The organism is Pontibacter sp. Tf4, assembly GCF_014212495.1.
GTDB lineage: Bacteria > Bacteroidota > Bacteroidia > Cytophagales > Hymenobacteraceae > Pontibacter.
In genome coordinates this window covers 115344-173014 of sequence record NZ_JACKZC010000006.1, presented here as the reverse complement: position 1 = coordinate 173014, position 57671 = coordinate 115344, and the positions used below count along the sequence as shown (strand labels likewise).

Below are 57671 nucleotides of genomic sequence, written 5' to 3'. Positions count from 1 at the left end.
GTGGTGGTGCAGGGCGGTTGCTTCAAGGGCCATGCTTTGCGCCATGCCTTCTGCTTCGGCCAGTATGGCTTCGCGCTCCTGTTGCATGGCGTTTATCTCCAGGTTCATGGCCTTGGTGTTGGCCTTGTACATTTTAGACGACCACGGCGCAATTGGTATCGAAACCATGGCCATAGCCGAGAACTGCTGCGGCATCATATCCGACTTAGGGTACATGTGCTCGAACTGAATACTGAAATCCGGTTTGCGTTCCAGTTTCTCCAGCTGCACATTCAGACGCATGCTCTCGATGCTACGATCTATGCGCTGCACATCGCTGCGGGCTGCCGCCAGGTAAGTAGTATCTATAGTTGGCAGCGTGTGCTGATGCATAGCTATAGTTGTATCGATCTTGTAGCGCTGCTCGCGCGGCAGGTTCATCAGCGTGTTCAGGGTAATGTTCTGCTGGGTTATCTGCCGTTCGGTCATCTCGATCATGTTGTCTACTTCGTGCATCCTGGCTTCGGCTTTATAGATGCTGCCAAGCCTGCCCTGGTTATAAGGGTAGCGGATACGCGCCAGCTTCAGCATGTAGTCCATAATCTTGCGGTTATCCTGCAGGGCATCCATTTTCTTTTCCAGCACCACCCAGTTATAGTAAGCCGTTTTAGCCTGTGCCCGAAGCTCGTTATAGGTCACATTCCTGCCAGAACTCTCTATAGCTGCCCTGGATTTCATGTACTTTTCCTTAGCGCGCAGCTTGGCCGGGTTTGGGATGCTTTGCTCTGCTACGATCATGTAAGAGCCTTTGTCGGCATCATCCATCACTTCGGCGCCAGGGTAGGGGTTCATGTAAAATCCACCTCCAACCATAGGGGCCATCCAGCTTTTCGCTCCTTCGGCATAAGCATCCATGGCTTTGGCACGTGTGTAGTACATCTGCAGCATCGGGTTTTGTTTGCTGATGCGCTGCAGCACGCTGTCCAGGTTCATGACCTGCGGCTGTTGTTCCTGGGCCAGGGCAGGAACTATAGTTAGCAGTAAAGCTATAGTTGCGATTAATCTACCCCTGCCCCCTCCGAGAAGGGGAATTTTAAAAGTATATTTTTTAGTGACTAACATCGTAGATCTCAATTTTGCCGTGTTTCTTTAACTCGTATTCTTTGGTCATCTCGAACACCACCGGCGTAACCAGCAGAATGTGGATGGATGACGTAAATACACCCCCGATCAGCGGAAGCACGATGGGCAGCATCACATCAGTACCCACGCCTGTTGCCCACAACACCGGAATCAGACCGAAAAGGGAAACGGAAACAGTCATGATCTTAGGGCGAAGGCGCTTGGCCGCACCCCGGAACACGTATTCGCGCAGGTCCTTTTTAGTGATCGTTTCTGAACTGTTTCCTTTCAGGGCGACCAGGTCGTGCATGGCTTCGTTCAGGTAAACCACCATCAGCATACCGGTTTCCACGGCCATCCCGAACAAGGCAATAAAGCCCACCGCCACGGCCACCGACAGGTTTACACCATAGAAGTAAACTATAAATACCCCACCCACCAGCGCAAATGGTATCGTTACCAGGTTTATAAAGGCTTCCTTCAAAGAGTTAAAGGAGAAATACAGGATCAGGAAAATGATAATGAGTACCAGCGGAATGATGATCTGCAAGGTCTGGTTTGCTCGCACCTGGTTTTCCCACTGGCCGCTCCACTCCAGGTAATACCCATCAGGTATGCCGGTAACTTCCTGGTTTATCTTTTCGATGGCTTCTTCCACGGTGCTGCCCAGGTCGCGGTCGCGCACGTTAAACAGTACGGCTCCGCGCAGCTGCGCATTGTCGGAACTGATCATGGGCGGGCCTTCGGTAAACTTAATATCAGCTACCGACGATAGTGGTATAGTTCCGGCAGATGGCGTCTGGATCGGGATGCGTTTGATGCGCTCTACACTGTTGCGATACTCCTGGGCAAGGCGCACGTTAATGGCGAAGCGCTGGCGACCCTCAATGGTGTTGCCTATAGTTGTACCACCCAGCGCTGACTCAATCAGCATGTTCACGTCATCTACGGTTAGGCCGAAGCGGCTCAGGGCATCACGGTTAATGTCGATCTCGAGGTACTTGCCGCCGGTGATCGGCTCTACGAACAGGTCCCTGACACCTTCCACACCGGTCAAGGCATCACGTACCCGCTCCGACACTGCTGCAATGGAGTCCAGGTCCTGGCCGTAAACTTTTACGCCCACGTCAGTCCGGATACCGGTTGCCAGCATGTTGATGCGGTTGATGATAGGTTGGGTCCAGCCGTTTACTACACCCGGTATCTGCAGCTTGGAGTCCAGCTCCTGAATAATGTCCTGCTTGGTCATGCCTTCGCGCCACTCCGACTGCGGTTTCAGCATAATGATTGTTTCGATCATGCTGATTGGAGAGTTATCGGTGGCGGTGCTGGCTCGGCCTGCTTTGCCTAACACGCTCTCCACTTCCGGCACCGACTTAATGATCTTGTCCTGCACCTGTAGTATGCGCTTGGCTTCGGCATTGGAAATATCAGGCAGCGTTACCGGCATAAACAGGATAGAACCTTCGTCGAGCGGCGGCATAAACTCGTTGCCCAAACTAAAGAGCATCGGTACAGCTACCAGCAGGGCCAGTATGTTCAGACCTATAGTTGTCTTACGCCATTTTAAACACCATTTCAGGATGGGGCTGTACACTTTTTCCAAGGCGCGGTTGATCGGGTTGGCATTCTCTCCTTTAAACTTCCCTTTCAGGAAGAAGGAAATAAGCACCGGCGTAAGTGTGATGGCCACAATCGCATCAACTATAAGAATAAAGGTCTTGGTCCAGGCCAGCGGCCCGAACAGTTTCCCTTCCTGACCAGTTAGCAGGAATACCGGCAAAAAGGAAACAATGATGATTACGGTACTCCAGAACACGCTCGGCCCCACCTGCTTGCTGGCCTTCTCTATGATCCGGATTCTATCTTCTTTTGATAATTTCATGTTATTCTAATTTTGAATAATTGAATTTTGAATAACTGACTATTAGCGGGTCGTGCTCTTTCGTGCTTTTGCCATAACTGATAAGATCTCTGTTGCCTCTTTCATAAGCTGGCTGACAGAATCCCTGGTAGTCGTTCCAGATTCTTCGAGTAGTTCTAACCAGAATAATGTCTCGTCAGCTTCTTCGATCACGATGCTTATCTTTGAATGAAATTCTGCGGACGACCTGGCTCTGCAGGCTGCTCTATAGTTGGCTGCAACTGAAGTTGCAGATCGTAATAACTGCCGCTTCATAATGGTAGCTTCTTCTGTTTTAGGCAGTAGTTTCGAGAAATGAATTACATCAATGGCGAGCTTCTTTGTTCGCTTCTGAAACTGCTCTATAAACTCTTTTCTGTCCGTATTCATCTTATTCAATTATTCAGTAGTCAGTTATTCAAAATTCAAATTTTTATTCCTCTTCCATCCATTCTTTTCCCTTTGTCGCATCGGCCAAATGCCGGTAGGCGTTCTCAACCATCACAATAGCATCATCCACAATTACACCTATAGATAGCGCGATACCGGTAAGCGACATGATGTTGGAGGAAATGCCGAAGGCGTTTAGCAGGATAAACCCAATGGCTACCGAAAGCGGCAATTGGATTAGGATAACCAGGGCACTACGCCAGTGGAACAGGAAAAGGAATACGATCACAGAGGCCACCAGCATCTCTTCGATCAGGGTTTTCTTGATGGAGTCTACCGATTCGTTGATCAGGCCGCTGCGGTCGTACACAATGTTGAATTTCATGCCGTCGGGTAAGCCTTTGGCCACTTCTTCCATCTTCACCTTCACGTTGTCGATCACCTCGTCGGCGTTCTCGCCATAGCGCATCACCACAATACCACCAACTGCTTCTCCTTCGCCGTTCAGGTCAAAAATGCCCAGGCGGCTTTCTCCTGTCATCTGCACGGTGGCCACATCTTTTATGCGAACCGGAATAGTGTTATTGGTAGCTACGGCAATGTTTTCGATCTCTTCCGCCGACTGTAGATAGCCGGTCGTTTTAATGATGTACCCGATATCGGAGAGCTCGAATTTGCGGCCGCCGCCTTCGTTGTTATTTGCCCGCACAGACTGGATAACCTGCGGAACAGAGAGATTATAGTAGGTGAGTTTATTTGGGTCCAGCGTGATCTCGTATTGCTTCTGGAAGCCGCCGAAAGAGGCTACTTCACTCACGCCTTTCACATTTTGCAGCGCAAATTTTACGTACCAGTCCTGAACGGCGCGTTGCTCGCCCAGGTCCATGCCGGGAGCATCCAGGGTGTACCAGAGAATGTGGCCTACACCGGTTCCGTCCGGGCCAAGGGTAGGCGCAACACCTTCTGGCAGCATGTTGCCTACCGAGCTCAGGCGCTCCAGCACGCGTTCGCGGGCCCAGTACACATCGGTCTCGTCTTCAAAAATAACGTAGATAAAGCTCATCCCGAACATGGAGCTCCCGCGCACATATTTTACATCGGGCAGACCCTGCAAGTTGGTAACAAGCGGGTAGGTGATCTGGTCTTCGATGATCTGGGGGCTGCGGCCCATCCATTCTGTAAAAACAATTACCTGGTTCTCCGACAAATCGGGAATGGCATCCACCTTATTTGTTTGTACAGCATATAAGCCCCAGCCGAAAAGCGCAGCCGAAATGAGCAGCACAACATAACGGTTACGGAGCGAGAGAGAAATTAATTTCGCAATCATGTATGTATAAAATAACCTTAACAGGAAATACAGAAGCTGCCGGAATGCAGCGGAAAAGGAAAGATGCCGGAACTATAAACTATAGTTGTGGGGAAGTATGCGTCCTAACGAAAAGGACACAGCTACGCCAACTATAGCCTGGCATCGTACTACTGTAGGGTTATAGCAGAAAGGATTGCACCAGCACCGGTATGTCGCGGACGACGGGTGGCGAGGTGTAAAGGGCGTAAGCGGGTTTTAATGAAACTTCGGGGAAGTACAGCTGCAGGAACACGGCCTGAACGATAGCTGCAAATTTGAAGTCGGGAAGTTTGGTGAGTTGGAGTGCTTCGGTGTCGGTGGCTACATCGTGGCGCTCAATTACCAGTTGGTGGTCATCACAGCAATCGTCTTTGTCCTGTGGTGCTTTAGGTTTGTGGCAGGACGGAAGTGCTTCTTTCTGCTTTTCCATCGGGCACTCAGCGGCATTACCAAAAAAGCTCAGGTCACGGATATCGCCGGCACAAAAGTGCAGCCCCACCGATAAGCCTGTAGAGGTTACAAGCACCAGCAGTGTCAGCGTCAGTAAGATTATCCGTTTTACGAGTTTCATGCTCTGCAATAATACCTTACAAAGGTAGTACGAAAGTAAAGAGAGAGTTTACACTTTTACCTAAAAGTTTTACAGATTTAGCCCGTCGGCCGGAAAAGCAGGCTGTACGGCCGCCAATTTACGATGAAAGGCCAGTGCCCCAACTATAGTTCAACCATTCCGGAGCTATAAAAAAGCCTGCCCGTTCTAAAACAGGCAGGCTTGCTATCGTTTATTTCCAGCTCATGTTGCCGCGGCCGCCGCTTATGCGGTAGCCATCCTTGTCGCGTGGCCAGATGTTGGCGTCGTTCTTCAGCACAATGGGTTGTGCCGCGTCGGAGGGTACAATGGCCACGGCCGTATAGTAAGAGTTCTCAAATGTTTTATAGGTCCATACGGCAATGTGTTTTCCGTCCGGCGACCAGGTTGTAAAGCTCTCTTCGTTATCGTTGTCAGAGGCTGTCAGCTGTTTCAGGTTAGACCCGTCAATGTTCATGGTCCAGATGTGCTTGTTCAGCATAAAGGCAACGCGCTTGCCGTCGGGGCTTACGGATGGCAACAGCGGCGTAGGGTTTGCCAGTTGCGGGTTGATGTTGGTTAACGTGGCCGTGGTTCCGTTTATAGTGGCAATGTACAAACCTGCTTTGGCAGATGGCGTGCTCGGTACATAGCCATCCGAAGAATGGTCGCCGGCCACTACCAGGCGGCCATCCGGCAGCCATACAGCGCTGTACATATCCGGAATGCCGGCAATATAGTTGCCCTGCAGGTCCACGATCACGGTGCCACGCTTCACCGGGTATTTGGAGGGTTCATATACTTTGTTGTGGGTAAAAGCGATCATAGTGCCATCCGGGGAAAGCTGTGGCGAATACACGGCAGTGGTCTCCCTGGCATCGTACACCACAGTTTTTTGTGAGCTGCTGGCATTGGTCATTTCCAGGCGCTCAAACACGCTGGAAGTGTGCAGAGTGGAGCCATTTGGCATGCGGTTGGGCATACGGCCGGTAAAAAGTTCGGGGTCTGCTTTGGAAGAAAAATCATACTCGCGCACCGATGACGACCAGTCGTGGATCAGCTTTCCGCTCCAGCCATTATTACCGCCGCCCGGGCCATCGCTGTCTTTGCTGCATCCGGAGAGTACCAGCGCACCGGATAAGGCCAGCACCGAAAGTAACGCATTGAGTTTAGAGAACATACATCTGTTTTTTAGGGTGAAACTATAGGTGTAAAGAAGCAGCTAAAAATACATACTAAAAATGATATATATAATTTTTAGCTAAAAAAGTTTCAGATTTCGGATGTCAGGTTGTGGCCGGCGAGACGAGCTATAGTTCAGGTAGCTATAGTTGTAGCTGGTGAATTTTGAGTGGAAGTACTATTTGCCCGGTTCGTGTACATCTTCTTCTTCCACTTTCTGGGCATCCATTTTTTCCTCGGCCCATTCCAGGTCTTCTGTGTCGGCTTCCAGGCCCTGTTGGTCGGCCCCGTAGGGTTTATCGTACAGTAGCTCTACCAGCATCGGGAAATGATCGGAACCAAAATAAGGCATGCGCTTGATACCGATAAGCGTGAAGTGCTCGCTATGAAAAAGGTGATCCAAGGGCCAGCGCGCAAAAAAGAATTTAGCATGAAAGGTATTGAACATGCCACGCCCGATGCGCGGATCGAGCAGGCCGCTTATCTTCCGGAAAAGGCGCGTTGTCTCAGACCAGGCCACATCGTTCAGGTCGCCGGTAACTATAATGGGCACGTTCTCATCCGAAACACTCTTGGCCACGACCAGCAGCTCGGCATCCCGCTCCGATGATTTCAGGTTTTCGGTGGGGCTGGGCGGTGCCGGATGCAGAAAATGGACCCGTACTTTAATACCCGACCGCAGCACCACCAGCGCATGCATGGAAGGCACATCGGGCTCTACCAGGAACTGGATAGCCGTGTCTTCGAGGGGTAGCAACGAGTATACATGCATGCCATAGCGGTTATCCAGCGGGCATTTTATAGTATAACTATAGTTGGTCTCCAACACCGCCAGTTGCTCTTCCCACCACTTGTCGGTTTCGAGGGTAACCAGTACATCCGGCTTGTATTTGTTCACTATTTTTAGCAGCCCGGCAGCGTTACGGTTCGGGGTCAGTACATTGGCTGTCAGGATGCTGAGCTGGTTACTGGGGTCGCGGTGGCGGGCCTTTTTTACTTCGGTGGGGTATAGTTGCGTGTACGGTATGATCCAGCCGCCATGGTAACTTAAGCTGCCCACCGCTATGCCAGCCATCACCCAACTGCCGATTTCCAAAAAGTTAAAGAAAAACAGCTCGGCCAGCAGCATGCCCAGCGCCAGCAGCATAAACTGGAAACGCGGGAAATCGAGCCCACGCACCCACCAGGCATCGTTGCGCCACAACGGAAGCAGGGTAACGTACGCCAGAAAATAAGTAAGCACTGTCAGAACCTTCGCCATTACCAAGCTATACTTTCAGAAAAACGAAGGGTTTGCTTTTAGTGGCTATAGTTTAAAAGATAGTGCTGCAGCTATAGTTTGAGAACTTAAAAATCCTGCCCGAGCGAGATGCGTCCAACGTTTTTCAGGTCGTTCAGGTCTTTGTAGAGTTGCTTCACATGCAGTCCTGTCGGCACGTATACATACAGTTTTATAGTGGTATGCTGCCTGTTTTTAGACTGCACAATGTTGATGTTGTTGGTAATGATATCGTGATGCTCCAGGATGCCCAGTATTTTGCTTGTTTCTATTTTAGACGACTCGTAAGTAATCTTCAGGGTTTTGAGCATACCGGTGTTCAGGTAGCGTTTGCCTACTTTATCGAGCACAGCCAGTACAAACAGCAGTACTATAGTTACTACGGTGGCTGCCCCGTACATGCCTACCCCTACTGCCAGACCCACTGCCGCCACCGCCCAGATAGTTGCCGCCGTAGTTAGCCCATGCGTGTTGCCTCCCAGCCTGAAAATAGCGCCCGCACCCAGAAAGCCAATACCCGAAACAACCTGCGCAGCAAGCCGGGCCGGGTCTACGTTGCGGTATTCTGAAAATGTCTGGGGTATGTACACCGAAATGAGCATAAGCAGGCAGGCTCCTACGGCAATCACAATATGGGTGCGCAGCCCCGCCTGCTGCCTGCGCTTTTCACGCTCCCAGCCCAACAATCCGCCCAGCACAGCGCTTAGCAGCACTCTGATAATGACATTGCCCAGGGTAACTTCGTGTGAGTCGAATAAGATCAGGTCCATCGTGTAAGGGTAACTATAGCCGGAAAGCGGGTCCGGCTAAGGGGTTGTGTACTATAAAATTTCAGGGATAGTGGCCGTGCTGGAATAAGCGATCAGGCTTACAGGCTATACTTTGCCGGGTATAAAAAGTTGCTGCAGCACTGGCGACTGCAGTGAATTGCTGCATAATTTATAAGCTGGTGTTTTGTACTTTTGCGGTCGCTTTTTTGGCTGGCAGGGGAGCGGTTTGATTTTGGAAGCAGATTATATGAGTTTAAAGAAACCAGCGCATGGGTACATGGTGCAGCTGGATGGTCTTCGGGCAATTGCCGTTATCATCGTTATACTTTTTCACTGGACACCCGAGGTAAAACAGACTGGTTTAGGCGGGCTGGGCGTGCAGCTTTTTTTTGTGCTGAGCGGTTACCTGATTACGGGAATTCTGCTGAGTGCCCGCACAAAAGCCGAAGCGCTTGGAGCCGGTAACTGGCAGATCCTGAAAAGCTTTTACGCACGCCGCTTCCTGCGCATCTTTCCGCCTTACTACCTGACTATAGCTGTAACGGCAGCCCTGGGAGCCTACAATGTTCTGGAACACCTGCCCTGGCACCTGACCTACCTCACTAACTTCGCTATTTTTATGGAGGGCAGCTGGATAGGAGAGGCGTCGCATTTGTGGTCGCTGGCGGTGGAAGAACAGTTTTACCTGCTATGGCCCTTTGTGATACTTTTTACGCCGCGTCGCTACCTTACCCTTACTATAGTTGGTTTCATCGTGCTGGCTCCTGTCTTTAAGCTGACCTGTTTGTTCCTGGATATTGGCGGCAGCCGGCTGGGAGTGTTGCCTGTCAGTTCGTTTCATTACCTGGGGGCGGGCGCTATACTGGCCCTGCTCCAGAAAAGCAGGAAATTTACAAGCGATGCCAGCTGGCGACAGGCACTGGCTGCGCGTGTGCAGTGGGCAGGTATAGTGGGATTGGCCGTTTTTGCAGTGCTGCAGTTCTTTCCGGGACTTTTAGGCTGGCATGTGGCTATGCCTATAGTTCAGGAGTTTGCCGTGATCTGTTTGTTTACGAGCCTGACGATGGGCGCAGCGCAGGGCTTTAAGGGCCTGGGCGGAAGCTTGCTGGCATCCAAACCAATGGTGTATATCGGGCAGATCAGCTATGGCCTGTACCTGTTCCACAACTTTGTGCCTTATTTTGTGAACAAAGCGTTGCGTGCGTTCAAGTTAGCAGGCGCGCTTTCTACCGGGCAAATGCTGCTGGTGTATGGTGTGGTTTTGTTCGTGCTGAGTGCACTTAGCTGGCACATTTTCGAGCGCAGGCTGAACAAATACAAAGATCACTTCCCGTATGTAAAGCAAACTCCGGAAACTCTGGCAGTGAAATAATACTTTGTGCCTTTAGCCTGCTCCTTCGCGCCCCTCGCGTTTAAATTTAACCGCAAAGGACGCAGAGGTTTTCGCAAAGCTCGCTATGAAACTATAGCTATTTCTGCCTAAGTCGCATCGCCCGGAGCTACTGCACCAGATACACACAAAACGTATTAAAAAGTAAAAGGCCCTTCCGCTGTTCTGCAGAAGGGCCTTTTTCGTAGGTTCTATAGTTCCCGGGGTTTATAGTAGCCTTGTTTGGACTGCGGGCCTATCCACCCTAAATGTGTGTGTTTAAAGTGGTCGTTGTATTTCAGGCCGTAGCCCAGTGCCCTGTCCATGGCGCTGTGGCCGAAAAGCAGCAGGCCGGCAAACTGCAGGTAGGTATCTCCCAAATACAGCCCCACCAACCCGACAACTATAGCCACGCCCTGATGATGGAACAGGTTATAGACCCACGCGCCAGCTTTACTTCCAAACAAATAGCCCAGCATGCCAAGGTCCGGGGCCAGCAGCAGCGCAAAGAACAGCCACCACTCAAAGCCAAGGTATAAGGTGCCTGCATACGCAAGTACAAGCTTTGCCAGGTCCTCCAGTTTCAATAATATCTTCATGTTATTAATCATTACTAATTCGTCATTATTCATTATTTCACCACCGCTTCCATCACTGATACTGCCGAGGCACCGAAGTATCCGATAGCACCACCGGAGATGTTGGTCGGAGCGTTGGCTGGCGTGCTCTCAAAAGGGCCGCCGGTAGAGTTTTGCTGGTTTACGAGGGCGTACCAGAAATTATAAGCCGGTTTGTCGATACTCATAAGTTCTACGCGCAGGTGGTCGCCTTTCTGGATGGTAAAGCCCATGTTGGCGTGGCCGTAGCTACCGTCGTATAATTCGTCGTTCAGTACTGCCAGCTCGTCCGGGTCCAGAGCGCCGTTCACGTACACATTCCATCTATAGTTGTTGCCTTTCCCTGCCGGGTCCGCAAAGTGGATGATCGGGTAATAGCCTTCGTCTTCCATGTGCGTTTTCGGCTGGTACTCAAAGGTCAGCGAATCTATAGTTGACACAGTAGGCATATAGCTTTGGGCCGTGTAGGTTTTGCCATCTACCACCACTTGCAGGTAATAGGTATAGCCGGGCGTGCCCTGCAGCGTTTTGGTCTGGTACAGGCCATCGCCGGTCGGTTCCAGTGTTTCGGCGTTGCCGTGGTTATCGGATATGGTAACTATAGCACCATTCACGCCGGGTGTACGGCCTTCTTCCAAGTACCCTTTGGTGTTGGAAAGGCGCACGGTGTAAGGCCCCGCCTGGTCTGTAATAAGTCCTTCCACTACCAGTTTGGTGTCGGCGTTGCGGAGTTCATAGTCTATCACTTCCTCGCAGCTGTATAAGCTCAGCGTGAGCATGGCCAGCAGGTATAAAAATATCTTTTTCATAGTAGCAAATGTGCTTATAGTTTAAAACTTGAAGTTGTAAGTAAGCGATGGCAGCAGGCCGAATAAATAGGTTTTCACAGCTTCGGTTTTGGTCTTGTCATCTTCGCTCTCCCGGAAATAAATAGAGAAAGCGTTTTTGCGGGCATAGGCGTTGTAAACACTCAGGGTCCAGGAGCCGCTGTATTTTTTAAATTCGTTGCGCGGCTTCTCGTAAGTGGCCGACAGGTCCAGGCGGTGATAAGCCGGCAGGCGGTAACCGTTGCGCTCGGAATAAACCGGGTAGGTTTTGCCGTTATACTCGTAGCGGCCAACCGGCATGGTAATGGCGCCGCCGGTGCTGTAGGTCCAGTTGGCTCCTAAATTAATACTTGGGCTGAAACTATAGTTTAGCACCAGGTTACCGGAATGCCTGCGGTCGTGGCGCGGGGCATAGGCATTGCCATCGTTAATCCCCGGTACGGTGCGTTCGGTTTTAGATAAGGTATAACTTACCCAACCGGTGAGCAGTCCTTTCTGTTTGCGCAGGTAAAACTCCGCGCCATAGGCTTCGCCGGTGCCGCGCAGCAGTTCAGTTTCCAGGCGCTCGTTCAGGAATATTTCCGCATAGTCTTTGTAATCGATCTGGTTGTCCATCCACTTATAGTACACTTCCACCGATCCTTCAAACATGTTGTCAGCAAAGTTGCGGAAATAACCCACAGCCACCTGGTCGGCAAGCTGCGGCTTTACATAGGTGCTGCTCGGTATCCAGACATCAAAAGGCATAGCCGAGGTAGAGTTGGAAACCTGGTGCAGGTACTGCAGCGTGCGGTTATAAGAGGCTTTCACAGCGCTTGCATCCGTTAGTTCATACTTAGCGGCGATGCGCGGCTCCAGTCCGTGGTAGCTTTTTATCTTCTCAAAGCGGCTATAGTTTACGGTATCAATCGGTGTTTCAAAATCCTCATCATACAGGTACACTTTGCCCGGACCCATGTTGGTGAAGCTGGAGAAGCGCAGGCCGTAATCTATAGTTAGTTTATCTGTGATCTGGTGCTCGTTGCTCAGGTAAAGGGCTGTTTCCAGAGCGCTGGTCGAGTTCAGTTTCAGCTCGTTTACATATGATTTTTCGCCCGGCTTCACTTCGGCTGGCATAAAGTTGTGGTAGGTAAGGTGCAGGCCAAAGCGCAGCTGGTTTTTCGGGTTCAGGAAGTAGGTATAGTCGTTTTTGATGCCGTAATCCTTGATATGCGATTTCCAGGTAAATTCTGATTCTTCTTCTTTAGAGCCCAATGCATAATCAAAATCAGAGAAGATGAAGGTGGTGTTGGAGAACAGGCGGTCGGAGAACAGGTGGTTCCAGCGCACGGTGGCGGTGGCGTTGCCCCAGTTCATCATAAACTCTTTGGTTGCAGCCACATCGCGGCCAAAGTAACCCGATACAAACAGGCGGTTTTTCTCATTCAGGGTATAGTTTACCTTGGCGTTCAGGTCGTAAAAGTACAGGTCGTTGCCTTTAATGTCTTCGTCGCTGCTCAGGCCAAAAAACATATCGGCATAGGTGCGACGACCCGACAGGATAAACGAGCTTTTATCTTTCACGATAGGGGCTTCCACGGTCAGGCGGCTGGCTATAGTTCCGATACCACCGGACACTTCCATTTTCTGGTTGTTGCCTTCCTTCATCCGGATGTCGAGCAGGGAAGATAAGCGGCCGCCGTGCTGCGCCGGAATGCCGCCTTTGTAGAGCTGCACATCTTTTATGGCATCAGCATTGAACACCGAAAAGAAACCCATCAGGTGCGAGGCATTGTACACCGGCGCTTCGTCCAGCAGAATCAGGTTCTGGTCGGCACCGCCGCCGCGCACGTAAAAGCCCGAAGTGCCTTCGCCGGCATTCTGCACGCCCGGCATCAGCTGTATCGCCTTTATCACGTCCACTTCCCCCAGCAGGGCAGGCATGTTCTTTATCTCGGCCACCTGCATTTTCAGGGTGCTCATTTCCATGCTCTTTACGTTGGTGTCTTCCTTGCGCGAGGTTACCACAACTTCCTGCAGCGTGGTGTTGTTCTGCTCCAGTTGCATGTCCAGTTTCTGGCTGCCGGTTAGCTGTAGTTGCCTGGAGCTGGTTACATAACCCAGGTAGTTGTAGTGGATGGTATAAGTGCCTTTGGGCAGCGTGAGCGAGTAAAACCCATACTCGTTGGTAATTACGCCGGTGCCAGGCAGCTCCTGTACACTTACCGAAGAACCGATCAGTCCTTCGCCGGTGGCTTTGTCTTTTACGTAACCGCTCAGGGTTACTTTTTCCTGTGCCACGCTGTTTGCCAATACGCAAAGAAACAGCAGCACTGTCATCAGATACTTCATCATAGTTTTATTGTAGAATGTAGGTATATGCGTGCAAATGTGTTTCTGAAACACAGCGCAAAATTAGGCTAACCTGTTGGGGTAGCTTTTATATAATTCCTGTAAGTTTTTATAGATATTGCCGAAGCAGCAGGGCAGAGGGATTGCCTATAGTTGTAGCGGGTGGCGATATGCCGGTATAGTTGTCATTCCTTTTTTCATGGTTTTATAGTGTAGATTTCAGGTCGGGTGTTCCGGCTATAGTTTCTTATTTCCGAAAGCGGGCGCAAAAGTACGGATTATTTTATACTTGCCTAAGCCGGTTGTATTATCTGAATGTTAATTTATACCAGCACTACCTTTAAGGGGATGAACACTGTAAATCTGAAGATGAACTATAACCAGCTGACTGACAGGTTTGAACAGTTGTAAGAGGTTGATTTACCCGAACTGCAGGCAAAAAGATGTGCCTTTGCCTTCTCTTCCTTCGCTCGCTTCCCACGAGTGTGCGTTATTTAGTGGTGTCTCGCCACTTGTACCTTAGGCACAGGTTAAAGCGGCCAGAGTCCGCAGGTAACTCACACTCGCGGGACGCGAGCGAGGGCGCTAAAAGCAGAATTCAGCAGAAAGAAACTCCCCCCTCAGAGGGGGACAGTGTTGGGTTAACTCAATTATAGTATTGCTAAACTATAGCTCTAACTAAACCGCAAAGCAAAAGACGTTCCCGCACCTTCCTCAGACTGCACCTGGATAGACCCGCGGTGGAGCAGTATAATCTGTTTGCACAAGCTCAGGCCAATGCCGGTGCCGTTCTTTTTGGTACTGAAAAACGGGATAAAGATCTTCTCCTGCACTTCCCGGGACATACCGGTTCCGTTATCCGACACCTTGATCACGGTTTTGTCTTCGGCATCGGTAAACGCAGAAAGGACGATCTCAGCAGCCGGGTTCTCCTTTACAGCTTCTATGGCATTTACCAGCAGGTTAATCAACACCTGTTCCAGTAAGTTGGGGTCGGCTTTGAGGGAGATCTGAGGATTTTTGAGCTGGATGCGGAGCTGTATGTTTTTCTGGTCAAACGTAGGCTGCATCAGGCGCTGCAGGTTATGGAAAAGGTCCTGCACATATACGGTCTCCTGGTTAAGCGTAGTGATCTTGCTCAGGTTGCGGTAAGTCTCGGCGAAGCGTAGCAAACCCTGGCTCCGGCGTTTTATCGTTTCCACACCCACTTCCAGATCATCCACATCGTCCTGGGTAAGCTCGTCTATAGTTGTCTGGTGCAGGCGGTTTTTCAAGGTGTCAGCTAACGACGAAATGGGAGCCACCGAGTTCATGATCTCGTGCGTCATTACGTTCAGCAGCTTTTGCCAGGCCTGCGATTCGGTCTCGTCCAGGGCTTCGTTCACATTCTGGAAGGCCACTAATTTGTACATGCGGCCAGCGTTCTGGAAAGCAGTTGCCGATAACAGTACTTTAAAAGAAGTTTTCTCTAAGTAGGTGGTATGGGCGGTGGTGATGCGGGTGTGGCCGGGTTGTAGTTTAAGTACTTCCTGGTATAGTGCTTCGTCGCGGTTGGCCAGTGCGTGCACCGTAGATAGGTGCGGCAAATGCAGCAGCTTTTTCAGCGACTCGTTCAGCAATACTACCTGCCCGGTTTCCAGTTCATAGGTCAGGATGCCGGTGTTTACCAGGGCTATTACCTGCTGCAGGTTCTGGAACTGCGATTCCTTTTCCTGGGTGAGCGCTTTAAACGTAGAGTTGATCTCGTTAAAGCCTTTGCGCAACACTTCCAGCTCCACGGGGGCTTGTTGCTCGTTAAAATGCCTGGAAAAATCGCGGTAATGCACTGACTCTACAAACTGGTCGAACTCCTGCTGCGCTTTTTTTACAAACTGTATCAGCTCGTATACCTGGTAAATCACTACCGGCACCAGAAACACCAGCACTTCTGCCATACCATTCACCACAACTATAGCCGGTAAGCTCAGCGATACCAGCAACAGCAGTACCCGGAAGGTCAGGCGGGCTTCAAAGGTTTTAAATATCATATTTCCCTAACCTACGGTATAAGGCGGTGCGGGTAATGCCAAGCTCTTTTGCGGCTTTGGTCAGGTTACCGTTGTGCTTTTCGAGCACGCGGTTTATAGTTGCTTTTTCCAGTTCGCCCAGGTTGGTTTCCTGCACGGCCGGCTCAACTATAGGCGCACTTTCGATAGGTGAGAACAGGATGTCCTGCGCTTCCAGAACGGGTGCATCGGCCATAATTACGGCCCGCTCCATGGCATACTGCAATTCGCGCACATTGCCCGGGTAGTGGTAGTGTAGTAGCTTTTCGGTGGCAGCTTTGGAGAGCTCCGGTACCGGGCGCATGTACTTGGCCGCATACACCTGCATAAAATGGGTAGCCAGCAACAGGATATCATTGCCACGCTTGCGAAGTGGCGGCACGGTAATCTCTACGGTATTAATGCGATAAACCAGGTCTTTCCGGAACCTGTTTTCGTTGGCCAGCTCAGCAAGCGGTACGTTGGTGGCGCACAGCAAGCGCACATCAATATCAACGGGTGTGTTGGCGCCAAGCGGAATTACCTGCCGGTTTTGCAGCACGCTCAGCAATTTGGCCTGTTGGTGCAGCGATATGTTCCCGATCTCGTCCAGGAAAATGGTCCCGCCATGAGCCGCTTCAAAACGGCCGGAGCGGTCTTCGCGAGCATCGGTAAAAGCACCTTTTTTATGGCCAAACAACTCGCTCTCGAACAACGATTCCGTCAGGGCACCTACATCCACTTTTACAAATGGCTTGTCCTTGCGGGCAGATTGCTGGTGAATGGCTTTGGCAATGAGCTCTTTTCCGGTGCCGTTCTCTCCTAAAATCAAAATGTTGGCGTCCGTCGGGGCTACTTTCCGGATCTTGAGCAGAATATCCTGCATCGCTTCCGATTCGCCTAACAGTTCGGGGCCTGCGTTGGATTGGGCTATAGTTCGGGCTGCGCCTTTTTTAGTAGCGCCAGCCGTTTGTAAAGCATCGGTTATAGTTTGCAGCAGCCGTTCGTTATGCCAGGGCTTTACTACAAAATCGTGTGCCCCTTCTTTCAGGGAGCGTATGGCCAGGTCAATGTCGCCATACGCGGTGATCATGATAACCGAAGTATCCGGGCGCAGCGACTTTATTTTCTTCAGCCAGAACAAGCCTTCGTTTCCGGTATTTAAAGCGCTCTTAAAGTTCATGTCCAGCAACACCACATCAAAGCTATAGTTGCTGAGCAACGACTGTATCTGCTCCGGATTTTTCTCGGTAATGATCTCCTTTACCTGGGGCTTCAGCAACAGGCGCACGGCGGTCAGCACATCGGTGTCGTCGTCAACTATAAGTATGGATGCTTTGGATAACTGCATAAGGATACTGCTATGGCAGCTAAATAAACTATAATTATGCCACTAATACAAACCCCTGAATCTGAGCTCCTTTAGCTATAGTTGGCAGCAAGCCAGTGTGCGAATTCGCACGCCTGCCGCACGGTTTTGCACGCCCGAACTATAGGTTTGTTTGTAACTTATTGATTTACAGTAATATTTAATTCTGGCATCAGGTATGTGAGTCTGCTGTTGAGTTGATCTTACCTATGTTAGCCTTAAAACTATGCTGAGAAATTACTTTACCACCGCCTATCGAAACCTGTTCCGGCACAAGGGTTTCACATTCATCAACATTGCCGGCCTTGCCCTTGGCCTTACCGCCTGTCTGCTTATCGGGTTGTTTGTGTACGACGAATTACAGTACGATAAATTTCTGCCCGATGGCGACAGGGTGTACCGCATCTATAACGACCAGCGTGCCGAGGAAGCTGCCGGAGAGATAGCGCCTGTGCCACCAATGTATGCCACCACCCTGAAGCAGAACTTTCCGGAAGTAGAAGAGGCAGTGCGCATACTCATGCTGCAGTTCGAAGCGAATAACCTGGTGGAAGCCGGTGATAAAGTATTATATGAAAATGGCCGTGCTTATGCCGATCCTAACTTCTTTAAAGTATTTCAGCTGCCGTTTAAGTATGGCTCTCCCGAAAAGGCGTTGGATGATCCTTCGTCTATAGTTGTCTCCGATAAATTTGCGCAGCGCGTGTTTGGCGATGTAGATCCTGTGGGAAAAAAAGTAACCGTAAATAAGCTGGTATACATTGTTAGAGGTGTTTTCGACAGTAGTAACAAATTCCATCTGCCCATAAACTTTGTGATACCGATGGATGGTGCCGAACTCCCCCCGGAACGCATGAAGCGCTGGACCTGGCAGCAATTCTATACTTATGTAAAGCTGAAGGAAGGAGCAGATGCGGCCTTTGTGCAGAAAAAGTTTAAGGCCGTTGCCGGCAAACAGACAGATCCGGATTCGAACAAGCCCTTCAACTATAACCCGGTTTTTCAGCCCTTAAGTGATGTATACCTGCACTCGGCAGCTTTTAAGTACGATCAGTCCATCAGGGGGAATATTACCTATGTGCGGGCGCTCAGTATTATTGCGGTGTTTATTCTGCTCATTGCCTGCTTTAACTTCGTGAACCTGGCCACAGCCAAATCCATGCAGCGGGCCAAAGAAGTAGGCGTTCGCAAGGCAATAGGGGCAAGCCGCGCACAGCTTACAGTGCAGTTCTTAGGCGAAACAGTAGTTCTTACCCTGATCAGTGTGGTGTTTGCGGCGGCGCTCACGTCGCTGCTGTTGCCTTCCCTGAATGCCTTTACCGGCAAGGAAATGCAGTTTAACATCTTTACAAACCCGGCTTTGGTGCTATTGCTCATTGGCTTAACTATAGTAGTAGGCATACTGGCAGGCTTATATCCGGCGCTGGTGCTGTCGGGCTTTAAGCCGGTAAAAGTGCTGAAAAGCGCTGTGGTAGTGCAAAGCAGGGTGGGGCGGATACAGTGGCTGCGGCATGTGCTTATTGTAGTGCAGTTTGCCCTGTCAGTTTTCCTGATCATCTGTGCCACCATCGTTTACAAACAGGTAAGTTACCTGCACAACAAGGACCTGGGCTTTAACAAAGAACAGATCCTGTTCTTCCAGATGCGTGGCGATAACATGTTTGCCAACTACGAGACCTTTAAGCAGGAGTTAGGCAAGGTACCGGGAGTAAAAAATGTGTCTATCGGGTATGGTTTTCCGGGAGATGCCACGGCCGGCGATGGTATTATTGTGCCGAAAGATGGGGAACGGGTGCACCATGGCGTAACGCAGCTGATGGTGGATTTCGATTACCTGAATACCCTGAATGTAAAACTGGTGGCAGGACGTGGCTTCTCAAAAGACTATAAAACCGATGCCGACCACGCTTTTATGATCAACGAAACTGCTGTGAAGGAACTGGGCTACGGTACTCCTGAAAATGCCCTGGGTAAACCGCTTATGTGGCAGGTGTGGAACGATTCCAACCCCGATTCGCTGAAAGAAGGAAAGATAATCGGTGTGGTGAGGGATTTCCATTTCAAAAGCCTTTACGACAAAGTAGAGCCGACCGTGCTGCAGATCTTCCCGGGGGCGTACTGGAAAGTGGCCGTAAAAGTAGATGGCACCGATATGGCCAATACACTTGCCCAGGTAAAAGAGGTGTGGGCTAAATTCTCGCCGGATTACCCGCTGGAGTACATTTTTATGGATGACAACTTCGTGAAAATGTATAAAGCAGAAGACAAGCTGAAAACGCTGCTCTGGATATTTACCGGACTTGCCATTTTTGTTGCCTGCCTGGGGCTGTTTGGCCTTGCCGCCTATGCCGCCGAGCGCCGTAAAAAGGAGATAGGCATACGCAAAGTGCTGGGTGCCGAGAACCACACGATAGTTGCCCTGTTATCCAAAGAGTTTTTGCTGCTGGTCATCGTTTCCACCCTGATCGCTTTCCCGTTGGCGTGGTATGCCATGCGCTCCTGGCTGAATGATTTTGCTTACCGCATTGAGCTGAGCTGGTGGGTGTTTATAGCTGCGGGGGTGGTAGCGGCATTGGTTGCTTTTGTTACCATCAGTTTCCAGGCCTTAAAAGCGGCGCGCGCCAACCCGGTAACCAACCTCCGCTTCGATTAAGTGCCGCACCGGATCTGCTTTTGCTGCTTAAAGGTATTTGTCAGATAGTTGACAAGTAGCAGCAGAGTAGAGTTATTGATAAACTATAGCAAGAGCATCAACTATAGTTCTCTTACGCCGCATCAGTTCTGCGTGAGCTGGTGCGGTTCTTTATTTCTGAGCACCACTTATTAACTACAAGAATATGATCAGGCCACAAACTATAGTTTTCAGCAAAACAATACCATAGTGCCTATAGTTATAAACCATACCGGCTGCAGCGCAGCGCTACACAACGGCTGTAGTGGCAAAGCGCCGGTAACAAATCAGATAATCAAGAGAACTATGCAGAACAGAAAATTAGGGAACACAGACCTTTATACTGCGCCCATTGTGTTAGGTGGCAACGTGTTCGGGTGGACGCTCAACGAAAAAGAATCATTTGCCATACTCGATGAGTTTGTGGACCTGGGTTTTAACACCATCGATACGGCCAACGCGTACTCCCGCTGGGCACCCGGCAACCAGGGCGGCGAATCAGAGACTATTATAGGGAAGTGGATGAAAGCCCGCAGCAACCAGGATAAAGTTACTGTGATCACAAAAGTAGGCTCAGACATGGGGCAGGGGCACAAGGATATTTCGGCAAAGCATATTTTACAGGCTGCTGATGACTCGCTGAGACGGCTACAAACGGATGCCATTGATCTGTACCTGACCCACTGGGATGATGATAAAACTCCGGTAGAGGAAACACTGGGAGCCTACCAGCAGTTGATAAAAGCCGGAAAGGTGCGGTATATCGGAGCATCTAACTTATCGCCGGAGCGCCTGCAGGCGTCGTTGGAGGCCAGCAAACAGCAGGGTTTACCACGCTACGAAGTGTTCCAGCCTGAGTACAACCTCTACGACCGCGAAGAATTTGAAAAAGGTATCGGGCCGATCTGTAAGGCAGAAAACCTGGGTGTGATTACGTACTACTCACTGGCAAGCGGCTTTTTATCCGGGAAATACCGCAGCGAGGAAGACCTGGGTAAAAGTGTGCGCGGCGGCGGTGTGAAGAAGTACCTGGATGCGCGTGGTAAAAACATATTAGCGGCGCTGGATGCCCTTGCCGAGGAGCATGGCGTATCTCAGGCGGGCGTGGCGCTGGCCTGGCTGGTGCAGTCGCCCGCAGTAACGGCTCCTATTGCCAGCGCAACCAAAAGTCATCACCTACAGGCGTTCCGGGAGGCAGTAGAGCTCAATCTAAGTCCTGAAGCGATAGCGCAGCTCAACAAGGCATCTGCTTACGAACTATAAACTATACCATTCACTATAAGTCAGATAAGCCTGCTCCCTGTAAAAGGGAGCAGGCTTTTTTTATAGCTATACAGAAACCCGAAGGCTGCTTTCTGCACATAAGAGCGGACTCAGGTAAAATTTTACTAAAAGTCTGTAACAACCTGAAACTATAAACCCGGGAAGCCTTATCTTTAAATCCGTAAATGTGTTGATGGATAGAAGTATGGCTTTTTACAGGATATTTTCCCTTTTCAGAGGGCCGCTGGCTGCAGTTTGTTTATGTATCATCCTCATGTCTTCCTGCCGGGAAGCTGGGAAGGAGGAGCAGCATGGAGCGAATAAAGACGAAAGCAGGCTGGAAAAACAGCAGGTACAGGTACCGGCCTGGTTTACTCCGGACAGCGCCAGAGAGCTAAGTCTGCAGCTCGATTCTATGTTCAGGAAACTGTACCGGCGCAACGGCTTTAACGGTACCGTACTGGTTACCAAATACGATAAGGTGCTGTACAAAGGCGCTTTTGGCTACACCGATTTCAAGGAGAAAGATACCCTGACCACCAGCACTGCTTTTCAGCTGGCCTCAGTATCCAAGCAGTTTACAGCCATGGCTATTATGATGCTGCAGGAGCAGGGCAAACTGCAGTACGACGACAGTGTGCAGCAGTATCTCCCCGAGTTTCCTTATAAAGGCGTGACGATACGGCAGTTGCTTACCCACCGCTCGGGGCTGGGCAACTATACCTATTTCAGCGACGAACTATGGCCCGACCGCAGCAAGCCCATCACCAACCGCGATGTGCTCCAGCTTATGGCTACCCATCAGCCACCCGTCTACTTCCCGCCCAATACCCGCTTCGACTATAGCAATACAGGCTATATGCTGCTGGCAACTATAGTTAGCCGCGTATCGGGTATGCCGTTTGCCACGTTTCTGCAGCAACGCATTTTTAAGCCCCTGCACATGACGCAAACCTTTACCTACAGCAAAAACCTGGCAACGCTTACCGGCAAAATAGCAACCGGGCACACCGGCGGCCGCCGCAAACGCTCCCCCGATTATTTAGATACAGTGCTGGGCGATAAAGGCATTTACTCTACAGTAGAAGATCTGTACAAATGGGACCAGGCGCTGTATACCCAACAACTGGTGAAGCATGAAACCCTGCAGGAAGCATTTACAGGCTCGCGCACAGAGAAACGGAAAGACGAAGATTATGGCTTTGGCTGGCGCATTGTTGAACTGGCGAGCGGCGATACTGCCGTGTACCACGGAGGGCTGTGGCATGGCTACGCCACCTACCTGCTCCGCAACCCCGCCGACCACAGCGCCATCATCGTGTTAAGCAACGTACCCAACGGTAGCATCGGTTTTCTGAAAGAGTTGAAGAAGTTTCTGTACCCGGCTGCTCCTGCAAATGTAGCCGAAGGCAGAAAGACAAAATCAGGTGCTGCAGCCAACCCACGCGGCTAAACCAGGCATTTGCGTTGTATTTTTTACGCCAGCGGTTCTTATTCCCTGTCTCTAAACTATAGCCTTGCTGCCAGCCGGATCTGGTAGCAAGGCTTTTTTGCTTTATCTCCTCACCAAACTATAGTTGCAGGTATTTCTCGGGCCGGCTAAACTATAGGCAAACTATAGTTTGGTAATTAAACAAAAGCAGCCAGAACACAGTATGTGGAGTTAGTAGCCTGTCTGCCTTTAAGCACTGGCGGCAGCGCTTTGTTCTCTTAACCGTATCCGTTTTTTCTGGCCAGATGCGCGTAACACCGGTTTCACGAACTGCGTAAGTCAACACACCAAAAAAATTATATTACTATGTTCTCATATATCTTTCAGGACTGGGAAGCCAACAAAGGAAACCTAAAAGGCAGACTTGTGATGGTGCTTTTCAGGCTGGCCCGACCTGCTTCCCTTAACAGGTTCTTTTATGTGCTGTATCTGCCTTACCTGGCATTTTACAAGCTACTGGTAGAGTGGTTTATGTGCATCGAGCTGCCACACTGGACAACAGTAGGCAAAGGCTTTTACATTGGCCATGGCCAGGCACTGGTTATAAACGGCTGCTCTGTAATTGGTAAAAACTGTTATGTGCGGCACTGCACCACGCTCGGTAACATCAGGCACGCCGACGGCTCTTATTCAGATTCGCCAATACTGGGCGATAACGTGGAACTGGGCTCTAATGTGTGTATCATTGGGGGTGTGCGCATTGGTAACAACGTAAAGATCGGAGCCGGCTCGGTGGTGGTGAAAGACATACCGGATAACTGTATTGCCGTGGGAAACCCCGCCCGTGTGATAAAACGCCTGGATGCTATAGTTCCGGAAGAGCCTGCCAGGCAGCCGGAAGTCTTGGCTCCGACCGTATAGTTGTAGTATTAAAGTAATCTAAGAGTCCAGCCAGGCTCTGAGCGCATTTGCCCTGCTGCTGCTTACAATCACATCGGTACTGGTAACAGGGGTCAGCAGCAGGTTCAGGCGCCCTTTAAAGTATGGCCTGATTTCCTGCACAGCCTGTATGTGTACGATCAGCTGCCGGTTGGTCCTGAAAAAAAGTGCGGGGTCGAGCTGCTCCTCCAACTGGTCGAGGGTCTGATTGATGATAAAGCGTTTGCCCTGCCTGGTAACCAGAAAAACTACCCCATCTTCGGCCATAAAATAGGCAACCTCTTCAACGGGTATCGCTTTTATAGTTTGCCCTGTTTTGGTAAGAAAGCGGGAGCGGTAATGCTGTTTTGGCTGTATGGCCTGTAGCAGTTGCTGCAGGTTACCAAACTCCTGGTGCGGCTGGCGCAGCTGCTCATATTTTTTCAGGGCCAGCGCTACATCCTGCGGATTTATCGGTTTCAGCAGGTAGTCGATACTGTTCACTTTAAAAGCATCAATGGCGTACTGGTTGTAGGCAGTTGTAAAAATAACCGGGCATTTTACCTCCACCTGCCTGAAGATCTCGAAACTGTTCCCGTCTGATAAATGGATGTCGCAGAAAATAAGATCGGGCGCCTGATTAAGAACCAGCCATTCCGCAGCTTCCTGCACTGATCCCAGGGTAGCTAAGATATCCGCTTCCGGTCGCAGCCGCTTCACAAGTATAGCCAGCGCACTTGCTGCCAGTTGCTCGTCTTCAATAATTACTATTTTCATACGCTTCAACGTGTAGGAGTGGCAGCTTAACTATAAATTCGTTTTCTGATTGTTCAATGATCACCTGCCGGTCGGTAAGGTAACTATACCTGCTGAGGATGTTCTGCAAACCAACTTTGTTAGAGGCTGTTTCTTCGAGGCGCGACTGCAGGTTATTCTTTACAACCAGGGTATCGTGGGTAGCGCTTATGTGTATGAGCAGCGGCTTCTGTGTAGTGGAGCCATTGTGTTTGATGGCGTTCTCCAGGAGCATCTGCAGGCTGGTTGGCGGAAGTTCCAGGCGCAGGCAACTATCTGGTATGTCCATGGTAAACTGCACATTATCGCCGAAGCGGGTCTGCATCAGGGAAATATAGGCATTGGCCAGCACCAGTTCCTGTTTCAGGGGTATCAATTGTTTGTCGCCGGTTTGCAGCAGGGCGCGGTATACTTCGGCAAGCTGGCTCAGGAAAGCAGCGGCTTTATCTGCGTCTATATAAATGAGCGAGTGCAGCACGTTCAGGCTATTGAACAGGAAGTGCGGGTTTACCTGGTTTTTCAACGATTCGAGCTGCGTCCGGAAATTTTCTTTCTGCAGCTGCTCAGCCCGCAGGTGCTCGGCCTGCAATTGCTTTATCTTGCGGTCGCGCTCCACAAAGTAGTAGAAGAAAAGCGAAATAATAGCCCCCACCACAAAGCCCAGCCTCACCCTGATCGGAAGAATTTCTGCGCCGGGTAAAAGAATGAAGGTAGGGCCATACACAAACACCAGGCAGAATACCAGGCTGATCAGTATCACACTTGCCCCTTCCAGCGCAGCGGTCATGCGGGGCGGGAGGCTGGGGAAAGGATTCTTGCTGAAGAAAGCAGAGAGCTTGCCATGTGCCCAGAAGGTGAACATCAAAAACAGGAAGACCAGCAGCAACTCGCGTAATACACTCTCCTCAAAAAAGAAGATAGTGCCCAGGTTAATGAACACAAAGGTATAGTAGAACAACAACGCTGTGATGGCAGCAATGATGGCCTGTCTGCTAAATGTTTTATAGTTGTAAGGCATGGGTGGGAGGCTCTGCCAACAGAATTTTGATGATTAACTTCCGAAGAAAAGCAAGTTACAGCTAAGTTGCAAACAGCAGGCACAGGCACCCGCCTACAAGCCCTCTGTTTCATTCGGTTTTTGACCAGTTTCAGGTTCAGGCCTGTCCGTTTCACCTAAGGTTTATCCCGGTTCATTTTCTTCATATCCCGTTTCATCGGAATCACATTTCATGGATTTAACAGGGTGCACATCTTTGTCATAGTTCAGCGGAGTAGCTGAGCCGGAAACAGAAAAACACCTTAACAAATAAGACCATGAGACTTTTAAAACTACTGATTGTAATGCTACTGTTGAGTCAGGGTGCCTGGGCACAGGGCATACTTACCGGCCAGGTAAAAGATGAAAAAGGCCAGCCGCTCGGCTTTGTAAATGTTGCCGTGCTGAACGCCGCTACCAGTGCCGTAATAACAGGTGCAATCGCGGATATGGACGGGCAGTTTAAGATAGCCACCCCTGCAGCAGGAAGCTATAAGCTGAAAATGACCTTGTTAGGTTATAAGCCACAGGAGAGCGACGTGTTTGAAGTGAAAGGCAGCAACTCCGGCAAGGATTTCGGGACACTGATATTAAGTGAAGAAGCCAGTGTACTACGCGAAGTGACTGTACAGGCCATGCGCCAGACCGTGATCACAGAAGCTGACCGAACTATAGTAAATGTAGCCGGCTCCGCCATGTCCGGAGGCGCCTCGGCTTACGACGTGCTCAGCAATGCTCCCGGTATTTCGACTGATATGGAAGGCAACCTGAAACTGAATGGCAAAGCCGGCGTGCAGGTGTTAATTGACGGGCGCCAGGCGTACTTATCGGGCAAAGAACTGCAGAACCTTTTACAGACCATGCCTGCAGGAAATATCAGGGACCTGGAAATCATTACCAGCCCGGATGCCAGCCACGATGCAGAGGGAACTTCCGGCGTGATCAAAATCAACCTCAAAAAGAACATGGCTACGGGTATGCAGGGCAGTGTATATGGCGGCTACCAGTACAGCGACCTGCACGGCTACACTTATGGCAGCGACCTGAACTATAAGCAAGGCAGGTGGAATACTTCGGCGGCGCTGGATGTAACCAGACGTACTTACTATGGCACCAGCAACATGCAGCGCACCTTTAACAACGAACAAGTACGGCTGCAGCAACAGGTGCGGGAAACAAACAGCCGCACCATTCCTTCACTTCGCCTGAGCTCCGATTACGCCCTGAACAGCCGCCATAGTATCGGGTTTATAGCCAACCTGTCGCGCTATACCTCCGCCAGCGACATTCACACTAATGCCTTTATGTTACAGGGCAACCCAACCAACGACCTGTACATTAAGGCGGCCAACAGCTCGGAGGCAACGTATAGCAACACGACCTTTAACCTGCATTACAATGGCAAACCGGATACCCTGGGCACCACGTTGTCGGCGGACCTGGATTATGTAAGACTAAGCAGCACCGATGCCACTGTTTTCCGGAATGTATATGACAGCCTGGCGAAAGAGGAGCCTTCAACCATAGTTTTATTGAGTGCCGATAACCCAAGCGTATACGATATTTATGCCGCCAGAGCAGATTACAGCAGGGCAGTAGGCATAGGTAACCTGCAACTGGGTGCCAAGGCAAGTCGGGTGGTATCTGATAACGAGCTGCACTTTTACGAAACAACCGATGGCGTTAAAGAACCGGACGAGAGCCGTAGCAATCACTTTATCTACACCGAGAATATACTGGCTGCCTACACCAACCTGAATACAACCCTGAGCCCGAAACTACAGCTACAGGCGGGCCTGCGGGCAGAACAAACTATAACCAACGGAAAATCGGCAACTATAGCTCCAAAAGCCGGGCATTCGTACCTGGACCTGTTTCCGAGCCTGCTCCTGAAGCAAACTATAAACGACAACTACCAGGTTAACTATAGTTACAGCCGCCGCATTACCCGGCCACGCTATAGTGTACTGAATCCCTTTGTGATGTACCTGGATCCGTATTCCCTGGTCATGGGCAACCCGGACCTGAAGCCACAGTACAGCCATTCGTTCAGCATTACCCAGACACTGCAGCAGCGCTTTAACCTTGTTCTGGATTACACGCTTACAAAAGATTACATAGTAGAAGTACCTGCCAAAACGGCGACCGGTAAAATAACCATCTTCCAGCAGCAGAACATCGATGATATGCAGACGATAAGTGCTACGCTGGCAGCGCCGGTACGCATAGCAGCAAACTGGGAAATGAATAACACCGGCACCATGCTGTACCAGCACTTTGCCCAGAACCGCGGAGATGTGACACTTAAGAACGAGCAGCTGAGCTACATCCTGCAGACAAACCATAACCTGCTATTGCCGTGGGGCATCCGACTGGAAGCAAGCGCCGGTTACCAGAGCCGTATTGCCTACGGGCTATATGACCTGAACAGCAACTGGTGGCTTAACGCGGGTTTAAAGCGCTCTTTTATGAACGATAAGTTAGATCTGAGCCTGAACATGACAGACATCTTCAGAACAAGAAGCATTGATGGCAGCACGCAGATGGAAACCTATGCCATTGAGGCGAAACAATACAAAGGCACGCAGTCATTCCGGGTAAACCTGCGCTACCGCTTCAGCAAAGGCGCAACATTTGATGCTAAAAAGCGCCAGTCAGATCTGGATGAAGTGAACAGAGCAGGCAAGTAAGAGAGACCGTTTACCCTTCACCCATATAGCCGCAGCAACTATAAATGCTGCGGCTTTTCTGTTTACAGCCTTTCCCTGACAGTTGCTATAGTTTCCCTCAACTATTTCCTGCCGGTTTTATGGGCTTTTCAACCCCCGTTTTCAGGTTTTTAAAATGGTAAAGCATTGATTAGTAAAACTATATATGGAAAATGACAAATGTCATCATTAAAAGAGACAAAGGTCTTTTATTCCGGAGCTACCCTGCTATACTTTTGTTACATAAATAATTCACCAATAAATGTTCACACGCTTACTTTAAAAGTTTCAACATGAAAAATAAGAACACACAATTAGGCAGACTTCTGAACAAGATGCTTAAACCTGCGCAGTTAGGAGTGATGGCTATTTTCTGCAGTGCCATACTTTTCAGCTGCTCATCAGGTGGTAACGAAGAGCAGGCAGCAGATGCACCACAGGAAGAAGCCGGCCTGGCACATCAGGAAGAAGCAGCACCAGCTGAAGACAATGGCCTTGGAATCGGACCTGTAACTTCTGTTGAGGTGGGCGAAGGCATTGACCAGGCACTGGCCGACAATGGCAAATCCATCTTCGAAGGTAAATGTTCTGCCTGCCACCAGTTGTCTGATCAGAAAATTGTAGGTCCTGGCCTGGCTGGTGTTACAGAGCGCCGCAAGCCGGAGTGGATCATGAACATGATCATTAACCCGGAGCAGATGACCAAAGAAGATCCTACTGCTAAAAAACTGCTGGCTGAGCACTTAACCCAGATGACCAACCAGAACGTGAACGAGCAGGATGCAAGAGCGATACTTGAGTTCCTGCGCCAGAACGACAAAAACAGCTAAAAATCACAATCAACCATAATTAGAATGGAAAATTCAATTTTTAAATTGAAAAAACTTGTACCAAAGGCCGCCCTGCTGATGGCAGTGGCAGCAGGTACAGCGCTGCAAGGCTGCAGCAATACCGAAGGCAGTAGCTCGAATGCCACTACCGAAGGTGTCGCTTCAGATGCTGCCTCTGCAGTGTATGTAGCTCCGGGCAAGCACGACGAGCTATACTCTTTCCTGTCAGGTGGCTTTAACGGGCAAGTGTCTGTTTATGGTCTTCCTTCAGGCCGCTTGCTGAAGATCATCCCTGTGTTTACACAGTCAGGTGAGAACGGCTACGGCTACACCGAAGAGTCTAAGGCAATGTTGCAGACATCACACGGTTTTGTTCCATGGGATGACTTGCACCACCCTAAACTGTCGCGTAAGGATGGTATGACAGACGGCCGCTGGTTGTTTGTGAACGGTAACAACACACCGCGTGTGGCCCGTATCGACCTGAAAACGTTTGAGACAGTAGAGATCATGGAGCTTCCGAACTCTGCCGGTAACCACTGCTCTCCGTACCCAACCAACAACAACGAGTACGTAATTGCAGGTACCCGCTTCTCTGTTCCGCTGGATATGAAAGGTGGTACTGGAGACGTGAGCCTGGACAAATACGAAGAAGAATTCCGTGGTTCTATCTCTTTCATCAAAGTTGATCCGAATGAAGGTGATATGGAGCTTGACTTCCAGATCCTGGTTCCTGGTTTCGACTACGACTTAGCTAACGGTGGTAAAGGCCCATCAGAAGACTGGGTGTTCTTTACAACTTATAACTCTGAAAAAGCCGGTACTTTAAAAGAAGTAGGTGCTTCTCAGAACGACAAGGACTACCTGGCAGCTGTAAACTGGAAATTAGCCGCTAAATATGCCAAAGAAGGCAAAGCACGCGAAATGCCAGCTAACTACTACCACAATAAAATGGACAAAAGCACGCACATCGCAAAATCTACTGTGAAGAAGAAAGTGCGCTACCTGCTGCCAGAAGAGTGCCCGGGTATGATGTACCTGCTGCCTGCTCCTAAATCACCACACGGTATCGACGTAGACCCAACCGGTGAGTTCATGGTAGTGAGCGGTAAACTTGCCTCAGCTATTCCGGTGTTCTCATTCTCTAAAATGCAGGATGCTATCAAGAACAAGAAGTTCGATGGTGAGAAAAACGGTATCCCGGTACTGCAGTATGAGTCTGTGCTGAAAGGGGAAGTGAAAGAACCAGGCTTAGGACCATTGCACACTGAGTTCGACGGCAAAGGCAACGCGTATACTTCTATGTTCGTGTCTTCAGAGGTTGTAAAATGGAAGATAGATGAACTGAAAGTAGTTGACAGAATTCCGGTATACTACTCAGTTGGTCACTTAATGATCCCTGGTGGTGATACAAAACAGCCACATGGCAAGTACCTGGTAGCGATGAACAAAATTACAAAAGACCGCTACCTGCCAACTGGTCCTGAACTGGCACACTCTGCACAGCTGATCGACATCTCTGGTGAGAAAATGAAACTGCTGCTTGACTTCCCGACTGTAGCTGAACCGCACTACGCCCAGGCTATTGCTGCCGAGAAAGTAGCGCCAAACAGCACCAAGTTCTATAAACTGGACGAGAACAAGCACCCACATGCTGTGAAGAAAGAAGCAGATGTAAGTGTAGTGCGTGAAAGCAAGAACAGAGTGCGCGTGAAGATGACAGCCATCCGAAGCCACTTGACCCCGGATAACATTGAAGGTGTACAGGTAGGTGACACTGTTCTCTTCCACGTGACGAACCTGGAGCAGGACTGGGATGTACCGCACGGACTGGCCGTAATGGGTGCTAACAACGCAGAAGCCCTGATCATGCCGGGTGCAACGCAAACCATCACCTGGGTACCTAAAAAAGCCGGTGTGTTCCCATTCTACTGTACAGACTTCTGTTCAGCTCTACACCAGGAAATGCAAGGCTACATCCGGGTATCTCCTAAAGGATCCAACGTTCCGATTACCTTCTCAACAGGTAAAAAGAAACAAAACATACCAGGGGTAGCATCTACTAAATAGTGCTCTAACTGGGTAAATCAGCGGAGGTTGCCCGGCGTAACCTCCGCTGAATTTTTATACGAGTTGCGAATTACTTCAGTAAAACAGGAGCATCATCCTGAGTTCTCGGTTGACTAAGAGATAAGGGGATGGTTAAGAGCTGAAGCAAATAAAAGAATAAGCTCCTTCCGCAGCCCATTTTTAAACTCATCTTAAACTATAAAAGGATGAAAGCTTATCAAAAATTACTGATGTTGATCGCATCACTGTCTCTTGGCCTTTTGTTTGTCTTTCCGATGTGGAAGATCTTCCTGAAGGCCCCACAATACCCTGAAGGACTGGAACTGCACATCTGGGTAAATAAACTTGGTGGCAGCTCTGAAAGTGTTCTGCAGAACTTTAATATCCTGAACCACTACATCGGTATGGAGCCGATCCACGCGGAGTCGTTTGCTGAGCTGAAGTTTATGCCCTACATCGTGATCGCGTTTATAGTTACCGGTATCATCGTAGCCCTGATCGGCAGACGTAAACTGGTACTTGCCTGGACTTCATTGCTGATGGTAGCCGGTGCGGTTGGCATCCTTGACTTCTACATGTGGCTTGTGAAATTCGGTACCAACCTCGATCCGAAAGCCGCGATCAAAGTACCTGGGATGACTTACATTCCGCCACTACTGGGTAACAAACAACTACTGAACTTCGAGGCCCTGTCACTTCCGGCCTTAGGTAGCCTGGGAATTTTTATGGCCATAACTATAGCCGGATTAACCTACTACTTAAGCCTTAAAAATAAAACTATAGCAGCAAATCCTGAAAAGGTAATGGTATCATGAATGGCATAAAACTATACTTCTGCAGCCTGTCGATGGCACTTCTGGTGCTGTCGGGCTGTGCTGTGGAACCACAAACTATACCGTATGGTCAGGCCAACTGCGCCCACTGCAACATGACCGTAGCCGATAACCGCTATGGCGCTGAGCTGGTGAACGACAAAGGCAAGCCCTACTTTTTTGACTCGGCAGAATGCCTGATAGCATATGTAAACGAGCAACCCGAACAGGGCGAGAAAGCCGCTTACCTGCTGGTATCAGACTTTACAAAACCGGGTGAACTTATTGATGCACGCAACGCTGCTTTTTTACAGACCAAAGCGTTGCCAAGCCCGATGGGCATGTACCTGACGGCGGTGGCTGATAATGCTACTGCTACACAAATGCAACAGGAGTATGGCGGACGCCTGCTGACCTGGAACGAAGCGGCACAAGTCGTTAGAAATGATGAAAGACCTGAATAAACTATATTTTACACTATGTACGCTGGCGGTGTTGTCGCTGAAGGTAAATGTTACGTTCGGCGACACACTGAAAGTGTGCAAAACCTGTGACTATACGTCGGTGAAGCAGGCAGTGAAACAGGCAAAGCCCGGTGAGACTGTCCTGATCGAGAGCGGCGTGTACCAGGAATATGGAATTGAGATTAATAAACCTTTAACAGTACTGGGCCGCAACAACCCGGTAATTGACGGAAACTATAAAGGGCAGATCTTTACAGTTACAGCCAGTAACGTAACGATAGAAGGCCTGACCATAAAGAACATTGCCACCAGCTACCGCCACGACGATGCTGCCATCCGGGTAGTGGAGCAGAGCAATGTCCGCATCCTGAATAATACGATCCTGAACACCTTTTTCGGTATTTACCTGCAGTACTCTGATAACTGCGTGGTAAAAGGAAACGTGGTAACAGGCAAAGATGTGACCGGCCTGAATGAGTCGTCGCTGGGTAATGCCATACACCTGTGGTACTGCGACAATGCCGTGATCAGCAACAACAAAGTAAAAGGCCACCGAGACGGTATCTACCTGGAGTTTGTGAAGGACAGCGAAGTAAAGAATAACCTGAGTCAGCATAACCTGCGCTATGGCCTGCACTTCATGTTCTCGGACCGCAACGTGTATACCCACAACATCTTCCGTGAGAACGGGGCTGGTGTGGCCGTGATGTACACCCGCGACATCCGCATGGAACACAACACCTTTGAAAATAACTGGGGCGCGGCTGCTTATGGCTTACTGCTAAAAGACATCAGCAACAGTGTGATCTATAACAACAGGTTTAGCCGCAACACTACTGCCATTTACATGGAAAGCTCCAGCCGTCTGGATATACAGCGCAACAACTTTGATAGAAATGGCTGGGCTGTGCGCCTGCTCAGCAGCTGCACCGACGATGTGTTTAAGTTCAACAACTTTACCGGCAACTCCTTTGATGTGAGCACCAACAGCGACAGCCAGCTAAACCACTTTGAGAACAACTACTGGGACAAATACAGCGGCTACGACCTGAACAAAGACCAGGTAGGCGATGTGCCGTACCGCCCGGTAAGTTTATATTCCATGCTGGTAGAGCGCGTGCCGCCTTCGGTGATGTTTATGCGCAGCTTTATGGTGGATATGCTGGATAATATCGAAAAAGTGCTGCCGAGCTTTATACCGGAAAACCTGGTAGATGAAAAACCCTTAATGAGCAAAATAGATCATGATAACGATAGAAAACTTGCGCAAGTCTTACGGTAAGCTGCAGGTGTTAAAAGATGTAAATGTGAGTTTTGAAGCCGGTAAAGTAATATCGGTTATTGGGCCGAACGGCTCCGGTAAAACCACCCTGAGCAAGTGCATTCTGGGCATGGCTTTACCCGACAGCGGCGACATAAAGATCAACGGTGAAAGTGTCCTGAAAAAGCACGCTTACCGTAGCCAGATCGGGTATATGCCACAGATAGGTAAGTACCCTGAGAACATGAAGATCCGTCAGGTGATCGAAATGATCCGCGACATCCGCAAAGATGTGACCACCGTGGATGAAGAACTAATAGGTTTGTATCGCCTGCAGGAAATGTACGACAAGCGCATGGGCTCCCTGTCCGGCGGTACCAAGCAGAAGGTAAGTGCTGCGCTGGCTTTTATGTTTGACCCGAAGATACTGATCCTGGATGAGCCGACTGCCGGCCTGGACCCGATCTCGGCAGAGATACTTAAATGCAAGATCCTGAAGGAAAAAAAACGCGGCAAACTGATCCTGATCACATCGCACATCATGAGCGAGATTGAAGAAGTAGCCGACGAAGTGATGTGCCTGGTAGACGGTAACGTGAAATTCCACGACACTATTACAGAAATTAAAGCGCAGGCAAACGAGGCTCGCCTGAGCAAAGCCATTGCTAAAATTATGAACGGGGAGGACTAAGCCATGAGCAAGATCATAAAATACGTTTTCTACGACATCATCCGCAACAAGATCGTTCTGGCCTACACCTTGTTTCTGCTGCTGCTTTCCATAGGCCTGTTTAACCTGGGCGGCAGCCCCGACAAAGCCGTGCTTAGCCTGCTGAACCTGGTGCTGTTAACAGTGCCGCTGATAAGCATCGTTTTTGCCACTACGCACTTTTATAATTCCTATGAATTCATAGAACTGTTAGTTGCCCAGCCGATCAACCGGAAAAAAATATTCATGAGTGAGTACCTGGGTGTGGCCGGGTCGTTGTCCGGGGCATTTATAGTTGGCGTGGGCGTGCCGGTGCTGCTTTTCGGTGCCAGCCTTACAGGGTTTTACCTGCTGTTAACGGGCGTGTTTATCACCTTCATTTTTGTGGCGCTGGCGTTCCTGGCTTCAGTGATCACCCGCGATAAAGCGAAAGGCATTGGTATAGCGCTGTTGCTCTGGTTTTACTTTGCGCTCATCTACGATGGCATTGTGCTGTTCATACTATACGCTTTTGCCGACTACCCATTGGAGAATGCTACGTTAGCTATGACAGCCATGAACCCGGTTGACCTGGGCAGAATCATTGTATTGCTGAACCTCGATGTGTCGGCGCTGATGGGCTATACCGGGGCCTTGTATAAAAGTATACTTGGTAGCCTGTGGGGCATAGGGCTGGCTTTTGGCTTGCTGCTACTCTGGATACTGGTTCCGATCCTGAGCTCAAGAAGCATTTTCAGTAAGAGAGATCTGTAACTATAAGCAGTTTAAACTATAGTTAATATTTGTTTGGTGTTTTGTTTTTTGGAGAGCGCTGGCCGGGATGCCAGCGCTCTTTTTTTGTGGCTTATTACCTGTCTGAAGTGTTGCAAATATTAGAAAATCAAACTGTAAAGAATATTGCGCGTAATAATGCCCATAGTACATTGGCTCACACTAAATGAACAAATTATGAAAATGACACACGAAAAATTACGGGGTCTGTTTATAAGACCTTCGCGTATGGCAGTAATGGCAATGTTTTGTGGTACCATTCTCTGGGGCTGTGGTTCCGGTGATAACGAGAATAAAAGTGCTGACGCGCAGGAAGAATCAGGCCTGGCACAAAACGATGCAGATCAGACGGTGGGTGAAGAGATTGAGGATGATGGAATGGGCATTGGCCCTGTAAAATCAGTAGAAGTAGGAGATAAGATTGACGAAGCCCTTGCTGCAGAAGGCAAGAACATTTTTGAGGCCAAATGTACTGCCTGTCACCAGCTGACGGACCAGAAGGTAGTGGGGCCTGGCCTTGCTGGTGTTACAGAACGCCGTAAGTCGGAGTGGATCATGAACATGGTGATCAACCCGGAAGAAATGACCAAGAAGGATCCGACAGCTAAAAAACTGCTGGCAGAGCACTTAACACAGATGACCAACCAGGATATATCAGAGAAAGATGCCAGAGCTATATTGGAGTATCTGAGACAGAACGACCTGAAAAACTAAAGCATTTCTGAGCAAACTTGATAAACTATGAGAAATCTGAAAGGTAATCTGAAAACTATAGCATCAGGTGTTGGCTTGCCACTGGCACTTGTAGCAGGCCTTTCGCTGCAAAGCTGCAGCGAGAATGACAGGGGCACTGCTAAAACAGAAGGAGTATCGGAAGATGTCGCGAAAGCCGTGTATGTACCACCAGGGGAGCACGACGAACTATATGGTTTCCTGTCCGGTGGTTTTAACGGGCAGGTGTCGGTGTATGGAATTCCGTCGGGCAGGCTGCTGAAGGTGATTCCGGTGTTCTCGCAATTCCCGGAAAACGGTTACGGCTACAACGAAGAAACCAGGCCGATGCTTATGACATCGCATGGCTTTGTGCCCTGGGACGACCTGCACCACCCGAAGCTTTCGAGAGCAGGAGGGATGGCTGATGGCCGCTGGCTGTTTGTGAACGGTAACAACACGCCACGCGTAGCCCGTGTAGACCTGACCACATTTGAGACGGTAGAGATCATGGAGATACCAAACTCGGCAGGTAACCACTGCTCTCCGTACCCAACCAACAACAACGAATATATTCTGGCAGGTACCCGCTTCTCCGTTCCGATCGATATGCAGAAAGGTGGAATGGGAGATGCAAGCCTGGAAGAGTATAAAGATAAATTCAGAGGTTCGATCTCTTTTATAAAAGTAGACAAAGAGAAAGGCGACATGGAACTGGACTTCCAGGTGCTGGTACCGGGCTTTGACTACGACCTTGCCAACGGTGGTAAAGGCCCATCGGAAGACTGGGTTTTCTTTACAACCTATAACACCGAGAAAGCCAGAACCATGAAGGAACTGGGCGCATCGCAGAACGACAAGGACTACCTGGCCGCCATTAACTGGAAACTGGCTGCCAAGTATGCTGCGGAAGGAAAAGCACATGAGATGCCAGCCAACTATTACCACAACAAACTGGACCACGGTACACACAAAGCTACCTCTACTGTTAAAAAGAAAGTACGGTACCTGCTGCCGGAAGAATGCCCGGGCATGATGTACCTGATCCCGGCGCCTAAATCACCGCATGGTATCGACGTGGACCCGACCGGCGAATACATGGTAGTGAACGGTAAACTTGCTTCGTCGCTGCCGGTATTTTCTTTCTCTAAAATGCAGAAGGCCATTGAAGACAAGGCTTTTGAAGGGGAAGTGAATGGTATACCGGTATTTAAGTATGATGCCGTACTATATGGCGAAGTAAAAGAGCCGGGCTTAGGACCATTGCATACTGAGTTCGACGGCAAAGGCAATGCGTACTCTACCATGTTCGTATCATCAGAAGTGGTGAAATGGAACGTGAAGGACCTGGCGGTAAAAGACAGAATTCCTGTGTACTACTCACCTGGCCACCTGATGATTCCGGGCGGGGATACCAAGGAACCTTACGGCAAATACCTGGTGGTAATGAACAAGATCACCAAAGACCGTTACCTGCCAACCGGACCTGAACTGGTACACTCTGCACAGTTGATTGATATCAGCGGGGATAAGATGCGTATGTTACTTGACTTCCCGACACTGGCAGAACCGCACTATGCACAGGGGATACCAGCCGATAAAGTGGCACCAAACAGCGTGAAGTTCTTTAAGCTGGATCAGAATACGCACCCTGAAGCTGTGAAGAAAGAAGCTGATGCGAGCGTAACCCGCCAGGGTAAAACCGTGAAGGTGAACATGACTTCCATCCGAAGCCACTTTGTGCCGGATAACATTGAAGGGGTGCAGGTAGGCGATACGGTGATCTTCCACGTAACTAACCTTGAGCAGGACTGGGACGTACCGCACGGATTTGCTGTGATGGGTGCCGACAATGCTGAAACGCTGATCATGCCGGGAGCTACGCAATCGCTGCGTTGGGTACCAAAAATGGCAGGTGTCTATCCGTTCTACTGTACCGACTTCTGCTCGGCCCTGCACCAGGAAATGCAGGGGTACATACGGGTATCTCCTAAAGGATCCAACGTTCCGATCAAATTCTCGAGTGGCGAGAAAAAATCAGTGCCACCACCAAACGGAGGCCCGACAAGTGCCGGTATGAATTAAAGATATGCTAACAGAGCAAAGCAGCGGAGTTTGCAGGTAGCAGACTCCGCTGCTTTTTAATGCTCCACTAAAACTATAGCACCATGAATAAGTTAAGCAGATTACTGATGTTTCTGGCTGCGTTATTTCTGGGTTTGTTGTTTCTGTCTCCGATGTGGAAAATTTACCTGAAAGCGCCCCAATACCCGGAAGGGCTGGAGATGCACATCTGGGTAAATAAAATATCGGGTAGCTCTGAGAGTGTTTTGCAAAACTTTAACATCCTGAACCACTATATTGGCATGGAGCCGATCCATGCGGAGTCTTTTGCAGAGTTAAAGATAATGCCCTACATTGTAATAGCCTTTATGATAACCGGTGCCATTATAGCGCTGGTTGGTAAACGGAAACTGATTTTGTACTGGGGTACACTGTTGCTGATCGGTGGGGCGGTGGGCATACTGGATTTCTACCTGTGGCTGGTAAAGTTCGGCACAAATCTGAACCCTGAAGCGCCCATAAAAGTACCGGGCATGACCTACATCCCGCCGCTGCTGGGCCGGAAACAATTACTGAATTTCGAAGCGCTCTCGCTGCCATCAACAGGTAGCCTGGGTATATTGCTGGCGCTTGTTTTTGCTGCTATAGCTTACTATGTAAGTCGTAAAAGAAGTCAAACTATAGTTGAACCCTTATAAGAAATGAAACCCTTAAAAAGCCTTGTAAGCTTTATGCTTATAGTTGCGCTGTTAACTGCCTGCTCCGTAGAGCCCAAGCCAATTCCTTACGGCGAAGCCAACTGTGCCCACTGCAACATGACGGTAGCCGACAACCGCTTTGGTGCCGAACTGGTGAACGACAAAGGAAAAGCCATTTACTTTGATTCTGCGGAGTGCCTGGCTGCTTTTGTGAACGAGCAGCCGGAACAGGGAAACAATGCCGCTTACCTGATGGTTACAGACTATACCAACCCCAACCAGATCATTAATGCCCGGGAAGCTCATTTTCTGCGGAGCCGGGAGTTGCCAAGCCCAATGGGTATGTTCCTGACAGCGTATGCTGACCAGGGAGCTGCACAAAAGATGCAACAGGAGCATGGCGGTCGCGTGCTTAACTGGGAAGAGGTAGTTTTAGCTGTACAGAAAAATGAAAAACCCGAATAAACAGATCTTTTTATTAGCGCACATTCTGGCACTTATGCTCTGGGGCCAAACAGCCTTTGGCAACACCCTGAAAGTATGCAAGACCTGCACCTATAGTTCGGTAAAACAGGCCGTGCAGAAAGCCAGACCCGGCGATACCGTTTTAATAGACGGCGGTACTTACCAGGAATCCGGCATAGAGATAAACAAACCGCTCCGCCTGATCGGGCAGAATAACCCGGTGATCGACAGTAACTATAAAGGGCAAATCCTGACGATTACTGTCGATAATGTGATGGTACAGGGGCTTACCCTCAAAAACATCGCTACCAGCTATATCCGAGATGATGCCGCCATTCGTGTTTTCCGGGCCAGCAACGTCCGCATTCTCAACAACACCATCCTGAACACCTACTATGGCATTTACCTGCAGAACTCTGAGAAGATAACTATAAAGGATAATGTGGTGAAAGGAGAGAATGCCGGCAAAACAGAATCGGCGCTGGGCAATGCCATCCATTTATACTATACCGACGAAGTGGAGATAAGTGGCAACAATGTGCAGGGGCATCGCGACGGGATTTACCTGGAAGTTGTGAAGAACAGTAAGGTACACCGAAACTCAAGCATTAACAACCAGCGCTACGGGTTGCACTTTATGTTCTCCAATGGCAATACCTATACCTATAATATCTTCCGGCACAATGGGGCTGGTGTGGCCGTTATGTATACCGATGATGTGCGGATGGAGTACAATACCTTTGAAGACAACTGGGGTGCAGCCGCCTATGGTTTGCTGCTGAAAGACATCCGCGACAGCGTGATCCGCAATAATATTTTCCGGCGCAATACCACCGCTATTTACATGGAAAGCTCGAGCCGGCTGGACATAAAGAACAATGATTTTGAGCGAAACGGCTGGGCGATAAAACTGATGACAACCTGCGTGGATGACACCTTCCGGCTGAATAATTTTACGGGCAACTCTTTTGATGTAAGTACTAACGGTCCCAGCCAGCTAAACCATTTCGAGAATAACTACTGGGAGAAATACACCGGCTACGACCTGGATAAAAACGGCGTGGGCGATGTGCCGTACAGACCGGTTAGTTTGTATGCCATGCTGGTTGAGCGCGTACCGCCTTCGGTAATGCTGATGCGTAGTTTTATGGTTGACCTGCTCGATAACATGGAGAAAGTGTTGCCAAGTATTATTCCGGAGAACCTGGTAGATGAAAAACCCTTGATGAAGCGAATTAAACATGATAACGATAAAGAATTTGCACAAGTCCTACGGCAAACTACAAGTGCTCCGGGACGTGAGCGTTGAGTTTGGTACAGGGAAAGTTGTGTCTGTAATCGGCCCAAACGGAGCGGGTAAAACCACCATGAGCAAATGCATACTGGGCATGGTACTACCCGATAGCGGCGATATACTGATTGACGGGCAAAGTGTGCTCAAAAAGTATGCTTATCGTAGCCAGATCGGGTATATGCCCCAGATAGGCAAGTACCCCGAGAACATGAAGATCCGGCAGGTGATCGAGATGATCCGCGACATCCGCAAAAAGGAAAAAGATGTGGATGAAGAACTGATCGGACTTTATGCGCTGGAAGAAATTTACGATAAACGTATGGGGGCCTTGTCGGGTGGTACCAAGCAGAAAGTGAGCGCGGCGCTGGCTTTTATGTTCAATCCGCCCATCCTTATTCTGGATGAGCCAACCGCTGGCCTGGACCCTATCGCTGCCGAAATTCTGAAGGCCAAGATCCTGAAAGAAAAGAAGCGCGGCAAACTGATCCTGATTACGTCGCATATTATGAGCGAGATAGAAGAAGTGGCCGACGAAGTGCTGTGCCTGGTGGATGGTAGTATCAAGTTCTACGAATCTATAGTTGAACTGAAAGCGCACACCCAGGAAGACCGCCTGAGCCGTGCCGTTGCCAAAATCATGAACGAAGGATATCACCCATGAACAAGATTATCAAATACGTATTGCTGGACATCGTAAAGAGCAGGATCATCATAGCTTACACGGTGTTTCTGCTGTTGCTTTCTATAGGCCTGTTTAACCTCGGCGGCAGCCCGGATAAAGGCATACTGAGTCTGCTGAACCTGGTGCTACTGACGGTGCCGCTGATAAGCATCGTTTTTGCCACCACCCACTTTTATAACTCCTATGAGTTTATAGAACTGTTGGTAGCCCAGCCGATTAACCGCAAAAAAATATTCATGAGCGAGTATTTGGGTGTGGCGCTATCGCTTTCGGCTGCTTTTATAGTTGGCGTAGGTATTCCGGTCATCATCTTCAGTTCAGGGCTGACTGGCTTTTATTTAGTGCTGACGGGCGTATTCATAACGTTCATCTTCGTGGCTATGGCGTTTCTGGCGTCGGTTATCACCCGTGATAAAGCCAAAGGCATTGGCATAGCGCTGCTGCTGTGGTTCTACTTTGCCCTGATCTACGATGGCATTGTGCTGTTCATCCTGTATGCTTTCGGCGATTATCCACTGGAATATGCTACGCTGGCCATGACTGCGCTGAACCCGATTGATTTAGGTCGGATCATCGTTTTGCTGAACCTGGATGTGTCGGCGCTGATGGGTTATACCGGTGCGTTGTATAAAAGCATTTTCGGGAGTGTGTGGGGAATTGCGGCTGCCTTTGGCTTGCTGCTACTCTGGGCATTGATACCAGTAATGAGTTCCAGGCGCATATTCTCGAGAAGAGACCTGTAAGCAACTATAGTTTGATTTAAAAAGAACAGGAGCGCAACATCTATAGTTTGCGCTCCTGTTTTGCTTTATTATTTATTGTTTTTTCTGGTTCTGCTGTCGCTGCTGTTCCTCGGTTGCTGAGGAAAGGGTATCTACTTCCAGGCGGCCGGTGTCTTCCAGGCCTTCCAGTTGCGGGCTTATCTCTTTGCCGGACCCGATCTCTACATCACCGTCACCTACAGTTTCATCCGTTGTTCTCGTTTCATCTGTGGTGGTAACCTCGGCATCTGCCTCATCCGCAGTCGTATTGGATTCGGTGCAGGCAAAGGTCAGAAACCCTAACCCTATTATCAGTATCTTTTTCATAGCTCGGTTTGTTTGGTTAAACTATAAAAAACGAACTATAAATCAGATGGTTGCAGGGGATAGGCTAACTATAGTTTAAACAGGGTTAAGCCTTTTATGTTACTTTAAAAACCCAAACACACTATAGTTCATCCGATGCGTACCACTCTGCAAAAGAGTTCTGCGTTTCCCATAGTTTCAGGCTGTGCAGTGCTACGTTGGCAGGCATTACCTGCTGAAGTCTTGCTTTAAAGTCCAGTAGCATGTTCTCGCAGGTAGGTTGGTACGCAGTCAGCACCAGTTTGTGGTGCAACTTCCGAAGCATCTCCACCAGTTCCGGGGCACTGTCTTTACGCAGCAGAAGGGCATGGTCCAGTTCGTCAACTATAGTTTTGTTAACCAGCTTTTTCAGGTCCCCGAAGTCCATCACCATGCCGTTCTTAGGGTCCGTTTCATCTGCCAGCGGCGTACCAACTATAGTTACCTGCAGTTTATACGAGTGCCCGTGTATGTTGCGACAGGGGCCGTCGTAATGCTGCAGCGCGTGCGCCATTTCAAACGTGAAAAGGCGCGTTAGTCTGATCTTTGCCATGCCTTACGCAACAACCACTTGCAAACGGGCCCGGTGCAACTGATCTTCGGCTTCCAGCAACTCATCCAGCATCAGCACCTGACGCTCCAGTTCGTCTTTAAAAATGGCAGGCAACTGCTCTTTGTAATACTGTATGCCCTGCTGCAGGTTGTCCCAGAAGCTCTGCAGGTATTTGTATTGCTTGTCGGTCAGGGTTTCCAGTTGCTCGGCTTTTTTATCGGTCCAGTAACTGATGTATAGTTTCAGCTCGTTCACAAACATGTGCGGGCGATAGGTACTGTTCAGGGCATTGAAGCGGCCATAAATATGGTCTACCATCTCGTTCAGTTTAAAGATGCCTGAAAAGAAAGCCAGGTTAGGACCCGGGCAGATGGTTACCGCCTTAGACGCTGCCTTTTTACCAATGTTGAACAGCTGCAACGCAGAGTTTGCCAGGCCATCGCACAGACATTCTTTTGCCAGTACTTTTGCTTCCTCGGCCAGGTAAACTATCGGGTCAAGCTCCTGCGATTTCAGTTCCTCCAGTTTGCGGCGCTGGTATTTCCGGGATGCCGTGCAAATCGGTTCATCCGTAAATTCGGTATTCGACACGAGGTGTTTTTTAATGCAGGGGCTGCCTGGTTTGCCTTTGTCGGCACGTTCCTTTTTCAACTGTTCACCGGATGTATTTCTGAGGGCATTGAACGGCACGCCCAGCGGTGATATCGGGCTCAGGTACAGGTCGTCGGCGGTGGCGCCTACTAATTGCTGCAGGGTTGGTTCGTCCACGGTTGTAGCCTCGGGTACCAGCAGGAAAGGAGTGCCCCAGCCGGTCGCATCCACACCGTAGTGTTTCATCAGGAATTCGTGCTCTTGGTTTGTGCCGATACCGCCCTGCATGGTAATGCGCTGCATTGGTATCTCCAGTGGTACGTGTATGCCTTTGCTGGCCAGCGCCGAACTGAAAATACTGTATAGTTCGTTGCGCAACGCTTCGCGGTTCTGCTTAAATTCTTCCAGTATCGGGCCAATCAGGTAACCGTCGGTAGCAAAGGCGTGTCCGCCGCAGTTTAACCCCGATTCTATTCTGAATTCTGATACCCACAATCCTTTTTTAGCCAGTATCTTGCCCTGTACCAGTGCCGAGCGGTAATCGCTTACCTTAATGATAATCTGCTTCTGAAACTGTCCTTTTGCATCCGGCAGAAAATCCGGGAACTGATCGATATAACCATACAGGCGCATGTTCATGCCTGCTGAAAAAACCACCGACGAGCGAACTGTGCTGTTGGCAAAACCGCGCAGCGCAGCCAGCGCATCCGAATACTCCTGCGGCAGAGGCTCACCACCTTTGCTATAGTTGGTTTTGTCCAGCTTGGTCATAATGTTCACGTCTATGCTGCCGGGCACCAAGGCATCGCGCAGTTCGTCCTGCAAATGTTGTTTCCAGTCTGCATCGGTTTCCTGCAGCATCTCCAGGTATTCTTCTTTCAGCGGCGACGAATCGGGCAGCATCTCGAAGTACCTGGTCAGTTCAGAGTCCGGGGTGAATTCCTGCAGTTTCAGTTCTACCATCTGTTGGGTCACCAGCTCGTCCAGCAGGTTTAAATAAGCAGTGGTGCGGCGGGCTCTGTAATCTTCTTCCTTCGGCGTGATCGGAGTAAACTCCCGGCCATATACGTTACTATAGTGCTCGCGCATCTGCTCCAGCAGGCCATCGTCGCTCAGCGACACAACCGACGAAATGCCGTATCGGGCTACTTTTAAAGGTGAATCAACAGAGAAGGCAAGTCCCATTACGGGTATGTGAAACGTGTGCGGCGTAAGTTGTAGCATGTTTTAAAATATTGTGCGGGTTGATATTCTGATAAAAGGTAATCTATAGTTTGCGGCGGTGCATTTCCTGCTCCAGCAGCTGGAGCTCGCGGCCCATTTGTCCGGCAATGGAGGTGTTCTCCTCGGCCCGTCGGATCAGGTAAGGCACAGCGGTGGCCACATCGCCATACGGCAGGTATTTGGAGGCATTGTAGCCTGCAGCAGCCAGGTTAAAGGTCAGGTTATCGCTCATGCCGTATAGTTGCGAGAAATGGATGCGATGCTCGTACGCTTTCAGGTCGCCCTGCCGGATGCGTTTTGTCAGGTAGGTTGTGCTGTACTCGTTGTGGGTAGCGGCACAAAGCTCCAGTCGCTGAATGTTGTCCAGGCAAATGTCGATGGCATCGTTAAAGCTCTTGTCGGTATCTTCTTTTCTGGTGAAAACCGGGTTGGCATAGCCATACTTAAGCGCGCGTTCCTGCTCTTTTTCCAGGTAAGCGCCGCGCACTATTTTAATGCCTACAACTATAGCTTCGTCTTTAAACCGCTCCAGGCAGGCTTTCAGATAAGCAACGCGGTCGGTGCGGTACATTTGCAGCGTGTTAAAGACAACGGCGCGCCCTTTGTTGTAGCGGCGCATCATGGTTTCGGCCAGCTCATCCATCGGGTCCTGCATCCAGCTTTCCTCGGCATCAATATACAGTGTAATACCGGCATCGGCGGCAGCACGGCATACATCATCCAGCCTTTTTTCTGTCCGGTTAAAAGCAGCATGTTCCTCCAGTGTCAGGCTTATTTTGCTGTGCAGTTTCTCGAACAGTTTTTTGTGACCTAAACCGGTGAGCTTCACACTGATGTAAGAGAAAGCCCTGGTCTTGCGGGCAAGGGAAATGTTGCGTAAGATCTCGTGACGTACTTTGTCAAATCCGGCTTCATCTTCCTGCGCTTCCGCAGCATAGTCCAGCACGGTGTGTACGCGGGCTTTTGCCAGTTTCTGGATCACTTTCTGCGCTTCATCGGCTGTTTCGCCACCACAAAACAACTGGTATACTGTTTTCTTGATCAGGCCTTTGATGGGCAGGTGCAGTTTGAGGGCAAGGTTTGTTGCCGCGCCCCCCATTTTTACAAGGGTCTGGTTGCCCATCATGCTGTATAGCCGGTGTGCCAGTTTCAGTTCGTTGTTCGATCTGGTGCAGAACGCCACTTCCAGGTTATTGGCTGAGAAGGTTTGGGGCGCTTCGGTGGTGGTTGACTGGAACATAAGTATATGCTTGAGTTGAAATTGCTATCGTTGCGAAGGCATTGCGGTCTGCGGGTCTTATCAGGGTAAGTGCCGGCGGCAGGAGCAGAATATTACAATGCACCGCAAGTTATACCCGTGGTAGCTGGCGATAAATGAGGAGTGTCAGCGATAAAAATGACATCCGTCACTTATTGAAAAGGTTGCTGTAACGGGGCAATAATTTTTATTGCTTTTTGTGCTTTAGTGACTTATGTCACCTCAAAAGAGCGCTGGTTATGTTAGACTTGCAGCATATCTTAACTATAAGTCAAATGCAAACGATAGCCTACCAACCCATAAACCCGATGACCTACCTGCAGTACAAACAGCTGACTGAGAGACTGGCAGAACAGGGCAAAACCACCGGAGCCGAACAGACCGAGGACCGCATCAACTTCACCAGGCTGAACCAGCAGCGCATGAAGCGGGTTGAAAAGCAGTTTGTACTTGACCCTGCCCTGGGAGCCTTGCTGCAGCAGAACGACCTGAACTGGAACTGGCTGGTTTTGGCTGAGAGCTGGTGCGGCGACGGAGCGCAGGTATTGCCTGCCATTGCAGCTATAGCTGAGCAGGCCAACGGTATAAAACTGACCATACTGCTGCGCGACGAGAACCCAGGTTTGATGGATACCTGCCTGACAAACGGAAGCCGTGCCATCCCGAAACTGATCTGCGAAGATGCCACCACCGGAGAGCGCCTGTTTACCTGGGGAGCCCGCCCGGCCGCCATACAGGAGCAGGTGAAACAACTAAAAGCCGAACAGCCCGACATAAGCCACGCAGACTTAGTGCAACAGGTACAGCTATGGTATGCCAAAGACCGCAGCCAGTCGCTGCAGCAGGACCTGCTGAAACTGGTACAGGAAACACTTGCCGAAACAGAAACAGCTAATTTATAAAGCCATGAAAAATGTACTTTTAATCTGTATGTTTGCTCTTGGACTGGCGGCCTGCAGCCATCAGCACCCGGAAGAAGCAACCGATCACACAGCCCACAACGCCCCAACAGCGCTCGCCCTGAACGGGCAGGAACGCTGGCAGGCCGACGAAGCTACCAATGCCAACATAGCGCAACTGCAGGAACTGATGCAGGAGCACCTGAGCCAGCCGGATACCAACAGCCTGGAAGCAGTGAACGAATTAGGGCATGTGCTGCAGCTTGGTTTTGATGAAGTGTTTAAAGAATGCCGTATGAAAGGACCTGAACACGACATGCTGCACGTATACCTGATGCCGATGCTCGATGACCTGAAAGCCATTAAGCAACCCGACCTGGCAACTGCCACCGCCGCCCGCGACCGTATGGCCGAGCGCCTGGCACTTTATCAGACGTACTTTAAATAATGCCCGACCCGAGCAAAAGAGCTGAAATACAGAAAGACCCGTGGCGCCTGCCTTTGCTGAGCGCCCTGCTCAGCCTGGCTGTTATTGCCCTGCTGGGCCTTTTGCTGCGCTATACTTTTGTCTCAGCGGTTCCGGGACTCAACTATAAATACCTGTTGCACGCGCACTCGCATGTGGCGTTGCTGGGGTGGCTGTACCCGGTACTTTTTATTGCCTTGGTGCATGCTTATTTACCTGCTCCGGTCCGGAATACGAAAAACTATAGTTGGCTGTTCTGGCTGTCGCAGGTGTCGGTGCTGGGCATGTTGTTCAGCTTTCCGGTGCAGGGCTATGGGGCGGTGTCCATCACATTTTCTACACTGCACATTCTGCTCAGCTACTGGTTTGCCTACAGGTTTCTGAAAGATGCCAGGGCAGCCGGCAGTGCAACAGGGGAGCATCGTTTTTCCTTCCGTTTTATCAGAGCGGCACTGTTCTTTTTAGTGCTCTCATCCTTAGGGCCGTGGGCCATGGGCCCCATCATGGCAACCGGCAACAGCTTTACCGAACTATACTATAACGCCATCTATTTTTACCTGCACTTCCTGTACAACGGCTGGTTTACGTTTGCGGTGCTGGGCCTGCTGTTCTGGCTGCTGGAGAAGTATAAGATCACTGTTGGCCGGAACTATAGTTTGTGGATTTTCAGGCTGCTGTTCTGGGCCTGCTTGCCGGCTTACCTGTTGTCGGTGCTCTGGATAAAACCTGCAGCTATAGTTTATAGTTTGGCCGGCGCTGCTGCTTTGGCACAGGTAGTGGCCTTAGGGATTTTAGCAGCTATCATCTGGCCTGTTCGTGCGCAGATCTATAGTTTATTTAGGGGATGGGCTAAAACTATAGTTGCGCTTGCGGCGCTTGCCTTTGGCCTGAAAACACTGATGCAGTTTGCCACTGCTTTCCCGTACATGGCCGACCTGGCGTACGCGCTTCGTAATTTTATAATAGGCTACCTGCACCTGGTACTGATCGGGTTTGTGAGCTTTTTTATGCTGGCGTTTATGGCACAACAAGGCTGGCTGAACTATAGCAGCAAACTAAACAAATGGGGGATGGGCGTATTTATAGTTGGATTTATCACCAGCGAAGTACTGTTATTTCTGCAGGGCATTTTTTACTGGGCAGGTTTAGGCGAGATCCCGGATTACCACACCTTACTTTTTGCTGTAAGTATTCTTTTGCCGGCAGGCATACTGCTGTTTTTCATAGCGCAGTTCAAACCTCCTGAAACTATAAACTATAGTTCTGAAATTTACCTGACCTAAAGCCGGGTGAGGCATAAAAAAGCACACGCAGCCTAAGCCACGTGCGCCTTTGTGTAACTATAGATAGTGCTTGAAACTATAGGAGTGCCCGGTGCTGGTTTTTCTTATAGTACTCGATCTTGCTGGAGAACATATCAGCCATTTTCTCGGATCGCCACTTCGCTTCAGCCGCTTTTTCGCCTTCAAACAGCTCATCAATCGTTGTAAAAAAGATCAGCAACCAACGTTCAAAGTGTTCGGCACCAACCGGTAAGGTTATGTGCTTGGAACCCGGGGCGCCCTGGTAAGTCAGTTCGCCCAGCAATACCGTTTGCCAGAAGCGGTACATAATGTCCAGGTGTATGGGCCAGCGGTCCTGTATGCGTTCATCAAACACTGGTCCCAGCAATTTATCGGCACGCACGCGGGTGTAAAAGGTATCCACCAGCAACTTCACATCCTCCAGCGTCAATATATCGTGTTTTTCAGTCATTTTGTAAAGTATATTTTGACCAGTGATTAAGGAGATTTTTCTGATTATTAAGATTAAAATAAACCTATGTACAGCTTACCCTGAAATCTGTCAAATTCCTACAAAGTTCAGGAAATATAATCATGTTAAATCAGAAAAATCCCCTTAATCACTGGTCCTTTTAACTACACCCCAAACTATTACCGCAGTTCAGGCATTTGTAACAGGTGCCGGAGCGGATGGTGATGTGCCCGCATACGTTGCAGGCCGGGGCATCACCCATCATGTTGGCCAGTACCTGTTGCGTTTGCTCCATCAATACAGTGCGGCTCTTCGTTACAACACTATAACCGTTGGGATTAGTTTGATTAACCGGTTTCTCAACTATAGTTTTTACTGGTTCCGGCAGCGGTTCATTTATAATTTCCGGCTCCTGGGGCTGCACATGCACCAGGTCGGTACGGTTCAGGTACTCAAAACCAAGCAAACGGAACACATAGTCAAATACCGAAGTGGCAGATTTGATGTTCGGGTGCTCTACGCGACCAGCCGGCTCGAAACGGGTAAAGGTAAAGCGATTCACAAACTCTTCCAGCGGCACGCCATACTGCAAACCCAGCGACACCGAAATAGCAAAGCAGTTCAGGATAGAGCGGAACGAAGCCCCTTCCTTGTACATATCAATAAACAGTTCACCCAACTCGCCATTCTCGTACTCGCCGGTGCGGATGTACACGGTGTGGCCGTCTATTTTTGCTTTCTGGGTAAAACCGTTGCGCTTGTCTGGTAACTTTCTTCGCTCCACCATACGAGATAGTTCCTGGCGGAACACTTCGTTGGCGGATTCGGAAAGGATGGCCTGCGCTGCTTTCAGTACCTGTTCGGCGTTATACTTTTCGGTTGCTGTCTCCGTTTTTTCTTCTTCATCGGTGTTGCTGGATTTGGAAGAAAGCGGCTGCGACAGTTTACTTCCATCGCGGTAAATAGAACAGGCCTTCAACCCAAGTTCCCACGACAGTTCGTAGCTTCTGGCAATGTCGTCGGGCGTAACTTCGTTGGGCAGGTTTATAGTTTTAGAGATCGCTCCGGATATGAACGGCTGCACGGCCGCCATCATTTTAATATGGCCATCGGCATGGATAAAGCGTTTGCCCTTGCTGCCGCAGCGGTTGGCACAATCAAAAACAGGATAGTGTTCTGGCTTTAAGTACGGTGCACCTTCCACAGTCATGGTACCGCACACATAATCGTTGGCCTCTTCAATTTGTCTGAAACTATAGCCAAGCGCATGCAGCAAGTTAAAATCCGGTTTCTGGTACTGTGCCGAACTATAGCCTAAGCGTTCTAAACATGCTTCGCCCAACGTAAAGGCACTGAACAGCGAGGTTACATCATAGGCCGTGGCCACCGCATTTTCCAGCTTTTCTATTTCCGCATCGATAAAGCCTTTAGTCTTTAAACTTTCGGGGTTGATGTGCGGAGCGCCTTTTAAGGTAGCGTGTCCTTTGGCATAGTTAACTATAGTTTCGATCTCTTCTGAACTATAGCCCAGCTTTTTAAGCGCCACCGGAATAGACTGGTTGATGATCTTGAAGTAACCACCGCCGGATAGCTTTTTATACTTAACCAATGCATAGTCTGGCTCAACGCCGGTCGTGTCGCAGTCCATCAGCAAACCTATCGTTCCGGTCGGGGCAATAACGGTGGCCTGCGCGTTGCGGTAACCGTATTTCTCGCCTTGCTGCAGCGCTGCATCCCAGATCTGTTGTGTAGCTTTCAGTAAATAATCCGGGCATAGTTGCTGATCCAGGCCAACCGGTTTTATGCTTAGTTGCTCATAGTTGTCGTGCTGGTTATAAGCGGCGTAGCGGTGGTTTCGGATTACGCGGAGCATGACCTCGCGGTTAATGTCGTACTTTGCAAAAGCGCCCAGCGTAGCGGCCATTTCGGCGGAGGTACGGTAGGCGGTTCCAGTCATCAGCGAGGTAATGCCGGCTGCCAATGCACGGGCTTCGTCGCTATCGTACGGTAATCCCTGCACCATCAACAAAGCACCTAAGTTGGCATAACCTAAACCTATCGTTCTATAGTCATAAGAGCGTTGCGCTACGGCTTCGGAAGGGAACTGCGCCATCAGCACCGAGATCTCCAATACCACAGTCCATAGTCGACAGGCGTGTTCAAAAGCAGCTACATTAAATTGCTGTTTCTTCTCATCAAAAAAGCGCATCAGATTCAGTGATGCCAGGTTGCAGGCTGTGTCGTCCAGGAACATGTATTCCGAACACGGGTTTGATGCGTTTATTCTGCCTTCTGCCGGGCTGGTATGCCACTCGTTTATAGTGGTGTCGAACTGCACACCCGGGTCAGCGCAGGCCCAGGCGGCATCAGCTACCTGCTTCCATAAGTTGCGGGCAGGTATCGATTTTAAAATCTTCCCATCGGTACGGGCTGTTAAATGCCAGTCGCCGTTCTCTTTCAGCGCTTTAAAAAAGGTATTTGGTACCCGGATAGAGTTATTGGAGTTCTGCCCCGACACGGTAGCATACGCTTCGCCTTCGTAGTCAGATGAATACCCGGCCGCAATCAGCGCAGCAACTTTTTTCTCTTCTTCTTTTTTCCAGTTGATGAACTCCTGAATTTCGGGGTGATCTAAATCAAGGCACACCATTTTAGCAGCGCGTCGCGTCGTGCCACCCGATTTTATAGCACCGGCTGCCCGGTCGTTCACCTTCAGGAAAGACATCAGCCCCGATGAAGAACCGCCGCCCGACAGTTTTTCGTCTTTGCCCCGCACATTCGAGAAGTTGGTGCCCACACCTGAGCCGTACTTAAAAATGCGCGCTTCCTGCACCAGCGAGTCCATCAGGCCACCTTTGTTCGCCAGGTCATCCTTCACTGACAATATAAAGCAGGCGTGTGGTTGTGGCCTCTCAAATGCAGAAGTGGATTCCTTCATTTCGCCGGTGTCGGGGTCTATATAATAATGTCCCTGCGCTTTTCCCGTAATGCCATAGGCACTATAAAGCCCGGTATTAAACCATTGTGGCGAGTTGGGCGCGGCATACTGGCCCAACAGCATATACACCAGCTCATCATAAAATACCTGCGCATCCTGCTCTGTTGCAAAATAGCCATACTTACTGCCCCATTGTTTCCAGCAATCCACCAAGCGGTGCACCACCTGCTTTACCGATCTCTCAGCGCCGGTACTGCCATCGGGCTGCGGCACGCCGGCCTTGCGCAAATATTTCTGAGCCAGAATATCGGTAGCGATCTGCGACCATTGCACGGGCACTTCCACATCTGTCAGTTCTGTAACCACATCGCCGGCAGGGTTGCGGATGGTGGAGGAGCGTAGTTCATACCTATACTGCTCGTAAGGCGACTTTTTAGTGCCGGTAAATTTTCTTTTAAAGGAGAGACCTTTAGCACGGGGGCTGGTATTTTTCTTCATGGGCGGAAAGGATTGTGTGTTTTGAATAAGGAAAGAAAGAAGTATTCAAAAGTGCTATATAGAATCACCAATAGAAATGACGAATGTCATTTTAATAAAAGACATTTTACTCTTTTTTTGTGCCATCAACTAAATACATTTGTAACAACAATAAGTAAGACTTTTAATCTTAACGAAATGGAAAGCACAGAAACAATTAAAACACTGGACGTTACCGTACTGGAACCACGCATGAAGCACCCGACCATCTTCGAATGGTTTGATGCACTGAAAGGTGGCGAAGCCTTTATTATCCACAACGACCACGACCCGAAACCGCTGTATTACCAGCTGCTGGGCGAGCGTGGCAACACCTTTAAATGGGAGTACTTGGAGCAGGGCCCGGAAGTATGGGAAGTACGCATTGCGAAACTGACACCAGCCGAAGGCGAGACTGTTGGCGAACTGGTGGCCAAGGATTACCGCAAAGCGCAGGTGTTTAAAAAATATGGTATTGACTTTTGCTGCGGCGGTAAAAAATCGGTGAAGCAGGTCTGCGAAGAAAAAGGCATCAGCCAGGATGAGCTGGAAGCCGAACTGATTGCCATGGACGAAGCCGAAAAAGCACGCGAAGCAGAATACGATAAATGGGAGCCAGGCTTTTTAGCGGACTATATCGTGAACATGCACCACAAATATGTGCGCGAAGCCATCCCGGCCCTTTACGAATACACCACTAAGATTGCCCGCGTGCACGGCCAGCGCCACCCGGAACTGCTGGAAGTTGTAAAACACTTTACCAACGTGGCAAATGAACTGGAATCGCACATGCCGAAAGAAGAGCGCGTGCTGTTCCCGTATATTAAACAACTGGACGAAGCCAAAAAGAGCGGCGTGAAGTTAGATCCTGCAGCGTTTGGCTCTATCCAGAACCCGATCAACATGATGGAAATGGAGCACGACCATGCCGGCAACGAGCTGGAGCGAATTCGTGAACTGACCAACAACTATACCTTGCCGGCCGATGCCTGCGCAACCTACACAGTTGCCTTCAAAAAACTGAAGGAGTTTGAAGATGATCTTTTCCGCCACATCCACTTAGAGAACAACATCCTGTTCCCGAAAGCGCTTGAGCTGGAAAAAGAAGTAGTAAAATAAAACCCCACCCCAGCCCTCCCCTAAAAACAGGGGAGGGGGAAATTGAAAACTCCCCCTCCTGTTCTTAGGAGGGGGTTGGGGGAGGTAAATCCTGGTTCAGACATTTAAAATTAGTATAGCTATGAACAAGACAGCCACACCCCAGAAAAGAGATAAAAGCCTCGTTCCGCTTTCAAGGGAGCATCATTTTGGTCTGCTGTTCTGCTGGAAAATACGGCAGGGCCTGAAAAACGGAGCCGACCTGGAAGTAATGCGCGACTATGTGCGTTATTTCTGGAAAAACGTGCTGAAAGAACACTGTGACGAAGAAGAGTGGTTGCTGGAGCGCATCCTGAAAACAGACGACACTTTGCGTGCACGTCTGGCCGAAGAACACGAGCTGATCCATAGCATTGTAAAACTGATCGAGGTTGGTAGCCCGATGAACAAAGAGCTGTTTAAAGTGCTGGAAAGAGATCTGACCGACCACATCCGTTGGGAAGAGAGAGAGCTGTTTCCGTACCTGCAGGCCATTGTGGACCCGGAAGAACTGGCCTACAACACCGATCTGCTGAACCATAACCACGATCCGCGCCAGGATAATTTTACACCTGAGTTCTGGCTGACCAAGCCGCAGGCAGCTTAAATATGAACATAGCAGCCAACACCAAAATATCGGCCCTGATAAAAGAGAATCCGGCGGCCATAGATGCGATAGCCAGTATAAACAAGCACTTCGAGAAACTACGGAATCCGGTGCTGCGCAAGATACTGGCCTCCAGGGTAACTATAGCCGATGCCGCGCGCATTGGCGGCTGCGATGTGGATGCCTTTTACCGGAAACTGGCCCCGCTGGGCTTTACAGTTGCTACTGACCAAACAAACATAGCCATGCAGACCCCTGAAACCACAACCAATGCACTGCCGGATTACCTGGCACAGTTACCTGCGCAAAAGCTGATAACGCTGGATGTGCGCCAGGACATTGCAAGCGGCAACGACCCGTTTAAAAAGATAATGGATGCCGTAGCAGAAACAGGGGCAGGGCAGGCCTTGCTTATCATCAATACCTTCGAGCCGACCCCGCTTATTGCCATCCTGAAGAAGAAAGGCTATAGTTACCATACCGATACACGATCTGCAGACCTGGTGTACACCTACTTCTGGCCGGAGAACGAAACTATAGTTGCCGAACCGCAAACTATAGCCTCTGCCCAAAACGACTTTGAAGCTGCCCTGGCCCGCTTTGCCGGTAAAGTAAAACGCATTGATGTACGCGCCATGGAAATGCCGCAGCCGATGGTAACGATCCTGAGCGAGCTGGAAATACTGCCTGCCGGTGAAGCCCTGTATGTGGTGCACAAACGTGTGCCGCAGTTCCTGTTGCCGCAGCTGGAGGAGCGTGGTTTTAAGGTAACTATAAACGAGGCAGGCCCGAACGAAGTATACCTGTTGATCCACAACTAAAGAAACTATGAGCACTGCCACTACATCCAACTCGCCGGGCAAATGGGTTGTGCTGCCGCATTATGCGTTTGCTGCCCTGGCTTTTGTGGCGCTCAGCATCCTGCTGCTGTTCTCTACCGATGCCTTTGGGGGCCACTATTTCCACCCCAAACTGCTTACGCTTACACACGTGGCGGCGCTGGGCTGGGCCACCATGCTCATTTTCGGGGCCATGTACCAGTTACTGCCAGTGGTGCTCGACTGTAAACTATATTCTGAGAAGCTCGGAACTATAGCTTTCGTGTTTTTGGCGGTAGGCACTATACTTCTGGCCTGGTGCTTCTGGCATTTTGAGCTGGGCCATCTCATGCACCTGGCCGCCTGTAGTCTGGTCATCGCGTTCATCCTCTTCAATATCAACGTCATCCAAACTGCCCGCCAGGCACCTAAATGGACCGTTGAATCTGACTTTATAGTTACGTCAGCCATCTGGTTGCTGGTAACCGGTATAGTGGGGCTGGTGATGGTGCTGAATTTTACAATGGCTTTTCTGCCTGCAGAGCACACGCATTATCTGAAACTGCACGCGCACATTGGTATGGCCGGCTGGTTTTTGCTGCTGATCATAGGCGTTGGCTCCAAGCTGATCCCGATGTTCTTGCTGGCGCATGCCGAGGACTTTAAAAAGCTGAACTGGAGCTATAACCTGATCAATGCCGGGCTGGTGTTCTTCATTTTCGATCACCTGTTTTTTCATACCGCTTTACTGCCGGTTTATGCCGCGCTGGTGGTGGCTGGCGTTATCCTGTTCCTGCTTTTTATCTACGAAACCAGCAAAACCCGCCAGCGCAACGATGTAGACCTGGGCATGAAACAGACTTTTGTGGCGCTGGGCTTACTGCTGTTGCCGCTGGTACTGGTTATAGTGGTGAGTAGCAACCTGAACCTGCCGCAGCAACTGTTGTCGTCTATCTACTTAGTGTATGGTATCTCGGTATTTTTCGGGTTTGTTTCGGCAATCATACTGGGCCAGACCTTTAAAACCCTGCCATTCATCGTTTGGATGCACGCCTACGAAGACTACGTGGGCAAATTTAAAACCCCATTACCCAAAGACCTCTACAATCACAGCCTGCAGCGCTGGCAGAACATAACCTACCTGTTTGGGTTTGTACTTTTAATAACGGGTGTACTGCTGCGCAACCAGCAGGTCATACTTGGTGGCGCCATCGGTTTTACCCTTACAGCCGTGCTGTATACCGTAAATGTTTTTCAGTTGCTCTTACATAAAGTTCAGGAACTTAAACCTTTTGCTTATGGAAACACAGGTGCCTGAGGAGTTCGGCAATGAAGTGTTCGAAACCTTAAAATACATCATCGACCCCGAAGTGGGCATAAACATAGTGGACCTGGGTCTGGTTTACGAGATAAGCCTGGACGGTGACAAGCTGGAAGTTAACCTGACCCTGACCACGCCCGGCTGCCCTATGAGTGGCACCATAGTAACAGCGACAGAGCAGATCCTGCTGAAGCGCTTCCCGAACCTGGATGTTAAAGTAAACCTCGTGTGGTCGCCACCGTGGTCTACCGAAATGATCACGGAAGAGGGCATGCGCCAGCTGGAAGGTAAGTCGTAAGTTTTGTACTGTTTAAGATCAGAAAATGAGTTTGCTTTCGAAAACGACGGAATATGCCCTGCGCGCCATAGTATACGTCGCCATGCAGGATGCACTGGGCCTTAAAGTAGGCATAAAGGAGATAGCCCGGGAACTGGAGCTGCCGGTACATTTTATTGGCAAGATCCTGCAGGACCTGGTGCGTAAAGGCCTGATCGCTTCTGTAAAAGGGCCTGGCGGCGGCTTTTTCCTGCACCGCCCTGCCAGCGACATCAGCATTCTGGAAGTGATAAATACCATTGACGGCATGGAGGCTTTCAGAAAGTGCGGCATGGGCATGAAACAGTGCTCTGACCTGCACCCCTGTCCGCTGCACCACGAGATAAAAGCCTACCGCGTGCAGTTGCTGAAGGTATTTGAAAGCAAAACCATCCAGACGCTGGTAGACGGAATTAATACCGGAAAATACTTTATTACGAACCTGCATGAAGAAACGCAGCTCTAACCACTTTCAGAAATAATAAACTATACGATCAGGCTATAGTTTGCCTATAGTTTGCTGGATGTTGCCTTTCTGTCATCTGCCTGTGCAGCAGCCAGGTCCTGCCTTATAGTTTTAAGTTTATACAAAATCATACCCAATCAGCCAACCTTTTTAAACACTGGTCACATGATAGTTACCCAAACCCGGTCTGCTTTCTCTGAAAAACTGAGAGCGATGGAGCCGGATGCCCGTCCTGAACACGAAGTAGCAGCTTTGCTGGAGGCTGTGGAAGAAATTCGTGCGCTGAAGAAGAAACACAATGCAGTGGTGTTATCGCATTTTTATATGCCCGCAGAGCTGCAGGTAAAGCACGAAGACGGCGGCATAGCCGATTTTGTCGGCGACTCGCTGGGCCTGAGTGTGGCCGCTAAAAGTGTAGAGGCCGATACCATTATTTTCTGCGGCGTGAAATTTATGGCCGAAACTGCCAAGATCCTGAACCCGGTGAAACAGGTATTGCTGCCCAGCTTTGATGCCGGCTGCTCCTTAGCCGAAAGTATTACCGGCGAAGACGTGCGGATGCTGAAGAAACTATGGCCGGGTGTGCCGGTAGTAGCCTACATCAATACCTATGCCGAAACCAAAGCTGAAGCCGACAATTGCTGCACCTCGCGTAATGCCCTGGAAATTGCCCGATCTTTGGGTGGCGACAGGCTGATATTTTTACCGGATCTGTACATGGGCCGCAACCTGCAGAGCAAGATAAAAGCTGAAACTGGCAAAGAGCTGATACTATGGGAAGGCAAATGCGAAGTACATGAGCAGTTTACACCACAGCGCATTAACGGCCTGAAAATGATGTACCCCGAAGCACAGGTACTGGTGCACTGGGAGGTGCCGGACGACACCGTAAGCGATGCCCTGAAAGGAGCTGGTGGTATAGTTGGCAGCACATCCGATATTATCCGGTTTGTAGGCGAAAGCCA

At 49.8% G+C, this 57671-nt stretch carries 51 protein-coding genes (2 of these 51 cut by a window edge); 30 read left to right on the top strand and 21 right to left on the bottom strand.

Annotation, left to right across the window (positions count from 1 at the left end; genetic code table 11):
• The 8 genes from H7F15_RS11495 to H7F15_RS11460 form a co-directional block, all read right to left on the bottom strand.
• Window positions 1-1101: the 5' portion of a TolC family protein gene (locus tag H7F15_RS11495; RefSeq protein WP_185197120.1), read on the bottom strand. 204 nt of this gene lie to the left of the window's left edge; 1101 of the gene's 1305 nt are visible here — the first part of the coding sequence; its start codon is at window positions 1099-1101; its stop codon lies off the left edge, out of view.
• Window positions 1088-2986 carry an efflux RND transporter permease subunit gene (locus tag H7F15_RS11490; RefSeq protein ID WP_185197119.1) on the bottom strand — a complete coding sequence of 633 codons (1899 nt, stop codon included), beginning with the start codon at window positions 2984-2986 and terminating at the stop codon, window positions 1088-1090. The genes H7F15_RS11495 and H7F15_RS11490 overlap by 14 nt, the downstream gene beginning before the upstream one ends.
• A 42-nt stretch (window positions 2987-3028) precedes the next feature.
• Window positions 3029-3394, bottom strand: a complete 366-nt coding sequence (locus H7F15_RS11485; protein WP_185197118.1) for a four helix bundle protein — start codon at window positions 3392-3394, stop codon at window positions 3029-3031.
• Window positions 3395-3437: 43 nt separating this feature from the next.
• The gene (locus H7F15_RS11480; protein ID WP_185197117.1) at window positions 3438-4724 is read right to left on the bottom strand and encodes an efflux RND transporter permease subunit; all 1287 of its coding nucleotides are present in this window, start codon (window positions 4722-4724) and stop codon (window positions 3438-3440) included.
• Between the two features lie 160 nt (window positions 4725-4884).
• Window positions 4885-5316 (bottom strand): hypothetical protein, encoded by a 432-nt coding sequence (locus H7F15_RS11475; RefSeq protein WP_185197116.1) that lies wholly within the window; start codon window positions 5314-5316, stop codon window positions 4885-4887.
• A gap of 211 nt (window positions 5317-5527) precedes the next feature.
• Window positions 5528-6493 (bottom strand): DPP IV N-terminal domain-containing protein, encoded by a 966-nt coding sequence (locus H7F15_RS11470; protein WP_185197115.1) that lies wholly within the window; start codon window positions 6491-6493, stop codon window positions 5528-5530.
• A 180-nt stretch (window positions 6494-6673) separates the two neighbouring features.
• The gene (locus H7F15_RS11465; protein ID WP_185197114.1) at window positions 6674-7756 is read right to left on the bottom strand and encodes an endonuclease/exonuclease/phosphatase family protein; all 1083 of its coding nucleotides are present in this window, start codon (window positions 7754-7756) and stop codon (window positions 6674-6676) included.
• A gap of 86 nt (window positions 7757-7842) precedes the next feature.
• Complete coding sequence (locus tag H7F15_RS11460) at window positions 7843-8544, bottom strand: MgtC/SapB family protein (RefSeq protein ID WP_185197113.1); 702 nt, start codon at window positions 8542-8544, stop codon at window positions 7843-7845.
• 247 nt (window positions 8545-8791) lie between these two features.
• Here H7F15_RS11460 and H7F15_RS11455 point away from each other — a divergent pair, with 247 nt between their 5' ends.
• The gene (locus H7F15_RS11455; protein WP_185197112.1) at window positions 8792-9916 is read left to right on the top strand and encodes an acyltransferase; all 1125 of its coding nucleotides are present in this window, start codon (window positions 8792-8794) and stop codon (window positions 9914-9916) included.
• A gap of 209 nt (window positions 9917-10125) precedes the next feature.
• On the opposite strand, the gene H7F15_RS11450 is transcribed toward H7F15_RS11455, so the two are convergent.
• The 5 genes from H7F15_RS11450 to H7F15_RS11430 form a co-directional block, all read right to left on the bottom strand.
• Window positions 10126-10512, bottom strand: a complete 387-nt coding sequence (locus H7F15_RS11450; RefSeq protein ID WP_185197111.1) for a DUF4260 domain-containing protein — start codon at window positions 10510-10512, stop codon at window positions 10126-10128.
• Between the two features lie 32 nt (window positions 10513-10544).
• Window positions 10545-11339 (bottom strand): DUF4249 domain-containing protein, encoded by a 795-nt coding sequence (locus tag H7F15_RS11445; protein ID WP_185197110.1) that lies wholly within the window; start codon window positions 11337-11339, stop codon window positions 10545-10547.
• Window positions 11340-11360: 21 nt separating this feature from the next.
• Window positions 11361-13691 (bottom strand): TonB-dependent receptor domain-containing protein, encoded by a 2331-nt coding sequence (locus H7F15_RS11440; RefSeq protein WP_370523684.1) that lies wholly within the window; start codon window positions 13689-13691, stop codon window positions 11361-11363.
• A gap of 671 nt (window positions 13692-14362) precedes the next feature.
• Window positions 14363-15715, bottom strand: a complete 1353-nt coding sequence (locus H7F15_RS11435) for a PAS domain-containing sensor histidine kinase (protein WP_185197109.1) — start codon at window positions 15713-15715, stop codon at window positions 14363-14365.
• Window positions 15705-17063, bottom strand: a complete 1359-nt coding sequence (locus H7F15_RS11430) for a sigma-54 dependent transcriptional regulator (protein ID WP_185197108.1) — start codon at window positions 17061-17063, stop codon at window positions 15705-15707. Before H7F15_RS11430 ends, H7F15_RS11435 begins: the two co-directional genes overlap by 11 nt.
• A gap of 244 nt (window positions 17064-17307) precedes the next feature.
• On the opposite strand from H7F15_RS11430, the gene H7F15_RS11425 reads away from it, so the two are divergent.
• From H7F15_RS11425 to H7F15_RS11410, 4 genes are all read left to right on the top strand, one after another.
• Window positions 17308-19734, top strand: coding sequence for an ABC transporter permease (locus H7F15_RS11425; protein ID WP_185197107.1), 2427 nt, complete (start codon window positions 17308-17310; stop codon window positions 19732-19734).
• 324 nt (window positions 19735-20058) lie between these two features.
• Window positions 20059-21015 (top strand): aldo/keto reductase, encoded by a 957-nt coding sequence (locus H7F15_RS11420; RefSeq protein ID WP_185197106.1) that lies wholly within the window; start codon window positions 20059-20061, stop codon window positions 21013-21015.
• A gap of 274 nt (window positions 21016-21289) precedes the next feature.
• Window positions 21290-22468: a serine hydrolase gene (locus tag H7F15_RS11415; RefSeq protein WP_185197105.1), complete on the top strand. Its 1179-nt coding sequence runs from the start codon at window positions 21290-21292 to the stop codon at window positions 22466-22468.
• A gap of 345 nt (window positions 22469-22813) precedes the next feature.
• Window positions 22814-23368, top strand: a complete 555-nt coding sequence (locus tag H7F15_RS11410) for a serine acetyltransferase (protein WP_185197104.1) — start codon at window positions 22814-22816, stop codon at window positions 23366-23368.
• Window positions 23369-23386: 18 nt separating this feature from the next.
• Here the strand turns inward: H7F15_RS11410 and H7F15_RS11405 are convergent, their stop codons facing one another.
• Together H7F15_RS11405 and H7F15_RS11400 are read right to left on the bottom strand one after the other, a co-directional pair.
• Window positions 23387-24142, bottom strand: coding sequence for a LytTR family DNA-binding domain-containing protein (locus H7F15_RS11405; RefSeq protein WP_185197103.1), 756 nt, complete (start codon window positions 24140-24142; stop codon window positions 23387-23389).
• Complete coding sequence (locus H7F15_RS11400; RefSeq protein WP_185197102.1) at window positions 24123-25178, bottom strand: sensor histidine kinase; 1056 nt, start codon at window positions 25176-25178, stop codon at window positions 24123-24125. Before H7F15_RS11400 ends, H7F15_RS11405 begins: the two co-directional genes overlap by 20 nt.
• A 296-nt stretch (window positions 25179-25474) precedes the next feature.
• Here H7F15_RS11400 and H7F15_RS11395 point away from each other — a divergent pair, with 296 nt between their 5' ends.
• The 15 genes from H7F15_RS11395 to H7F15_RS11325 all read left to right on the top strand — a co-directional run bounded on the left by H7F15_RS11395 (window position 25475) and on the right by H7F15_RS11325 (window position 41478).
• Window positions 25475-27886 carry an outer membrane beta-barrel protein gene (locus tag H7F15_RS11395; protein ID WP_185197101.1) on the top strand — a complete coding sequence of 804 codons (2412 nt, stop codon included), beginning with the start codon at window positions 25475-25477 and terminating at the stop codon, window positions 27884-27886.
• 311 nt (window positions 27887-28197) lie between these two features.
• Entirely contained in the window at window positions 28198-28734 is a 537-nt protein-coding gene (locus H7F15_RS11390) for a cytochrome c (RefSeq protein WP_255481200.1), read from the top strand.
• 24 nt (window positions 28735-28758) lie between these two features.
• Window positions 28759-30804: a Sec-dependent nitrous-oxide reductase gene (gene nosZ / locus H7F15_RS11385; protein WP_185197100.1), complete on the top strand. Its 2046-nt coding sequence runs from the start codon at window positions 28759-28761 to the stop codon at window positions 30802-30804.
• Window positions 30805-31010: 206 nt separating this feature from the next.
• Window positions 31011-31619: a hypothetical protein gene (locus H7F15_RS11380; protein WP_185197099.1), complete on the top strand. Its 609-nt coding sequence runs from the start codon at window positions 31011-31013 to the stop codon at window positions 31617-31619.
• Window positions 31616-32080, top strand: coding sequence for a nitrous oxide reductase accessory protein NosL (locus tag H7F15_RS11375; RefSeq protein WP_185197098.1), 465 nt, complete (start codon window positions 31616-31618; stop codon window positions 32078-32080). Before H7F15_RS11380 ends, H7F15_RS11375 begins: the two co-directional genes overlap by 4 nt.
• Window positions 32061-33362, top strand: a complete 1302-nt coding sequence (locus tag H7F15_RS11370) for a nitrous oxide reductase family maturation protein NosD (protein WP_255481199.1) — start codon at window positions 32061-32063, stop codon at window positions 33360-33362. The genes H7F15_RS11375 and H7F15_RS11370 overlap by 20 nt, the downstream gene beginning before the upstream one ends.
• The gene (locus H7F15_RS11365; RefSeq protein ID WP_185197097.1) at window positions 33325-34032 is read left to right on the top strand and encodes an ABC transporter ATP-binding protein; all 708 of its coding nucleotides are present in this window, start codon (window positions 33325-33327) and stop codon (window positions 34030-34032) included. The genes H7F15_RS11370 and H7F15_RS11365 overlap by 38 nt, the downstream gene beginning before the upstream one ends.
• A gap of 3 nt (window positions 34033-34035) precedes the next feature.
• A complete protein-coding gene (locus tag H7F15_RS11360; RefSeq protein ID WP_185197096.1) occupies window positions 34036-34803 on the top strand; it encodes an ABC transporter permease subunit in 768 nt (255 codons plus the stop codon).
• A gap of 195 nt (window positions 34804-34998) precedes the next feature.
• Window positions 34999-35535 (top strand): c-type cytochrome, encoded by a 537-nt coding sequence (locus tag H7F15_RS11355; RefSeq protein WP_255481198.1) that lies wholly within the window; start codon window positions 34999-35001, stop codon window positions 35533-35535.
• 27 nt (window positions 35536-35562) lie between these two features.
• On the top strand, window positions 35563-37617 hold the full coding sequence (nosZ, locus tag H7F15_RS11350) for a Sec-dependent nitrous-oxide reductase (RefSeq protein ID WP_185197095.1): 2055 nt from the start codon (window positions 35563-35565) through the stop codon (window positions 37615-37617).
• Window positions 37618-37700: 83 nt separating this feature from the next.
• Window positions 37701-38294 (top strand): hypothetical protein, encoded by a 594-nt coding sequence (locus H7F15_RS11345; RefSeq protein WP_185197094.1) that lies wholly within the window; start codon window positions 37701-37703, stop codon window positions 38292-38294.
• Between the two features lie 3 nt (window positions 38295-38297).
• Window positions 38298-38759: a nitrous oxide reductase accessory protein NosL gene (locus H7F15_RS11340; protein WP_185197093.1), complete on the top strand. Its 462-nt coding sequence runs from the start codon at window positions 38298-38300 to the stop codon at window positions 38757-38759.
• Window positions 38743-40068 (top strand): nitrous oxide reductase family maturation protein NosD, encoded by a 1326-nt coding sequence (locus tag H7F15_RS11335; protein ID WP_185197092.1) that lies wholly within the window; start codon window positions 38743-38745, stop codon window positions 40066-40068. Before H7F15_RS11340 ends, H7F15_RS11335 begins: the two co-directional genes overlap by 17 nt.
• A complete protein-coding gene (locus tag H7F15_RS11330; RefSeq protein WP_185197091.1) occupies window positions 40001-40714 on the top strand; it encodes an ABC transporter ATP-binding protein in 714 nt (237 codons plus the stop codon). The genes H7F15_RS11335 and H7F15_RS11330 overlap by 68 nt, the downstream gene beginning before the upstream one ends.
• Window positions 40711-41478, top strand: a complete 768-nt coding sequence (locus H7F15_RS11325) for an ABC transporter permease subunit (RefSeq protein WP_185197090.1) — start codon at window positions 40711-40713, stop codon at window positions 41476-41478. The genes H7F15_RS11330 and H7F15_RS11325 overlap by 4 nt, the downstream gene beginning before the upstream one ends.
• Before the next feature lie 72 nt (window positions 41479-41550).
• Here the strand turns inward: H7F15_RS11325 and H7F15_RS11320 are convergent, their stop codons facing one another.
• From H7F15_RS11320 to H7F15_RS11305, 4 genes are all read right to left on the bottom strand, one after another.
• Entirely contained in the window at window positions 41551-41823 is a 273-nt protein-coding gene (locus tag H7F15_RS11320; RefSeq protein ID WP_185197089.1) for a hypothetical protein, read from the bottom strand.
• Between the two features lie 121 nt (window positions 41824-41944).
• Complete coding sequence (locus tag H7F15_RS11315) at window positions 41945-42394, bottom strand: 6-carboxytetrahydropterin synthase (protein ID WP_185197088.1); 450 nt, start codon at window positions 42392-42394, stop codon at window positions 41945-41947.
• A 3-nt stretch (window positions 42395-42397) separates the two neighbouring features.
• Window positions 42398-44209 carry a hypothetical protein gene (locus H7F15_RS11310; RefSeq protein ID WP_185197087.1) on the bottom strand — a complete coding sequence of 604 codons (1812 nt, stop codon included), beginning with the start codon at window positions 44207-44209 and terminating at the stop codon, window positions 42398-42400.
• Window positions 44210-44252: 43 nt separating this feature from the next.
• Entirely contained in the window at window positions 44253-45449 is a 1197-nt protein-coding gene (locus H7F15_RS11305) for a proline dehydrogenase family protein (RefSeq protein ID WP_255481196.1), read from the bottom strand.
• A gap of 293 nt (window positions 45450-45742) precedes the next feature.
• On the opposite strand from H7F15_RS11305, the gene H7F15_RS11300 reads away from it, so the two are divergent.
• Genes H7F15_RS11300 through H7F15_RS11290 form a run of 3 tightly spaced genes read left to right on the top strand, consistent with a single transcriptional unit; the run spans window position 45743 to window position 48115 of the window.
• Window positions 45743-46369: a thioredoxin family protein gene (locus H7F15_RS11300; protein WP_185197086.1), complete on the top strand. Its 627-nt coding sequence runs from the start codon at window positions 45743-45745 to the stop codon at window positions 46367-46369.
• Window positions 46370-46373: 4 nt separating this feature from the next.
• Window positions 46374-46814 (top strand): hypothetical protein, encoded by a 441-nt coding sequence (locus H7F15_RS11295; protein ID WP_185197085.1) that lies wholly within the window; start codon window positions 46374-46376, stop codon window positions 46812-46814.
• Window positions 46814-48115, top strand: a complete 1302-nt coding sequence (locus H7F15_RS11290) for a hypothetical protein (RefSeq protein WP_185197084.1) — start codon at window positions 46814-46816, stop codon at window positions 48113-48115. Before H7F15_RS11295 ends, H7F15_RS11290 begins: the two co-directional genes overlap by 1 nt.
• Before the next feature lie 76 nt (window positions 48116-48191).
• Here the strand turns inward: H7F15_RS11290 and H7F15_RS11285 are convergent, their stop codons facing one another.
• Both H7F15_RS11285 and H7F15_RS11280 read right to left on the bottom strand, forming a co-directional pair.
• Window positions 48192-48587, bottom strand: a complete 396-nt coding sequence (locus H7F15_RS11285) for a group III truncated hemoglobin (protein ID WP_185197083.1) — start codon at window positions 48585-48587, stop codon at window positions 48192-48194.
• Window positions 48588-48747: 160 nt separating this feature from the next.
• On the bottom strand, window positions 48748-52023 hold the full coding sequence (locus H7F15_RS11280) for a vitamin B12-dependent ribonucleotide reductase (protein WP_185197082.1): 3276 nt from the start codon (window positions 52021-52023) through the stop codon (window positions 48748-48750).
• A 177-nt stretch (window positions 52024-52200) separates the two neighbouring features.
• Between H7F15_RS11280 and ric the strand changes: the two genes are divergently transcribed.
• The 7 genes from ric to nadA form a co-directional block, all read left to right on the top strand.
• Window positions 52201-53160 (top strand): iron-sulfur cluster repair di-iron protein, encoded by a 960-nt coding sequence (gene ric / locus H7F15_RS11275; protein WP_185197081.1) that lies wholly within the window; start codon window positions 52201-52203, stop codon window positions 53158-53160.
• Between the two features lie 121 nt (window positions 53161-53281).
• On the top strand, window positions 53282-53785 hold the full coding sequence (locus H7F15_RS11270; protein WP_185197080.1) for a hemerythrin domain-containing protein: 504 nt from the start codon (window positions 53282-53284) through the stop codon (window positions 53783-53785).
• A 2-nt stretch (window positions 53786-53787) separates the two neighbouring features.
• A complete protein-coding gene (locus H7F15_RS11265) occupies window positions 53788-54606 on the top strand; it encodes a DUF2249 domain-containing protein (RefSeq protein WP_185197079.1) in 819 nt (272 codons plus the stop codon).
• 7 nt (window positions 54607-54613) lie between these two features.
• Window positions 54614-55921 carry a hypothetical protein gene (locus tag H7F15_RS11260; RefSeq protein WP_185197078.1) on the top strand — a complete coding sequence of 436 codons (1308 nt, stop codon included), beginning with the start codon at window positions 54614-54616 and terminating at the stop codon, window positions 55919-55921.
• Window positions 55902-56222 carry a metal-sulfur cluster assembly factor gene (locus tag H7F15_RS11255; protein ID WP_185197077.1) on the top strand — a complete coding sequence of 107 codons (321 nt, stop codon included), beginning with the start codon at window positions 55902-55904 and terminating at the stop codon, window positions 56220-56222. The genes H7F15_RS11260 and H7F15_RS11255 overlap by 20 nt, the downstream gene beginning before the upstream one ends.
• 25 nt (window positions 56223-56247) lie before the next feature.
• The gene (locus tag H7F15_RS11250; RefSeq protein ID WP_255481195.1) at window positions 56248-56706 is read left to right on the top strand and encodes an Rrf2 family transcriptional regulator; all 459 of its coding nucleotides are present in this window, start codon (window positions 56248-56250) and stop codon (window positions 56704-56706) included.
• Between the two features lie 165 nt (window positions 56707-56871).
• Window positions 56872-57671 carry the 5' portion of a quinolinate synthase NadA gene (gene nadA, locus H7F15_RS11245; protein ID WP_185197076.1) on the top strand. It continues 247 nt past the right edge of the window, so 800 of the gene's 1047 nt are visible here — the first part of the coding sequence; the start codon lies at window positions 56872-56874; the stop codon falls past the right edge of the window.

Coding starts and splice junctions, on each gene's coding strand:
- H7F15_RS11355 (WP_255481198.1), top strand. CDS start 34,999: ATGAAAATGACACACGAAAAATTACGGGGTCTGTTTATAAGACCTTCG.
- H7F15_RS11290 (WP_185197084.1), top strand. CDS start 46,814: ATGCCCGACCCGAGCAAAAGAGCTGAAATACAGAAAGACCCGTGGCGC.
- H7F15_RS11370 (WP_255481199.1), top strand. CDS start 32,061: ATGATGAAAGACCTGAATAAACTATATTTTACACTATGTACGCTGGCG.
- H7F15_RS11390 (WP_255481200.1), top strand. CDS start 28,198: ATGAAAAATAAGAACACACAATTAGGCAGACTTCTGAACAAGATGCTT.
- H7F15_RS11445 (WP_185197110.1), bottom strand. CDS start 11,339: ATGAAAAAGATATTTTTATACCTGCTGGCCATGCTCACGCTGAGCTTA.
- nosZ (WP_185197100.1), top strand. CDS start 28,759: ATGGAAAATTCAATTTTTAAATTGAAAAAACTTGTACCAAAGGCCGCC.
- H7F15_RS11490 (WP_185197119.1), bottom strand. CDS start 2,986: ATGAAATTATCAAAAGAAGATAGAATCCGGATCATAGAGAAGGCCAGC.
- H7F15_RS11310 (WP_185197087.1), bottom strand. CDS start 44,209: ATGCTACAACTTACGCCGCACACGTTTCACATACCCGTAATGGGACTT.
- ric (WP_185197081.1), top strand. CDS start 52,201: ATGGAAAGCACAGAAACAATTAAAACACTGGACGTTACCGTACTGGAA.
- H7F15_RS11295 (WP_185197085.1), top strand. CDS start 46,374: ATGAAAAATGTACTTTTAATCTGTATGTTTGCTCTTGGACTGGCGGCC.
- H7F15_RS11395 (WP_185197101.1), top strand. CDS start 25,475: ATGAGACTTTTAAAACTACTGATTGTAATGCTACTGTTGAGTCAGGGT.
- H7F15_RS11425 (WP_185197107.1), top strand. CDS start 17,308: ATGCTGAGAAATTACTTTACCACCGCCTATCGAAACCTGTTCCGGCAC.
- H7F15_RS11300 (WP_185197086.1), top strand. CDS start 45,743: ATGCAAACGATAGCCTACCAACCCATAAACCCGATGACCTACCTGCAG.
- H7F15_RS11375 (WP_185197098.1), top strand. CDS start 31,616: ATGAATGGCATAAAACTATACTTCTGCAGCCTGTCGATGGCACTTCTG.
- H7F15_RS11455 (WP_185197112.1), top strand. CDS start 8,792: ATGAGTTTAAAGAAACCAGCGCATGGGTACATGGTGCAGCTGGATGGT.
- H7F15_RS11345 (WP_185197094.1), top strand. CDS start 37,701: ATGAATAAGTTAAGCAGATTACTGATGTTTCTGGCTGCGTTATTTCTG.
- H7F15_RS11365 (WP_185197097.1), top strand. CDS start 33,325: ATGATAACGATAGAAAACTTGCGCAAGTCTTACGGTAAGCTGCAGGTG.
- H7F15_RS11250 (WP_255481195.1), top strand. CDS start 56,248: ATGAGTTTGCTTTCGAAAACGACGGAATATGCCCTGCGCGCCATAGTA.
- H7F15_RS11280 (WP_185197082.1), bottom strand. CDS start 52,023: ATGAAGAAAAATACCAGCCCCCGTGCTAAAGGTCTCTCCTTTAAAAGA.
- H7F15_RS11415 (WP_185197105.1), top strand. CDS start 21,290: ATGTCTTCCTGCCGGGAAGCTGGGAAGGAGGAGCAGCATGGAGCGAAT.
- H7F15_RS11340 (WP_185197093.1), top strand. CDS start 38,298: ATGAAACCCTTAAAAAGCCTTGTAAGCTTTATGCTTATAGTTGCGCTG.
- H7F15_RS11255 (WP_185197077.1), top strand. CDS start 55,902: ATGGAAACACAGGTGCCTGAGGAGTTCGGCAATGAAGTGTTCGAAACC.
- H7F15_RS11440 (WP_370523684.1), bottom strand. CDS start 13,691: ATGATGAAGTATCTGATGACAGTGCTGCTGTTTCTTTGCGTATTGGCA.
- H7F15_RS11320 (WP_185197089.1), bottom strand. CDS start 41,823: ATGAAAAAGATACTGATAATAGGGTTAGGGTTTCTGACCTTTGCCTGC.
- H7F15_RS11315 (WP_185197088.1), bottom strand. CDS start 42,394: ATGGCAAAGATCAGACTAACGCGCCTTTTCACGTTTGAAATGGCGCAC.
- H7F15_RS11480 (WP_185197117.1), bottom strand. CDS start 4,724: ATGATTGCGAAATTAATTTCTCTCTCGCTCCGTAACCGTTATGTTGTG.
- H7F15_RS11260 (WP_185197078.1), top strand. CDS start 54,614: ATGAGCACTGCCACTACATCCAACTCGCCGGGCAAATGGGTTGTGCTG.
- H7F15_RS11400 (WP_185197102.1), bottom strand. CDS start 25,178: ATGCCTTACAACTATAAAACATTTAGCAGACAGGCCATCATTGCTGCC.
- H7F15_RS11305 (WP_255481196.1), bottom strand. CDS start 45,449: ATGTTCCAGTCAACCACCACCGAAGCGCCCCAAACCTTCTCAGCCAAT.
- H7F15_RS11325 (WP_185197090.1), top strand. CDS start 40,711: ATGAACAAGATTATCAAATACGTATTGCTGGACATCGTAAAGAGCAGG.
- nosZ (WP_185197095.1), top strand. CDS start 35,563: ATGAGAAATCTGAAAGGTAATCTGAAAACTATAGCATCAGGTGTTGGC.
- H7F15_RS11265 (WP_185197079.1), top strand. CDS start 53,788: ATGAACATAGCAGCCAACACCAAAATATCGGCCCTGATAAAAGAGAAT.
- H7F15_RS11380 (WP_185197099.1), top strand. CDS start 31,011: ATGAAAGCTTATCAAAAATTACTGATGTTGATCGCATCACTGTCTCTT.
- H7F15_RS11460 (WP_185197113.1), bottom strand. CDS start 8,544: ATGGACCTGATCTTATTCGACTCACACGAAGTTACCCTGGGCAATGTC.
- H7F15_RS11360 (WP_185197096.1), top strand. CDS start 34,036: ATGAGCAAGATCATAAAATACGTTTTCTACGACATCATCCGCAACAAG.
- H7F15_RS11410 (WP_185197104.1), top strand. CDS start 22,814: ATGTTCTCATATATCTTTCAGGACTGGGAAGCCAACAAAGGAAACCTA.
- H7F15_RS11335 (WP_185197092.1), top strand. CDS start 38,743: ATGAAAAACCCGAATAAACAGATCTTTTTATTAGCGCACATTCTGGCA.
- H7F15_RS11470 (WP_185197115.1), bottom strand. CDS start 6,493: ATGTTCTCTAAACTCAATGCGTTACTTTCGGTGCTGGCCTTATCCGGT.
- H7F15_RS11465 (WP_185197114.1), bottom strand. CDS start 7,756: ATGGCGAAGGTTCTGACAGTGCTTACTTATTTTCTGGCGTACGTTACC.
- H7F15_RS11270 (WP_185197080.1), top strand. CDS start 53,282: ATGAACAAGACAGCCACACCCCAGAAAAGAGATAAAAGCCTCGTTCCG.
- H7F15_RS11450 (WP_185197111.1), bottom strand. CDS start 10,512: ATGAAGATATTATTGAAACTGGAGGACCTGGCAAAGCTTGTACTTGCG.
- H7F15_RS11330 (WP_185197091.1), top strand. CDS start 40,001: ATGATAACGATAAAGAATTTGCACAAGTCCTACGGCAAACTACAAGTG.
- H7F15_RS11435 (WP_185197109.1), bottom strand. CDS start 15,715: ATGATATTTAAAACCTTTGAAGCCCGCCTGACCTTCCGGGTACTGCTG.
- H7F15_RS11475 (WP_185197116.1), bottom strand. CDS start 5,316: ATGAAACTCGTAAAACGGATAATCTTACTGACGCTGACACTGCTGGTG.
- H7F15_RS11430 (WP_185197108.1), bottom strand. CDS start 17,063: ATGCAGTTATCCAAAGCATCCATACTTATAGTTGACGACGACACCGAT.
- H7F15_RS11485 (WP_185197118.1), bottom strand. CDS start 3,394: ATGAATACGGACAGAAAAGAGTTTATAGAGCAGTTTCAGAAGCGAACA.
- H7F15_RS11420 (WP_185197106.1), top strand. CDS start 20,059: ATGCAGAACAGAAAATTAGGGAACACAGACCTTTATACTGCGCCCATT.
- H7F15_RS11285 (WP_185197083.1), bottom strand. CDS start 48,587: ATGACTGAAAAACACGATATATTGACGCTGGAGGATGTGAAGTTGCTG.
- H7F15_RS11405 (WP_185197103.1), bottom strand. CDS start 24,142: ATGAAAATAGTAATTATTGAAGACGAGCAACTGGCAGCAAGTGCGCTG.